Raw genomic sequence first — 55,314 nt, 5'->3', positions numbered from 1 at the left:
GCGTTCCTGGGCACGGTGATCGTGCTGGCGGAACTGACGACCGCCGCCGAGGTGTTCGACGTGGTGGCGGCGTGGGTGGCACGGGCCGGGCGGGGTAGCTATGCCCGATTGTTCGTGTTGTGCGTGGTTTTCGCCTCGGTCACGACGGTGACGCTGAACCTGGACACGACCGCCGTGCTACTGACGCCGGTGATGCTGGCCCTGGCGGTGCGGGTGGGGATCGCCGCGGTGCCGCTGGCGATGACGACGGTGTGGCTGGCGAACACGGCGAGCCTGCTGCTGCCGGTGTCCAACCTGACGAACCTGCTGGCCGCCGACCGTGTGGCGCTCTCCCCCACGGGCCTGGCGGCACGGATGTGGGCGCCCCAGCTGGCCTCGGTGCTGGTGACGATGGGTTGCCTGTGGCTGTTCTACTGGCGGCGCGACCGGCGCGGCGCCGACGCCTACGTACCGCCCGCGGTGCACCGGCCGCGGGATCCGGTGCTGTTCAGGGTGTGCGCCCTGGCGTGCGCGGGGTTCCTGCTGGCGATCCTCCTCGACGCGGTCGCCTTGTGGGTGGCCTCGGCGGCCGCCACCGCGCTGGCCGTGGTGGCGTTCGCGGTGCGGCGGCGCTCGGTGCTGCGGCTGTCGCTGGTGCCCTGGCGGTTGCTGGTACTGGTACCGGGGCTGTTCCTGGTGGTGGAGACGGTCAACGTGCACGGGCTGCACGAGCTGCTGGCGCGCGCGGTGGGGCCGGACGGCGGGACGGCGGGGATGTTCCGGGCCGCGGCGGTCGGGGGCGGGCTGTCCAACGTACTGAACAACCTGCCGGTGTACCTGGCCGGTGAGGCGGCGGTTCCGCTGGGCAACCACCAGCAGCTGCTGGCGCTGCTGATCGGCACGAACGTGGGCCCGCTGATCACGCCGTGGGCGTCGCTGGCGACCCTGCTGTGGTTCGAGCGCTGTCACGCGCAGGGCGTGCGCGTGTCCTTGGGAAGGTTCGTGGCGACGGGCACGGTGCTGGCCGTGGGGGCGCTGGCGGCGTCCGTGGCGGCGCTCGTCGCGACCGGCGCCGCGTAGGGGCGCTGCTCACGTCACGAGTCGGCGCCCGCCGACCCGACGGGCCGCCACCATCTCCAGCAGGTAGGGGATGTCCTCGGGGCGGCCGGCGACGAAGCTGCGGTCGGTGTCGGGGCCGTTCATCCCGCCGCGGAACGCGCCTCCGTCCAGGGACCGGATGACCAGCCCGGCCTCGGTGGCCAGCAGCGCGCCCGCCGGCAGGTCGATCGCCTCGGCGCGGTAGCCGACGAAGCCGTCGATGTCCCCGCGGGCCAGCATGGCCCAGGCCAGCAGGGGCGCCCACAGCTGCAGGACGCGCCGGCAGCGCACCTCCAGCGTCTCCTTGAGCGCCCCGGCCACCGGGTCGCAGCGGCCCACGGCGTGCCCCTGGGTCCAGGCGAGCAGCGGCCCGACGGGCGACAGCGGCCGGCGGGGGCCGGTGAGCCGGCCCTGCGGGCCGAAGGCGCCGCCGCCGGCCGAGGCCGTCCACGTCCGGTCGGTCACCGGGTCGTGCACCACGCCGACGACCGGGGAGCCGCCGACGCACAGGGCGATGCCGACGGCGTAGGCGGGCAGGCCGATGACGACGTTGTTGCTGCCGTCCAGCGGGTCCACCAGCCAGGTGCGCGCGCCGCCGGCCGGTGCCGCGGCGCCCTGGGCTGGGACGGCGCCGGCCTCCTCCGCCAGGATCCGGTCCGCGGGGAAGCGCTCCTTGATGCGGCGCACGACCAGGCGCTCCGCGAGCAGGTCGAGGTCGGTGACCACGTCGCCGTCCGCGCCCTTGGCCCGGACGCCGTAGTGGCTGTGGAAGCGCGAGCGCAGCAGCGCCCCGGCCTCGTGGGCCGCGGCGACGGCGACGTCGTGCTCGGCCGCGAACCGCCCGCCGGCTCCGGGCGGTGTCGGGTCATCCGCCGTGGTGTCCATGGATCCTCCTCAGGACGGTGCGGGCCGTCCGGGCGGTCGTGGCGGCGTCGCATGTCTGTCGTACCACCCGGTGGGCCGCGCCATGCACCGGACCGACGGTCAGGTCGGCTCCCCCCGGGCGGGTGCGACCCAGCAGGAGGGTGGCCGCGCGGGTGCCGGCGGGCACCGCCGTCGCATGGAACTGGCCCGCCGCCAGCCGGTAGACCTCGCCGGCGGTGCTGGTCTCCTGCGGGCCGCTCGTGCAGCGCACCAGGCGCGCGGTCGGCCGGATCTCGTCCACGGCCGGGGTGTCGTTCCACGCCGGTGCCCCGACGGCGGCGGGGGCGGTGCTGCGCACCTCGTACAGGCGGTGGGTGGCATCGTGGGCGACCTCGCGCACCAGGGCCCGTACGTTGCCCACCTCGCCGTAGAGCACGCAGCTGGCCAGGTCCCAGCTGTGTGCGTGGACGGGCGAGGTCGTCAGGGCCGGGGCCGTGCGGCGGGCGTCGTCGTCGAAGACGTGCACGCACACGCCGCGGTCGCCCTCCCGCTGGACGGGCAGGCACAGGAAGCCGAGCGGGTGCCGCACGGCGCGCAGGGTGCGCCGCCCGGCGGCTATCTCGGTCAGGGCGAGGGCCGCGGCCTCGTACAGCTCGCCGGCGGCGGCCGGGCCGGCGGCCATGGCGTGGGCGATCCGCCGGTAGTCCACGGGGCTGCGCACGGGGGAGCTCACCTCCGGTAGGGATTCTCCGCGTGCAGTGCTTTGTCGATGATGTCGCCGACGTCGCGGTCGGTGAAGGCGGACGGGAGCGGCAGGCCCAGTTGCTCGAAGAGCCGCACGGCCTCGTCGACCGTCGGCTCGTCGCTCAGCGGCAGCGTGCGGTTGAGCTGGAGCATGTGGGCCTGTTCGCGGCTCTGGTGGAGCTCGGTGACGTAGTAGTCGTACAGCGGCCGGTCGCGCTCGACGAGCAGGTTGACGCGCTGGGGGTCGTCCTGGGTGATGATCAGGCAGGTGGAGGACAGGTCGAAGCGCAGGGTGGGCACGGTGGAGGAGAGGTAGACCTCGATCTCCAGGGTGTCCAGGCGCTGGCGGTGCCAGCAGGCGGCCAGCACGGTGGCGTAGGACTCCTTGCGGGTGCGCTCGGTGGTCCAGGTGCCGCCGGGCACGGTGTGCAGGCGGTGGGAGAAGGTCTGCCGGAAGCGGGCGTAGGCCGCGCACGCCTGCTCGTCGGCGGGGTTGACGATGTCGATCTTCACGGTGAAGGAACGCCGCTGCGGGCGGGCGATCTCCACGCACTCCGGCAGCGTCACGGCCCGCAGGTAGGTGCCGGTGCCGCCCTTGAAGACCCAGCGGTCGGTGCTGCGGCGCGCCCGGTCCAGGGCCGATTCCAGCTCGGCGCCGGAGAGCGAGCGCACCATGGTGAGATCCTCGAGCGCGTGCCGCGTGCCGTCCATGGCGGAGCGGATGTCGGCGACCCGGCGGCGCCGCTCGGTCAGCGTGCCGAGCACGAGTGCCGCCAGCACCAGCAAGGTGGCGCCCGAGGTGACGTTGTCGTCGAAGTTGTTGCCGAAGATGTCGAGCGTGCCGATGGTCACCGCCGCGGCCAGGGCCACGACGCCGTCGAGATTCCTGATGGTCCAGGCGACGGCATGCTCGATGCCGCGCCCCAGGTTTGCGCCTCCGCGCGCCATGTGCCCCAGCCTCTCCCCCGGTTACGTCAATCGTAGGAGCGACAAGCGGCGGGCGGCCAGCACGAACGTGCGGCAAAGTACGTTCCGCGCCAGCTGCGCGCGGGGGTGACGGCTCCTCAGCGCGGCGGCGCCCAGGAGGGTCCACGGCCCGTCAGCGCGAGGAGCCGGTCCAGCGGCGGGGCGTCGGCGGGCACCTCGACGGGCGGTGCGAACAGGCCCGGTGCGGGGCGGGAGGCGACCGCCAGGGCGAATTGCGTGCAGGCCTCGATCTCCCAGGGCTCGCACGCGTACGGCGCCCCGATGCTGCGGGCGACGTCCCAGCCGTGGACGACCAGTTCGTCCAGCGCCACCCGGGCGGCCAGCGGGGCGGGCAGGTCGACGCCGCCGGCGCGCGTGGTGCCCTGCCAGGCGGCAGGTGCGCGCCAGGCCTGCGCGAGGTCCGCCAGCCGGGCGGGGATCCGGACGCGCCAGTCCTCGCCGAGGCGGGAGGCGTCCCCGGCGGGGGGCGGGGAGGCGTCCTGCCGGAGCGCCTCCTTGGTGGCGGCGGCGGTGAAGCCGGCGGCGAGGCCGCCGATGTGCTCGACGAGGTCCCCGAGCCGGTAGCCGGCGCAGGGGGTGGCCGCCGTCAGCAGGTCGTCGGTGACGGCCGTGAGCAGGCCGGCCGTCCGGCGGGCCGCGGGCCCGAGGTCGAACTCCACGCCGGCCGTCACGGACGCACCACCTGCAGGGTGCCCGGCCAGCCGTCGCGGTCGAGGATGCGGTAGAGCTCCTTGATGTCGGCCGGGCTCAGTTTCACGCAGCCGTGGGAGGTGTAGTCGGCGGGCCCGTCCCAGCGCTGGTTCTCGGCGCGGCCCCGGCCGCCGGTGCGGGTCATCTCGCTGTGGACGAACAGCTGGCTGCGCACGGTGCCGTCGTGACAGCGCTTGCTGCCGAGCTCGATGGCGTAGCCCTTGACGAGGCTGCCGTCGTAGGCGGTGTGGTGCGCGCCCAGGACGTACGTGCCGTCCGGCAGCCACCCCTGGCCGCGGGCGCAGTCGTCCGGGACGACGCCGGAGCCGGCGCGGAAGACGGCGACCTCCCGCCCGTGGCGGACGACGGCGAGGCGCGAGTCGTCCGGGGTGTCCTTGGTGAACCGCAGGAAGCCGGCGCCGGCCGGGGCGGGCTCCGCCCGCCCGGCGGGCCCGAGGGCGAGCAGGGCGAGGGCGGCGCAGGCGACGGCGGCGCGGCGGCCGGGGCTGGGTGCGACACGGAGCATGGCGATGCGGCCGACGCTAGCAACGCCGTCGCCGCCCGGCCGCGACGCCCCGGCCCGGGTCACCCGATCGTGGGCCCCGTCCCTGGGGCGAAGATCACAGGCCCGGGGCGTTTTGCGGGCCGCGCCGCTGAGTACGGTGAGCCCGTGCCCAAGCAGACCCTTGCCACCTCCCTGGCCGCCTGGCGGCGCCGGGCCGCCTCCGCGGCCGTCCACCGCGCCGCGCGGTGGATCCGCGAGGCCGGGGCGGTGAGTGCCGCGCACCCCGGCCCGTACCGCTTCCGCCGGCTGGGGGCCGGCACGCGGCTGGCGTTCCCGCAGGGCACCGTCTTCGGCGAGGGCTGGATCGAGGTGGGCGAGCACTGCATCATCGCCCAGGACGTGACCTTGACCGCCGGCATGATGCCCGGCCTGGACCTCGGCCCGGACACCCTGGTGCGGCTGGGCAACGGGGTCGTCCTGGGGCGCGGCAGCCATGTGATCGCCGATGCGCCGCTGACGATCGGCGACGACTGCTTCTTCGGCCCGGGCGTGTACGTCACCACCACCAACCACAGTTACGACGATCCCGAGGTGCCGGTGGGCAAGCAGTGGCCCCGCCGGGAGGCGGTGGAGATAGGCCCCGGCAGCTGGATCGGCACGGGAGCGGTGATCCTGCCCGGCGCCCGGCTCGGCCGCAACGTCGTGGTCGCCGCGGGTTCGGTCGTCCGGGGCACCGTGCCCGACCACGCGGTGGTGGCCGGGGCTCCGGCGCGCGTGGTGCGCACCTGGGACGCCCGGGACGGCTGGCAGCCGCCGCTGCGCACTCCCCCGCCGGTGCCGGTGCCGGAGGGCGTCACGGCCGAGCAGCTGATGGCGCTGGCCCGGCTGGAGGAGGGCGAGGAGCCGGCCTGACGCCTCACCAGGCGACGGGCAGTTCCTCGGGGCCGCGGTTGATGGAGCCCTGCCGCCAGCGCATGTCCTTCTCCTCCACGGCCAGCCGCAGCCGGGGGAAGCGGGCGAGCAGGGTGGAGAGCATCACCTCCGCCTCCATCCGGGTCAGCAGCGCGCCGACGCAGTAGTGCGCGCCGTGGCCGAAGGAGAGGTTGGGGGCCTCGTCGCGGCCGAGGTCGAGCCGGTCGGGCTCGGTGAAGACCGAGGCGTCGCGGTTGGCCGCCAGGTAGGAGACGTAGACGACCTCGCCGCCGCGGATGGTGGTGCCGGCGACCTGGAGGTCCTCGGTGGCGATGCGCGGCAGCCCGACGCCGTTGCGGTGGGGGATGTAGCGCAGCAGCTCCTCGACGGCCTGCGGGAGCAGGTCGGGCTCGGCGCGCAGCCGGGCCAGCTGCTCGGGGTGGGTGAGCAGGGCGTAGACCATGTTGGAGACCTGGTTGCGCACGGCGTCCATGCCGTTGAGGACGAGCATGACGGCCAGGGAGATCAGCTCGGGCTGGCTGAGCTCGCCCTGCTCGTGGGCCGCGACCAGCGCGCTGAACAGGTCGTCGCCGCCGTGCTCGGCCCGGTGCCGGGCGAGGTCGCGGAAGTAGCCGGCGATCTCGCGCTTGACCGCGTCGCTCTGCTCCTGCGAGTGGTTGCTGGAGAGGATGACCGAGCGCCAGCCCTGGAGCCGGTCGATGTCGCGGGTGGGCACGCCGAGCAGGTCGCCGATCAGCTGGGCGGGCAGCGGCCCGGTGAGGCACTCGGTGAGGTCGGCCGGGGGGCCGTGCTGCTCCATGCGGTCGATCATCCGGTCGGCGAGCTCCTGGGCCCGCGGCCGCAGGCCCGCGACGCGTTTGCGGCCGAAGGTCTGGGCCACCAGCCGGCGCAGGCGGGTGTGGTCGGGCGGGTCGGTGCGCCCGATGCCGCCGGCGGGCGCCACGACGTGCGGGGTCATGCTGGTGACGGGGCGGTCGACCGTCAGGGCCCGGCTGAGCGAGGGCGCGGAGGCGACGGTCTTGACGTCCTCGTAGCGGGTGACCAGCCAGGCGTCCCCCTCCCCGAAGCGCATCCGCACCCGCGCGATGGGCTCCTCGCGCAGCAGGCGGTGCAGGAAGGGGTCGAACTGCAGTCCGGGCAGGGGGTCCACGGCCCAGTCGTGGACGACGGCGCCGGGCTGCCGGGCGGGGCGGGCGCCCCCGGTGGAGGACGGATCGGGAAGAGAAGTGGTCATGCCGTCGCTCCCTCGTCTGGCGCGCCCGCGCGCCCGGCCGGCCGGGGCAGCACGGGTGGGATCCCCTGCAAGGGTGCTGTTCCCGCTCATTGCGGGAGCATTCACCGCAATCGCGAATACCCCCGGATTGCACCCGCAGGTGTGAGCCCCCGTGCCGCCCGGCCGTGTGCGGGGCCGGACCGGCCGCTTCGGGTCAGACCTGCTTCTTGAGCACCTCCATCAGGCTGGAGAAGCTGTTGTCGGCGAAGCCCGCGCCCATGCCGCGGCGGAAGACCTCCTGCAGACCCTTGAGCAGGGTGACGTCGACGCCGGCGTCCTCGGCGGTGTGCAGGACGTGGTCGACGCTGGCGGCCCCCATGGCCAGCCGGTCGACGTCTCCGGGGTAGTCGGCCGCGTCCGCGTGCATGGCGTACAGCTCGAAGAAGTGCGGCATCATCGCCGTCATGCCGGACAGGTGCGGCAGCAGTTCGGCGGCCTTGACGCCGTTGGCGGAGCCGACGGCGAGCGCCTGGTAGAAGCTCAGCATCGTGGTCCAGAACACGGTCATCTGGGCCTGGTAGTACAGGGCGGCCAGGCCCGGGTCCTCGCCGTGGTAGTCGGCGGCGGTGAGCACTTCGAGGGTCGCGCGGTGCGCCTCGAACGCCTCGCGCGGGCCGCTGTAGTGGGTGACCGCACCCTCCTTGCCGATCATGGGCGGCGGCACCTGCACGCCGCCGGTGAGGTGGACGGCGCCCTGGGAGGCGGCCCACTTCGCCGCGGCGCGGGCCCGCTCGGGGGTGTCGGAGCTGAGGTTGGCCAGGACCCGCCCGGCGAGTGCGCCGGGCGCCTGCGCGAGGACGGCGTCCACCGCGTCGTAGTCGGTCAGGCTCAGGATCACCAGCTCGTTGGCGGCGAGGGCCGCCTCCACCGTGGCGGCCTCCTCGGCGCCCTTGGCCACCAGGTCGCCGGCCTTGCCGGGCGTGCGGTTCCACACGGTCACACGGTGGCCGGCGTCCAGGAAGGCACCCACCATCGCCCGGCCCATCGGTCCCAGTCCGACGACGGTCACAGCCTGCTTGCTCAACGTCTCTCCTCGGGCAACAGGAACGGCCGCGCGGGCCGCCCTAGAACGAACGCTCTACTTAGTGATCAACGTAGCACAGAAACTGGAACGAACGCTCTATCCGATAGAGTTCGGCCATGCACACCACCAAGGCGGCACAGCAGACGACGGACACGGCGGACGCCGCCGTCGGCACGCGCGAGCGCATCGTGAGGGCGGCGGCCCGGCTGCTGCAGCGTCAGGGCTACGAGGGCACCGGCATCAAGCAGATCGCCGGCGAGGCCGGGGCGACCCTCGGCTCCGTCTACCACTTCTTCCCCGGGGGCAAGCAGGAACTGGCGGTCGCCGCCATCCGGCACGGCGAGGGCGAGTTCGCCGACATGCTCACCACCGCGCTCTCCGGCACCGAGGACCCCGCCGCCGCAATCGAGGACTGCACCCGGCTGCTGGCCACCGCCCTGCGCGCGTCCGACTGGACCGAGGGCTGCCCCGTCGCCGCCACCGCCCTGGAAACCGTCGGGCGCGCCCCGGCCATCCAGCGCGCCTGCGCCGAGGCCATCGGGCACTGGACGGACCTGGTCGCGGCCAAACTGCGCGACGGCGGGCTGGAGGGCGACCCCGCGCACGAGCTGGCGGGCGCTGTCATCAGCACGCTCGAAGGCGCGGAGCTGACGGCGCAGGTGCTCAGGAGCGAGGAGCCGCTGCTGTCGGCGGGGCGTCACCTCGCCCGGCTGGTGCGCACGTACCTCTAGGGTCTGTCTGGCGGATCTTCGTCGCGGGGTACCCCGCGTGCCCCGTCAGGCAGGGTGCCGTGCTTCGCCCGGGCCTCGGGGTAGCGCGTTCGACTGCGGGGCATCGGTGGCCGATCGCGCAGTTCCCCGCGCCCCTGACGGGGCACCCCGTAGGGGCGCGGGGCGTTGTCGATCTGCGGCTGCCGCCGCGTGGGCGCGACACGGCACCCCGTCTGCGGGTGCGTCGTGGCTTGTCGCGCAGTTCCCCGCGCCCCTAGGGGGCACTGCACCAGCCCACGGCGCCCCGTAGGGGCGCGGGGCAGTACCGATATGCGGCTGCCGCCGCGTGGGCGCGATCGGCCACCGACGGACCGCAGTCGACGCGCCAGCCCGAGGCCCGGGCGAAGCACGGCACCCTGTCTGCGGGCGCGCGGCGGCACCCGCAAGATCGGCACAGCCCCCGCCCCTGACGGGCGCCGTGCGCTGGACCTTGCGCACGGGTCCGGCCAGACTCGGCCCATGTTCTGGAGCGACATCGAGAAGATCGCGGCCGGACTGGCCGAGAAGCACCCCGAGGCGAGGCCGTTGGCCGTCGGTCTCGCCGACATCCGCGAGCGGACCGCCGGGCTGGACGGCTTCGCCGACGACCCCACGCGCTGCAACGCGCGGATCCTGGAGTCGATCCAGCTCGCCTGGGACGACAGAACCACCTGAAGGCACGCCGCCCCGACGCCCCGTCAGCCGGCGGCGAGAAGGTGGCGGGCGGCCCGGAGCCCGGAGAGCAGGGCCCCGTGGACGGTGCTGCTGTGCTCGGCGCTGGTCGCCTCCCCGGCGAAGTGCAGCCGGTCGCCGACCGGCGCCGCCAGCGCCTCGTGGTCCCCGGGCCGGAACCCGGCGGCCGGGAAGGAGTACGCGCCCCGGGCGTACGGGTCGGCGGCCCAGCGGGTGACGCGGTGCGCGACCGGCTCGGGCACGGCCGCGCCGTACAGGCCGCGCAGGGCCGCGAGCGCCTCGCGCACCACCGCCGCGTCGCCCTGCGCCTCCAGCCGGCGCGCCACGGGTCCGCCGGCCAGTGCCACCAGGACCGGGGCGCCCAGCACGCGGTGGAGGTTGAACCAGTTGGCGAACGCCCCCTGCGCATCGCCGCCCTGGCGCCGGATGAGGTCCGCGTCGTCCCAGAAGACGTGCGGGAAGCGGAGGTAGACCTTGTCGTAGGTGCCCATGCCCAGGCGCCGCACGGCCTGCTGCTTGGCCTCGGGCAGGGCGGGCGCGAAGGTGACGTCGCCCGCCTTCAGTACGCCGAGCGGCAGGGTGAGCAGCACCCGGCGGGCGCGGAAGGTGCCGTGGTCGCGGGTGCGGACGACGACGCCGTCCGCAGCGCCGTGGTCGACGTGGGTGACGACGTGGCCGAGGCGGACGTCCAGGCCCTCGGCCAGGTGGTCCGTCAGCTGCCCGTAGCCCTGGGGGAAGACCACTTCGGCGCCCTCGTGGTCCTCGCCGAGGGCGAGGGCGGCGAGGGCCAGTTCGCCGGCGCCCGCGCCCCAGTCGTCCTCGGCCATGCGGCCGAGGGCCTCGCGCACCGCCGCCGCGCGCGGACCGGTGAGGCCGAGGGCGGGCAGGACCTCCTCCAGCCCGTCGGCCAGCGACCGGTCGGCGGGCGCCTTGCCGGCGAGGGCGGCGAGGGCCCGGCCGGCCCGGCGCACGTCGTCCCGCAGCTGCCGGGCTTCGGCACCGGTGGCGCGGCGGCCGGCGGCCGTGTAGACGACGGTGCCCTCGCCGGTGGCGTAGTCCAGGGTGCCGACGTCGTAGACGACCGTCGCGGCACCGGCCTCGGCGGCCAGGGCCGTGACCGGATTGCCGGTCACGCCGTGGATCCAGGAGGCGCCCAGGTCGATGCGCAGGCCCTGCCACTCCTGCGTCCACAGCCGCCCGCCGGTGCGCGTGCGCGCTTCGAGGACGGTCACCGCCCGCCCCGCGCGCCGCAGTTCCCGGGCCGCGGACAGCCCGGCCGCTCCCGCTCCGATGACGAGCGTGTCGGTGGTCTCGGCAGGGCGGGGGCCGCTGCGGGGCATCGGGGCACTCCTCGGGTCACGGGTCCTGGTCGTACGACGGCCGTACGACCGTACGACGACCGCCGTGTCAGCAGGTGCCCGGCCCCACGGCCTGCGCCTGGCGGCGCAGCCGGCCGGGGGTGGTGTCCAGGCGTTCGCGCAGCAGGGTGGTGAGGGTGGTGGCGTTCTCGTAGCCCACCCGGCGGGCGACCTCCTCCACGGGCAGGCGGGTGGTGCGCAGCAGGTGGGCGGCCTCGTCCAGGCGGATGCGCTGGGTCAGGCGCAGGGGGGCGACGCCCAGGGTGCGGTCGACGGCGCGCTGCAGGGAGCGTTCGCTGGTGCCGAGCGCCCGGGCGGCGTCGGCGATGCGCACGGGCTCCTGGAGGTGTTCGCGCACCCAGCGGGCGAAGGCGGCCACCGTGGGGTCGCTGCGGGCGAGGTGGCCGGGCAGGGCGTAGCCGGCCTGGGTGGAGCGGTGGTCGGCGAGGAGGTAGCGGGCCGTCAGGGCGGCGAGGGCGGGGCAGACCTGGCGTACGAGGGCCAGGGCGAGGTCGAGGTGGGCGGTGCCGGCGCCGGCGGTGGTGACGCCGGGGGCGTGGACGAGCAGGCGGTCGTCGTCCAGGGCCACGAGCGGGTAGCGGCGGCGGAACCAGGGGGCGAGCCACCAGCTGGTGGTGGCGGGCAGGCCGGTGAGCACGCCGCTCTCGGCGGCCAGGAAGGTGCCGGTGCAGGCCGCGGCCAGGGGGACGCCGCGGGCGTGCGCGTCGCGCAGGAGGGCGCAGGCGGGTTCGCGCTCGGGCGATTGGAGCCACTGGAGCAGGGGATCGGCCCGGCGGTGGCCGATGCCGGGCACGACGACGACGCCGGGGGGATCGGCGTCGCCGGGGGCGACGGTCTCGACGAGGTGGCCCGCGGCGGTGCGGGCCGGGCCGCCGGGCCCGACGCGGGTCACCCGCCACGGGGGCGGGGGCTGCGGCAGCTCGTGCCGCAGGTCGTTCGCGGTGTGCAGGACGTCGAGGACCGAGGCGAGCCCGGTGTCGAACGTGCCGTCAGCGACCAGCACCCAGGTCTCCATGAGCGCACACGGTAGGCGACCTTCCGCCCGGGCCACGGTAACGCTCCGACAAGTGGCCCATCGGTTGATCGCATCGGCGGCCGAACAGACGAATCCGCTCACGCGGGGAGCGCAGTGCTCCGGGGTCGCTGCACTCCCCCGCACAATTTTGACGCGCCCCTGTCAATATCTTCCCTTCCGTGGCACCCTTCCTGACGCACCGTCGAATCCGCACCACTCGTCTGCCCGGACCCCCTTGCCGGCGGTCCGGCCCCCCACGGCCGCGCCGCGCGGCGTGCGCGGCCCCTCGGCAGAAGGAGTACGCGTGAGACGTCCCTACGCCACCTGCGCCGGCACCCTGCTGGCCGCGGGCGTCCTGCTCACCGCCGGCGTCCAGGCCACCCCGGCCGGCGCCGCCGCCGGCAGCGCGCCGGCCACCGTGCACCCCGCGGCGGCCTCGACGGCCGCCCAGCAGCGCGCCGCCGACTTCTGGACCGCCGACCGGATGCGCTCGGCCACCCCCCTCGACGTGCCGGGCACCGCACGCACCGCCCTGACGGCGCCTGCCTCCACGCGCCCCGTGACGAGCGTCCCGCCCACCGCACCGGCCGTGCGCACGGTCGCGCAGATGCGGACCACCCCCCAGGCCGGCGGTCCGTGGACCGGCGGCGGCGCCGTGACGAAGACCTCGGGCCGGGTGTTCTTCACCTTCCAGAACCGCACCGCCTCCTGCTCCGGCGACGCCGTCACCAGCCGGAACGGCAGCACGGTGATCACCGCCGGGCACTGCGTGAAGTACCAGGGCGCCTGGCACACCGACTGGGTCTTCGTCCCCGGCTACCACGACGGGCAGGCGCCCTACGGCAAGTGGGCGGCCACCAAGACGGCCTCCACCCCGCAGTGGGTGGCGAGCGAGGAGATGAACTACGACGTCGGCACGGCCGTCGTCGCACCGCTCGACGGCAAGCGGCTCACCGACGTCGTCGGCGCCCAGGGCGTGCAGTTCAACGGCGCCTACAACACCACCATGTACGCCTTCGGGTTCCCGGCGGCGTCCCCGTACGACGGCACGAAGCTCATCTACTGCAGCGGGACGTCCTCGAAGGACTTCCTGCTCACCAAGGACCACGGCCTGGGCTGCAACATGACCGGCGGCTCCAGCGGCGGCCCGTGGTTCGCGTCGTTCGACGAGTCCACCGGCACCGGCCTGCAGGCGTCGGTCAACAGCTTCGGCTACACCTTCTGGCCCAACCGGATGTTCGGCCCGTACTTCGGCGACGAGATCAAGAACCTGTACGACCAGGTGCAGAGCAGCTGAGCAAGGCGGTGTGCCGGCCCCGGGCCGTGCCCGGGGCCGGCACCCGCGCGCGGCGGGTCAGCCCTTGACGGCCCGCAGGACGACGAACTTCGGGTTGCTCGCGACGACCTCGCAGTTGCCGAAGAGCCGGCGCAGCCGCACGTGGTAGCCCAGGTGCCGGTTGCCGACGACCCACAGCTCGCCGCCCGGGCGCAGCGCGCTGCGGGCGCCGGCGAACATGCGCCGTGCGGTGGTGTCGGTGGTGGCCTGATGGGAGTGGAAGGGCGGGTTGTTCAGCACGAGGTCCACCGAGCCGGCCGGCACGTCCGCCATGCCGTCGGCGACGTGGAACTCGGCGGTGGCCGACGCGGGGGCGTTGGCGTGGAAGGTGTCCTCGGCGGAGGCCACCGCCTGGTGCGACTCGTCGAGGAAGACGACGTGGGAGGCGGGGTTGGCCAGGGCCGCGGCGGTGCCGACCACGCCGTTGCCGCAGCCGAGGTCGACCACGCGCTCGGCCCCGGTGCGCCGCGGCAGGTGCTCCAGCAGGAAGCGGGTGCCGATGTCCAGGCGCTCGGCGCAGAAGACGCCCGCATGGTTGGTGACCGCCATGCCGGAGGCCGCGCCGAGGCCGCCGGGCAGGGTGTAGCGGTGCGGCCAGGCACTGGCCGGGCGCACCAGGTCCGGGTCGGGGGTGGCGAAGATCAGCCGGGACTTCTTGACGGCCAGCGAGGTGCGGGTCGGGCCGACGAGCCGTTCGAACAGCTGCAGCGTCGAGGTGTGGATCTCGGTGACCCGGCCGGTGCCGACGACGACGCTGCCGGCGTGCAGGGCGGGGGCGAGGCGGTGCAGCTGGTCCTCCAGGAGGGCCAGGCTCTTGGGCACCCGGACGAGCAGCACGTCGATCCGGTCGGGCGGGACGTCCCGGGTGGACAGCAGGCGCACCGCGCCGGCGTCGACGCCGTTGCGGGCGAGGTTGCGGCGGGTGGCCTGTTGCCCGAGGTGGGAGTCGCTGATCTGGACGGGCCGGTGGGCGGCCAGCGCGGTGGTCAGGGCGCCCCAGCGGTCGCCCAGCACCACGACGGTGCCCGACAGGTCCACCGGCTCGCCGTCGCCGGCTCCCTGGAGGTGCTGCAGCAGGTACTCGTCGGCCGCGTCCCAGGCGCGCAGGGTGTCGCGGGGGTCCTCGGGGAAGCGGGCGAGCTCGTAGTGGCCCTGTGACGTGGTCAAACGGTTCATCGTGCCCTCAGGCTAGCCGAGGCGGCGCCCGGCGCGGGCCGTCGCCCGCGCTCAGCAGGTGGGCACGGCCGGCAGCGGGCCGCCGCCCGCGTGGAGGGCCTCGGCCGCGAGGTAGCCGCCGTAGGCCGGCAGGTAGGCCCACCAGATGGCCGTTGCCGCGCCCGGCGGCCGTTCGCGCCGCTGGCAGCCGACCAGGACCTCGGCTCCCGCGGGCAGGGCGGCAAGGACGGCGGAGCGGGCGGTCGGGCCGGTGCGCACGGGCGCGCGCGGGCCACGGGTGCCCAGCCAGGTGCCGGCGAGGCGGGTGGCGCCGGGCAGGTGCAGGCCGCGGGTGATGCGGCCGAGGGCGGTGCAGGCGGCGCCGTAGGGCGTGCCGGGCGGGTGGAGGGTGAGCACGGCGGCGACGGCGCGGTCGCCGGGGCCGACGGTGCCGGTGGTGTGCAGGGCGGGGCGGTGCAGGTCGAGGCCGGCGGTCGGGCCGGTGGGCGGGCGGCGGGGCCGCGGGGGTGCGGGGAAGCCGGACCAGCCCTGTTTGACGGCCCAGGGGCGGTCGAAGACGGCGGCCAGGCCGAAGTTCTGGTCGTAGCCGTCGGTGCCGCAGCGCGTGGCCCGGTGCAGGGCGCCCATGACCAGGGCGCGGACCGGGGCGGGTGCCTCGTCGAGCAGATACCGGTAGATGCGGACGGTGTCCTGCGCGGACAGGGCGGTGTAGCCCCAGAAGCCGGGGTGGCTGCCGGGCGGGGGCACGGTGTCGGCGAGGCCGAGCCGCTCGGCCATGCGCCGCACGATGCGGCCCTGGCCGCACAGGTCCCAGAAGTGGCCGGCGGCGCCGTCGTCGCTGCTGCGCAGCATGACCTCCAGGCGGGCGCGGTCCTCCTCGTCCACGGTGTACGCGGGCCCGCGCTCCCACAGCAGGTCCAGGGCGATGAGGAGCTTGACCACGGAGGCGGAGCGGAACGGCGTGCGGGCGTGGAGGAGTTCGGTGAACGTCCCGGTGCGCCGGTCGAAGACGGCGACGGCCGCGGTGGTCCCGGCCGGTACCCCGGGCGCCACCGGGCGCTCGGATGGGAAGCGGTTGCGCACTGCGCTCTCCTTGCGACGTCGGGTGCGGCGAAGGCGCCGGCCGGGATGGTGCTCGGACGGTGTTCGGATCGTGCGGGGTGCGGGGGCCGGCGGTCACCGGTGTTCGTCCGTCGTCGAAACCGGACGGGGCGCCGCCGTACGGGACGCGTGGCACCATGGGGCCCGACGGCGGTACACGGGAGGGGAGTTGTGGTGAGCGGTCTGAGCAAGGGCATCGCGCGCGTGGAGGTGGCGCTGCGGTGGGACCCGAGCCCGCTGGGTACGGCGGCGCACGACCTGGACCTGATCGCGGGGACGTTCACCGCGGACGATCCGTACGGCGATCCGGCCTATCTGGTGCACTTCGACAGCCGTTCGCCCGACGGCACCATCGCGCTCGACCGGGACAGCACGGACGGCCGGGGCCTGGGCGACGACGAGGTGATGACGCTGGAGCTGGACCGGCTCGCGCCGCGGTACGTGCGCGTGGTGGTGGGCGTGATGATCCAGCAGAGCGCCGGGCGGCTGACGTTCGGGGAGGTGGCGGGCACCGGGGTGCGGGTGCGCGAGGGGTATGCGCAGCTCGCGTCGGACGACTTGTCCGCGGTGGCCGGTGCGACGGCGGCGGTCGTCGCGGAGTTCGCCCGGGACGCGGCGGGGAACTGGGTGTTCCGGCCGGGGGTGCGGGGCTTCGACGCCGACCCGGCCACGTTCGCCAGGGTTCTGGGCGCGCGCCCGGGGCAGTAGGCCCGCGGGGCCGTCCGGCGGCTCCGCCGTGCCGCCGGACCGTGGTGGGGGGACACTGGGGGCGGGAGGTGGCCATGGCGCGACGCGGCGATGCACAGGACGGGGAGGCGTACGACGCCTCGCCGTTCGTCCCCGAGGGTGCCGACCTGGGCGCCCTGCGCGAGGCGGCCGGCGGCTGCCACGGCTGTCCGCTGTACCGGGACGCGACGGGCACGGTCTTCGGCGAGGGCGAGCCCTCGGCCCGGCTGGTCCTGGTCGGTGAGCAGCCCGGGGACCAGGAGGACCGGCAGGGCAGGCCCTTCGTGGGGCCGGCCGGCGGGGTGCTGGGGCGGGCGGTGCAGGAGGCGGGGATCGACCCGGCGGAGGCGTATGTCACCAACGCCGTCAAGCACTTCAAGTTCCAGCAGGCGGAGCGGGGCAAGCGACGCATCCACAAGACGCCCGGCCTGCGCGAGATCAGTGCGTGCCGGCCCTGGCTCAGGGCGGAGTTGCAGCTGATCGACCCGGAGGTGGTGGTGGCGCTGGGGGCGACGGCCGGCAAGTCGCTGTTCGGCCCGTCGTTCCGGGTGACGGAGCAGCGCGGCATCGTGCTGCCGATGCCGGCGCTCGACGGCGAGGAGGGCGGGGAGGGGGCGGGCGTGCTGGTGGCGACGATCCACCCCTCGGCGGTGCTGCGTGCCGACGCCGAGGCGCGGGCCGCGGCGTACGCGGGGCTGGTGGCGGACCTGCGGGTCGCGGCGGGCGTGCTGAACGCTTGAAGCGTGCATCACTCCTGACAACCCGTCGGGTGCAGTGGCAGGCTCGGCGGTGCCGCGTCCACCGCCGCCGGTCCGGCGTCGCCGAAGGGGGAGCTTCCCATGACCTCGTTCCGTTCATTCCGTCCGTCCCGCCCGCGCCCGAGACGCCACCGTGTCCGTGCGGCCGCGTTAGCGGGTGCCGCGGTCGCGCTCGTGGCGAGCGCCCTGGGCACGCCCGCCGAGGCCCGGCCCGCGGCGGGCGCCGCCCGTACGGCCGCCACGGGCTGCGGCACCGGCGTGGGCCGGGTGCCGCTGGAGACCACGCAGAACGCCACCACCGGCCGCTGGCAGCTCGACGACCCGGTGCGCGGCCACCACCGTACGTACGACCTGCGCGGCGCGACCACCGGGCGGGGCGAGCTGGTCACGGACGACGACAACAGCTGGTGCGACGGGGCCGCGCAGGCCGACGCCGTGGCCGCGCACTACATCAACTCCGTGGTGTGGGACTACTTCCTGACCGCCCACGGCCGCCGCGGCGTGCGCGGCGACGGCTCCGGCGGGTGCAGCCAGGTCCACTACGGCACCGCTTACGCCACCGCATTCTGGGCGGACGACAGGGGCTGCATGGTCTGGGGCTCGGGTGCGAGCCGGCCGAACGACCTCTTCCGCATCGAGGTGGGCGCGCACGAGATGGCCCACGGCGTCACGGCAGCGACCGCGAACCTGGCCTACAGCGGCGAGAGCGGTGCGCTCAACGAGGCGACGAGCGACATCTTCGCCGCGGCCGTGGAGTTCGCGGCGAACAACCCGGCGGATCCGGGCGACTACCTCTTCGGTGAACGCACCGATGTCACCGGCGACCACGTCGACCGCCGCATGGACCGGCCGTCCTGGGACGGGCGGTCCAAGGACTACTGGTACCCCGGCATCGAGCGGCTCGACGTGCACAGCGCGAGCGGGCCCGCCAATCACTTCTTCTACCTGCTGGCCGAGGGCAGCGGCCGCAAGGTGATCAACGGCGTCGTCTACGACAGCCCCACGTACGACGGCAGGCCCGTCGCCGGCATCGGGCGGGAGGCGGCGGCGCGGATCTGGTACCGCGCGCTGACCACCTCCATGCGCGCCGACACCACTTATCACGGCGCGCGCGACCTGACGCTGAAGGCGGCCGCGGACCTCTACGGAACGGGCAGTGCGCAGCACACGGCGGTCGGGGCCGCCTGGGCCGCGGTCAACGTCGGGTGATTGATCGACAGGCCGGCCCGTCCATATAATTGCCCCAGGAAACTATATGGAGCGCGCCGCGCATCACGACCGAAGGAAAGAGCACACCGCATGACCGCCACCGAAGAGGCCTTCCGCAGCTATGTGGAGGAGAACCTCGATGCTCTGAACGACCGTCCCGAGCGCAACGTTTTACTGCATGAGAACCGGTGGACGACCGCCGGGGAGCTGCGCGACCTGGTGTACCGCACCGCCCGCGCCCTGCGCCGCAGGGGCATCGGCCGCGGCCACACCGTCACGCTGCTCGGCGGCAACCTCCCGGAGATCGTCGCCGCCCGCTACGCCGCGAACCTGCTGGGCAGCCGGGTCAACCACCTCTACAACCGGCTGTCGGCGGAGGCCCAGGCCCTCATCGTGCAGGATGTGGAGACCCACGCCTTCATAGCCGACCCCCGCTGGGCCGAGCGCACCGCCGAGGTGACCGCACTGGCTCCGGTGGAGCACGTGCTCACCCTCGGCCCCGCGGCCACGGGCGAGGACCTGCTGGCGCTGGCCGCCGGGGAGTCCGCCGAGCCGCTGCCCGGTGCGGCGCGGCCCGAGGACATCTGCAGCATCCGGCACACCGGTGGCACCACCGGCCACCCGAAGGGCATCTGCACCACCTTCGGCCAGGTGGCCGGCTACCGGCCGGAGCGCGAACCGTACGAGCGCCGGCAGCTGGTGTGCACCACGCTCGCCCACATCGGCGGCCTGTTCACGGACATCACGCTCCGCCACGGCGGCTTCGTCGTGCTGCACGAGGACTTCGACCCGGCCGCGGTGCTGGCGGCGATCGAACGGGAGCGCATCACCGACCTGTTCCTGCTGCCGCCGCTGCTCTACCGCCTCCTGGACCACCCGGACGCCGACCGCACCGACACCTCCAGCCTGCGGTCCCTGACCTACGGCGGCTGCCAGGCGTCCCCTGCCCGCATCGCGGACGCCGTCCGGCGCCTGGGCCCGGTGCTCATGCAGTTCTACGGGCAGAGCGAGGTGGGCGGCATCAGCATGCTGATGCCCGATCAGCACGACCCGGACCGCCCCGAGGTGCTGCGCTCGGCCGGCAAGATCCTGCCCGACGTGGAGGTCGCCATCCGCGACGAAGCGGGCAACGACCTGCCCACCGGGCGGCACGGCGAGATATGCGTCCGCTCGCCGCACGTCATGCAGGGCTACTGGAAGCAGCCCGAACTGACCGCCGAGGTCCTGCGCGACGGCTGGCTGCACACCGGTGACGTGGGCTTCGTCGACGAGGAGGGCTACCTCACGGTCGTCGACCGGCTCAAGGACATGATCATCGTGGTGGGCGGGCACGTGTACACCTCGGAGCTCGAGGACCTGCTCAACCGCCATCCCGACGTCCTGCACAGCGCCGTCTTCGGCGTCCGCGACGCGGACCGCATGGAGCAGGTGCACGCCGTGATCGTGCCCCGGCCCGGCGCAGAGCCGGACGAGAAGGAGCTGCGGGCCTACGTGCGCGAGCAGCGCGGTGCCATGTACGAACCGGCGCGCATCGCCTTCGCCGAGGCACTGCCGCTGACCGAGGCCGGCAAGCCGGACAAGAACACGCTGCGGGCCCGGGCCGAGCAGCTCCCCGTGGGCTGACCGCACGTCAACCCCTTCGACGCGCCCGGCACTCCGCTCGCCCCCGTGGCGGAGTGCCGGGCGTTCGCCTCAGCGCTGCCCCGGCACCGGCACCGGCACGGACGCATGCACCTGGTGCAGGTGCACGACGACGTCGTAGGCGCTGCCCAGGGCCAGCGAGGACACCGGGTTGTACGGATGGCGTCCGGGGATGACGTACGTCGGCCGGGCGGTGCCCAGCCAGGCGGCGACGGCCGGATCGCGGCGCGCGGCGCGCAGGTCGAGGACGAAGTCGCGGTGGCGCACCGCGTCGAGGGTCTCCTCGTTGCTGCCCGGCGCGGCCGGGGGCACGCGGAACGTCCCCGCCTCCCCCGATGCCGTCCGTGCCCGGTACTCGCCGCTGTGGACGGTGGTGCCGACGGCCAGGTACCCGCTGCCGATCAGCTCCCGCAGGTCCGCGCCCATCGTCACGGGGTAGACGGCCGGGAAGGCGGAGTCGTGGGCGACGTGCCCGTCGTGCGCGGAGAGCACCAGGCGGTCGCCCATCGTGCGCTGCCACCACACGGCGGTCTCCGCCATGATCCGGTCCCGCTGCCGGTTGGCGGCCGTGACCTGGGCGGGATCGTCGAAGTCGACGTCGAAGGACTCGGCCATCTGCGCAAGGACCCGCGCCTCCTGAAGGACCCACGGATCCCGCTCGGCCGCCCCCTCCAGGAGCCGGTACGCGGCCCGGGCGTCGCCGGCCATCGCCGTGCGCCGGGCCGGCGGCAGGGCACTGTACGCCGCCAGCCGTGCACCGACCCCGCCGGGCAGGGCCCGCAGGGCGGCGTAGCGCCGCTCCAGCTCCGGCACGAGGGCGGGCGTGTGCTTCCCGGCCCAGGCGAGGATGCGCTCGTACTGCTCGGGGTCGGCGTCGGAGAAGTCCAGGCCCACGATCCGGACCGGACGGGCGGCGGTGCGGTTGTGCTCGCGCACCCCGGCGAACAGCTGCCGCAGCTCCTCGGTGTTGAGCAGGCCGTAGCCGTCCTGGAACTCCTCGCGCATGATCCGGCGCAGGTCGCCCTCGCCGGTGCGCACGTACGCATCCAGCCGGACGCCCGCGGACCAGCTGATCTCCATGGCGAAGGCGGAGAAGCCCTCGTGCGTCACCAGGCGCCGCAGCAGCCGGTCCTTGACGGTGAAGACCTCCTTCGAGCCGTGCGACACCTCGCCCAGCCCGACGATCCGCGCCCCCTGGGTCGCCGCGCCGAACGCGGCCAGGTCCGCGTCGAACCCGCCCGGCGCGGTGCTGCGCAGCGGGTGCGCGGCCCGCTCCAGCCCGGCCACGACGCCCCGGTCGGGACCCTGCGCGGCGGCGGCCGGCGCCGCCGGGCCCACGGCGGTGGCGGTGGAGGCGGCCGGCCCGAGGAGGGAGGCGAGGGCGACGGTGAGGACGGCGGTACGGCGTAAGGTCATGTGTGTCATGCACGTGTTATACGTGAGGCAGTTGAGGCGCCTGTGACGGGGATGGGGCTGCTTGTCCGGCCTACTCGTTGTGCAGCACCCCGGCGATCGTCAGCCGCGCCGCCGAACGGGCCGGGACCAGCGCGCCGAGGACCGCGATCGCGACCCCCGCCAGGGCCAGGACGACCAACTGCGGCGCGTGCCAGACGTCCTTCATGGACTCCGGGAACACGGCCACCCCCACGTGGTCCACCAGCAGCCGGTGCACGGCCATTCCCAGGGGTATCCCCAGCAGCCCGCCGACCGCGCCCAGGCCCGCCACGGACGTCACGGTCATCACCGTGACCTGGCGCGGCGTCATGCCGATCGACTTGAGCATGCCCAGGTCGCGGCGGCGTTCCCGGGTGTTCAGCAGAACCGTGTTGAAGACGCCCAGGGCGGCGACGGCGGTCAGCAGCACGGTGAACACCGCCGAGAAGCCCACGACCGTCGTGGTGGTGGTGTTCGCCGAGGCGCCGGGCAGCAGGTACAGGCCCGGGTCGGACGCCTTGACGGCCTTGGCGTACGTCTCGGGGTCGGCGCCGTCGGCAAGCCTGACCGTGTACTCGACGGCCTGCAGATCCGCATCGAGCTCGGCCAGGGTCTGCCAGCTGGATTCGATGGCACGGGGATTGCCCTCGATGAGTTCACCGACGAGGGTGACGCGTGCCTGCCTGCCGTTCAGGTACAGGGTGATCTCGTCGCCGACCGTGAGCCCGTGCTGGTTCAGGAACGCCGGCGCCGCCGCGGCCTCGCCCGGTCCGTGCGGCCAGTGGCCCTTGACGACCTCGGAGTCGTACATCCGGGTGTCCCCGCGGTAGAAGTCCGCGAAGGCGGTCTGGGTGTACCCGGCCAGGCGCACGGTGGTCAGGGCGCGGGCGGTCACCAGCTCCGCCCCGGGAAGGGCCCGCAGCCGGGCCTCGACCTGGCGGTCGCTCAGCTGCGGAGCCCTCTGGCCGAGCCCGGGCCTGCCCGCCTCCACGTTCACCCAGGCGGCGCCGTTGTTCTGGCCGTGTTTGCCGAAGGCGACCATGGTGCTGGTCAGACCGGTCGTCAGCGTCACGGTCGTGACGCCGAGGACGATGGCCGCCGTCGTCATGAGGGCGCGGCCCGGGCGGGCGAAGGGCTGGCCCAGGCCCAGGCTCACGGCGCGCGGCAGCCGGGTGCCGCCGAGCACCCGCTGGATGCGCAGCCCGCGCCCGGTGCGCGGGGCGTTGCCCGCGCTGATCGCCCGGGCCGCGGAGAGCCGGTGCGCGCGCAGCGCGGGGACCAGCGCGGCGAGGACGACAAGGGCGGGCATGCCCAGCAGGCAGACGGCGTACGCCCAGGGGCCGATGCCGATGGCGGCACTGCCGGTCTCGATTCCGCTGAAGGCGTCCCGCAGGAGGGGCTGCGCCAGCGCGTCGCCGATCAGGGTGCCGGCGACACAGCCGACCACCGCGGGCACGCAGACCGTCGTGAGGTAGACGGCGACCACCTGGTTCGGTGTGAAGCCCAGTGCCTTGAGCACCCCGATGTGCCGGTTGCCGGAGACGACCACGCCGCTGACCACGTTGCCGACGATCAGGGCGGAGACCAGCAGGCCCAGGACGCCGAAGACCGTCATGAACGGAAGGTAGGAATCGACCACCGCGGAGAAGGCCCGCTTGAGCGTGAGGGAGGACTGCGTGGTGGTCAGCGAGCCCGCAGGCAGCCCTGCGGTGGCCTGCGCCAGGCCGTCGCGGATCTGCCGGTCGGTGGAGGCGTTCGTGAAGCGGTAGAGCATCTGGACGGAGGCCGGGTGCAGCGCGGCCATCTGTTCGGGGACGACCCAGGCGCCGGCGGACTTGCTCATGCTGGTGGCGAAGCCGACGACGGTGAGCGCCGGGGCACCGCGCACCGTGAGCTTCGTCCCCAGCTGCTGCGGGCCGGGGGTGCCTCGGCCGGGCCAGTTGACGACGATCTCGCCGGGCCGGGCGGCCCAGCGCCCCTCCAGGAGGCCGATGCGGTCCACGGTGCCCCCGGGATCGGAGCGGCCCACGACCGTCAAGGGGCCCGAGGGGACCCACAGCCACTGTGCGGGTATGTCGACGGCGGCCTGGGGATACGGCCCCGCGGCGGCCTGGACGCCCGGCCGCCCGGCGGTACGCGCCAGCTGGGTGTCCGAGACCTTGCTCCGGTCGAAGGCCGCCACCGCATGGGCGCCGCACTGCTGGCCGAAGGCCCGCTCGAAGGGTGCCGAGGCGGCGCTCAGCAGGGTCAGCGCGAGCAGGACGGTCGTGGTGGAGCACAGCACGACGAGTCCGATGACGGCCGTTTGGACCTTGCGACGCTTCATCACTGCGCGCGCGGCCGACCAGACGGCGCTCATGCGGTCGGCTCCAGCGCGCTCTCGCGGGCCACCCGGCCGTCGGCCACCTCGATCAGACGGCTGGCGCAGCGGGTGGCCAGATGCGGGTCGTGGGTGACGATCAAAAGGGTCTGGCCGATCTGGTTGAGGTCGATCAGCAGGTCCATCACCTGCTCGCCCGAGCGGCTGTCCAGGGCGCCGGTCGGCTCGTCGGCCAGCAGCAGGGCCGGACGGTTCATCAGTGCCCTGGCCACGGCGACCCGCTGGCGCTCCCCGCCGCTCAGCGCGGCCGGGTAGGTGTCCTTGCGGTGGGCGATGCCGAGTTCGTCGAGGAGTTCCAGCGCGCGACGGCGTGCCTGCCGGGCGGAGGTCCCGGTCAGCTGGGCGGCCAGCGCCACGTTGTCCAGCGCCGGGAGGTCGTCGACGAGGTTGAAGAACTGGAAGATCATGCCGATGTGCCGCCGCCGGAACAGGGCCAGCCCGGTCTCGTTCAGCGTGCCGAGGTCCCGGCCGTGGACCTCGACGGTGCCGGATGTCGGCCGGTCCAGGCCCGCGACCATGTTGAGCAGGGTGGACTTGCCGCAGCCGGAGGGCCCCATCACGGCGACCGCGTCCCCCGCGCGGATCTCCAGGGACATCCCGTCCAGGGCCTTGGCGTCGCCGTACTGCTTGTGCACGTCGTCCAGCCGCACGACGACCTGCTGCGAACTGAGTGGATCATGAGTCATGGCACGAACCTAGGATCGGGGGGACGGGGCGGCGTCCCTCCCCGGATGCAACCGTACGGACCCGTCATCCCGGGGATGTACGCAGGTGGGCCCTGGGAATGATGCGGAGCGGGGGGCGGGGCTGCGAGGCTGACGGAGTGTGGAGTTCAGGGGTGGGGTGGCCGGTCGTCGCGCTGGCGGCGGCATGTGCTGCCGCCGGCTGGCTGGGGGCGGCCCTCGTCCGGGTGCGACGGCGCCACCGGTCGGCCATCGAGGAGCGAGGCCGGCTGCTGGAGCGGGAGCGGGAGAGCGCGGCACGGACCGCGGTCGACGCCGAGCGGGCCCGGATCGCGGCGGACCTCCACGACATCGTCAGCCACAACGTGAGCCTCATGGTGGTCCAGGCCGGTGCGGCCCGCGAGGTGCTGGCCACCATGCCGGACGAGGCCGCGGCCGCGATGGCCGCGGTCGAGAGCGCCGGACGCAACGCGATGACGGAACTGCGGCACCTGCTCGGCCTGCTCGCCCCCGCGCAGAACGGCGACGACGAGCCCTACGGTACGGATCTCTCGCCCCAGCCGAGCCTGAGCAGGCTCAGTTCGCTGATCGACCGGTTCGCCTTCGCCGGCCTGCCCGTGGACGTACGCATCTGCGGGGAACCGCGCCCGCTGCCGGGCGGAATCGATGTCACCGCCTACCGGATCGTCCAGGAGGCCCTGACCAATGCCCTCAAGCACGGAAACGCGGTGAAGGCCGAGGTGACGGTGCGCTACGCCGATCACTTCCTGCGGGTCGAGGTCCTCAACAGCGGGCCGAGCGTCCTGACGGCCGGCGGCCTCGCCTCCCCCGGCGGCCCGGCCGCCGAGCGGGCGGACGGAACCGGACGCGGCCTGCTCGGGCTGCGCGAACGGGTCGCCGTCTACGGCGGCGACCTGGACGCCCGCCGCCGCCTCGGCGGCGGCTACCGTGTCCGCGCCCGGATCCCCCTGGACCGGCCATGACACCCGCCGAATCCGCCCCCCGCGTCGTCGTCGCCGACGACCAGGAACTCGTCCGCACCGGCTTCCGGCTGATCCTGACGGCCCGCGGAATCGACGTGGTGGGCGAGGCCGCCGACGGGGCGGAGGCGGTGGCAGCCGTGCGCGGACTGCGGCCCGACGTCGTGCTGATGGACATCCGGATGCCCACCATGGACGGCCTGGAGGCCGCCCGCCGCGTCCTCGCGCAGGCCCCGGACTGCCGGGTGATCATGCTGACCACCTTCGACCTCGACCGCTACGTCTACGCTGCCCTCGCCGCCGGCGCCAGCGGCTTCCTCCTCAAGGACGTCACCCCCGAACACCTCGCCTCCGCCGTGCGCCTGGTCAGGACCGGCGACGCACTGCTCGCCCCCTCGATCACCCGCCGCCTGGTGGAGCGTTTCGCCGGAGGCACCAGCGCCCCCGGGCACGGGACCCCGGCCGTCCACCGCGACCTGGCCGCCCTGACGCAACGGGAGCGCGAGGTGCTGACGCTCATGGGCCGGGGGCTGTCCAACAGCGAACTGGCGCGGACGCTGACACTCAGTGAGGCGACGGTGAAGACCCACGTGGCCCGGATCTTCGCCAAACTCGCCCTGCGCGACCGGGCCCAGGCCGTCGTCCTCGCCTACGAGACAGGACTTGTCTCTCCGGGTGACCCCGCCGAAGCCGCTCGGCAGAGACGCTGAGGCGTGTCCGGCGGATCGGCGCCCCGCAAGGGGCGCGGGCACGGCCGCGCGACCGGCTCTCGGGGCGGACCCGGCCCATGGAGTCGAACTCACCCCGTGGGCACGGCCCGCTCCCTCACTCCTTGGCGTCCGCGTAGCACTCCACCACCGCGGTGGTGAAGGGGAAGCGCACCGGTGTCGCGCCGAAGGCGAGGCGGCCGGCGTGGTCGCCGGCCGAGCGGATGGCCTCCGCCACGGCGGGGGCCTCCTCGCGGGGGCAGTGCACGATCAGCTCGTCGTGCTGGAAGAAGACCAGCTCCGCCTTGAGCCCGGCTGTCGCCTGCCGTACCAGGGCGAGCACGATCAGCGCCCACTCGGCGGCGCTGCCCTGGACGACGAAGTTGCGGGTGAACCTGCCGCGTCGGCGGGCGCCCGCCGTGCCGCCGGGGGCGGCCGGCTCCTCGTCCTGGGGCAGGCCCGCCTCCTCGGCGAGCGCGGTGGAGGACGGCGGGCACGTGCGGCCCAGCCACGTGCGGACCAGGCGGCCCTCCTCCCCCGCCCGCGCGGCGTCGTCCACGTACGCCACGGCCCGCGGGAAGCGGCGGCGCAGCTCGGCCAGGTGCCGCAGGCCGTCGCCGGACGTCTGCCCGTAGATCGCCCCGAGGACGGCCAGCTTGGCGCGGTCCCGGTCGCCGGCGAACAACCGCTGCGACAGGCCCGCGTACAGGTCGTGCCCGGTGCCCGCGACCTCCATCAACCCCGGATCGCGGGAGATCGCGGCCAGGACGCGGGGCTCGATCTGGTCGGCGTCCGCGACGACCAGGCACCAGCCCGGGTCGGCGACCACCGCGCGCCGCACCACCCGGGGGATCTGCAGCGCCCCGCCGCCGCGCGTCGTCCAGCGGCCGGTGACGGTGCCGCCCGGCAGATACTCGGGGCGGAAGCGGCCCTCGTGCACCCACGCCTGCAGCCAGGCCCAGCCGTGGGCCGTGTGCAGGCGGTAGAGCTTCTTGTACTCCAGCAGGGCCGGCACGGCCGGGTGGTCGATGTCCTGCAGCTCCCAGGCGCGCGTCGAGGACAGGGCGATGCCCTCCCGGGCGAAGGCCCGCACGATGTCGGCGGGCCGGTCGGGGCGCACCCGCGCCCCCGGGCCGAACGCCCGGGAGACCTCCTCGGCCAGCTCCGCCAGGCGCCGGGTCTCCTGGCCGCCGGGGTAGCGCTCGCCCAGCAGCGACGTCAGCAGTGCGTGGTGGACGTCGGCCCGCCACGGCACCCCGGCCCGCCCCATCTCGGCCGCCACCAGCGTGCCGGCCGACTCGGCGGCCGCCAGCAGGCGCATGCGCTCGGGGTGCACCGTACGGGCGGTACGGGCCAGCTGGTCGGCGTACACCTCGCGCAGCGCGGTCAGCTCGTCCGTCCCCGCGGGCAACGGCACCGGGCCCGGCTCGAACAGCGACGGCTGCCCGCCGGCCGTCGCCGTCCGCACGGGCGCGTCCTGCGGGACGGGCAGGCGGTGCAGCCGCGCCCAGGCCGCCGCCAGCGACCGCGGCTGCCCGGACTGCCCCTCCTCGTGGCCGATCAGCAGCGCCTCGGCGGCCTCCACGTCGTAGCACCGCTCGACGTGCAGGCCGGCGGCGAGGAGAGTGCCGTAGGACTCGGCCGTGGACCGCCAGATCCACCGGTCCACGGCGGGCCGGGACCCGACGGCCTGCACGAGGGAGGGCTCGCGGAGGGTGGGGCCGGCGGGGTGCCCTGCGTCGTCGACGGGGCACAGGTGCACGCCCCCGTCGCGCGCGTCGGCCACCACCCATCTCATGGGGTGAGTTTCGCACCGGGGTCTGACATCGCCCTCAGGTCCGCGCCTGCGGCGGGGCCCGGGGGCAGCCTCTACGGGGTGCCGTGGCTCAGCGCCGGGTGCCCACCGGCTCGTCGTGCCGTGCCGGGCGCGACGACGCCACCGTGCGCGAGGGGCCGCCCGAGGGCCCACGGCGTAGCGCCGCCAGGCCGACGCCGGCGAGGACGATCAGGCCGCCCAGCCCCGCCATCGGGCTCGGTACCGAGCCGAGGAGCAGGGCGTCCAGTGCGAGGGCCGCCACCGGCACCGCGTACAGGACCAGGGAGCTGACGGAGGCCGTCGCGGCCTGCAGGACGCGCGACCAGGTGCAGAACGCCAGGACCGTGCAGCCCAGACCGAGCCACAGGACCGCCGCGTGCTGCTGCCATCCGGCGGCCGCGGCCTGCGTGACGGCGCCGGGGGCGAAGAAGAGCAGGGGCAGCAGTCCGAAGAGGCTGCCGTAGAAGATGCAGTCCATTCCGGAGTACCGCTGCAGCAGCGGCTTCTGCAGGACGAAGGAGGTCGCCTGGGCGGCCGCCGCGAGCACGATCATGGCCATGCCGGAGCGGGTGCCGCCGCTGCCGCCGGCGAGGGCGACGACGAGGGCGCCACTGAGGGCGACGAGGAGGCCGGCGATGCCCCAGGGGCCGGGCCGTTCGCGCAGGACGAGCATGCCCAGTGCGGTGGCGAAGACCGGCGAGGTGGCCACGAGCATGGCGGCGGTGCCGCCTTCGACGTGGCGTTCACCTGCGTAGAGCAGGAGCTGATAGGCGGTCATGCCCGTCAGGCCGAAGCCGGCCATGCGCAGGGCGTCGCCGCGGCGCAGCCGGCCGATGCGGCCGGTCAGCAGGCACGGCAGCAGCAGGGCGACGGCGGTGACCAGGCGCAGGACGGCGATGGACTCCGGGGCGTAGCCCTCCAGGGCCATGCGGATGGCAGGGAAGGCCGAGCCCCACAGGACCGCGGTCGCGGCCATGAACTTCCACGGGGTCAACGGAAAACACCGCCTATCGGCTCGGTATGCGTCGAACGTTTCGACGATGTTGCCGAAGCTACCGAGAATCGACTCATAAGTCGAATAACAGATTCCTCTTATATCCCCAAGGGATTCTTTGAGATTGCACGGACGGCCTCTCCGCCGCGCCGCGCGGCCCGCGCTCCCGTACCCTCGGACGGGGGACCCGCGCGCAGTGGCGCACGCCGACGGCGAAGGAGCAGTGGGTGATGAGCGGCCTGGAGACTGCGGACCATGTCAGCGTGCATCTGAGCGGATGCGGCACGGCCGACGCGGGCGTCGTCTTCGGCGCCCTGGAGGCGGCCTTCCCCGGCGGCACGGAGCCCGACGCGAGCCGGAGCGCCGCCGGCCAGCGGACCGGTGAGGGCGCTGCCACCATGTGGTGCACGGTGGTCGACGCCCGCACGCGTACGCCCCGCGGGGCGCCCTCGGCGGCGCCGCTGACCGGCGGCGTGGTGGCCGACCTGTTCGGCGCGGCCGATCCGGTGCGCCAGGTCGAGGAGGAGCTGGCGGCCGTCTTCGACGTCGAGCACCAGGGCACGGTCCCGGGCGAGCACGAGCTGGAGGTCAGGCTGCGCCTGGCGCCGCGCCCGGACGCCTGACGGCCGGCCGCGGCCGGCGGCCGCACGGCGCCGCGTCCCGCCCTGAGGCGAGGAGGCACAGGCCATGACGCACGCGCACCATGCGGGACGGCACGACGCGCCCTATCTGCCCATCGAGGACCACGGGATCATCGGGGACCTGCACACCGTGGCCCTGGTCGGGGCGGAGGGCACGATCGACTGGTGCTGCCTGCCCCGTTTCGACGCGCCCTCGGTCTTCGCCTCGCTGCTGGACGCGGAGCGCGGCGGGTTCTTCTCGGTGCGGGTGCCGGAGGTCGAGCGCACCAAGCAGATGTACCTGCCGGATTCCAACGTTCTGCTCACGCGCTTCCTCGCCGAGGACGCGGTGGCGGAGCTGTACGACTTCATGGTCCCCGACCACCCCGCCTGCACCGCGGGCGGCACCCGGCAGATCGTGCGCCAGCTGCGGGTGGTGCGCGGCAGCGCCAGGGTGGACGTCGAGTGCCGCCCGGCGTTCGACTACGCCCGCGCCCCGCACGAAGTGGCGCTGGTCGAGGGGGTCGGCGCGGTGTTCACGAGCCCGGCCGGCCACCTGGTGCTGCGCTCCTCCGTGCCGCTGCGCGCCGACGGGGACGCGGCGCTGGCCACGGTGGAGCTGTCCGCCGGGCAGGCGCTCTCCCTCGCCGCCCAGTGGGAAGGCCGGGCGCGGCCGGTGGACGGCACGGAGGTCGACCGCCTCCTGGACGACACCCTGCGCTACTGGGACGGCTGGCTGCGCCAGTCCCGCTACCAGGGCCGCTACCGCGAGACGGTGGAACGCTCGGCCCTGGCCCTGAAGCTGCTGGTGCACCAGCCGACCGGCGCCCTGATCGCCGCTCCCACCACGTCGCTGCCGGAGTCGCCGGGCGGCTCCCGCAACTGGGACTACCGCTACACCTGGGTGCGCGACGCCGCGTTCACGCTGTACGCACTGATGCGGCTGGGCTTCACCGAGGAGGCGGCCGGGTTCGTCGACTGGCTGCACGACCGGTGCGTGGAGGCGCCGCCGGACACCGGGCTGCAGGTGCTCTACGGCATCGACGGCCGCGCCGGGCTGCCGGAGACCGAGCTGACCCACCTGGCCGGCTACCGCGGGGCCCGTCCGGTGCGGATCGGCAACGCCGCGTCCTTGCAACTGCAGCTGGACATCCACGGCGAGCTGATGGACTCCGTCTACCTGTACAACAAGTACGGCGAGCCGATCTCCTACGAGTTGTGGGAGGCGCTGAGCCGGCAGCTGGAGTGGCTGGAGAAGCACTGGGAGGAGCCGGACGACGGCATCTGGGAGACCCGCGGGGGCCGGCGCCGCTTCACGTACTCGGCGCTGATGACGTGGGTGGCCTTCGAGCGGGCCATGCGCATCGCCCGCCACCGCGGCATGCCCGCCCCGGTCGAACGCTGGCGCGACGCGGCCGCCGCGGCGTACCGGTACGTGCAGAACAGCTGCTACTCCCACGAGCTGGGGGCGTACGTGCAGTACGCGGACAGCGACGTGCTGGACGCCTCGCTGCTGGTGATGCCGCTGGTGAAGTTCGTGGGCCCGGCCGACCCGCGCTTCCTGTCGACCGTGCGGCGGCTGGAGGAGCAACTCGTCAGCGACAGCCTCGTGCACCGCTACCAGGCCGACGGCGCCGACGGGTTCACCGACCGGGAGGGCACCTTCAACCTGTGTTCCTTCTGGTACGTCGAGGCCCTGGCGCGCGCCGGCCGGGTCGGCGAGGCGCGGTACATCTTCGAGAAGATGACCACCCACGCCAACCACCTGGGCCTGTACGCCGAGGAGATCGGCCCGGCGGGCGAGGCCCTGGGAAACTTCCCGCAGGCCTTCACCCACCTGGCACTGATCAGCGCGGCCACCAATCTCGACCGCGCGCTGGCCACGCAGCGCGGCGCGGTGACGCGGCACTGCCGCCGCTGAGGGCCGTTGAGGGGCGCTGAGGGCCGCTGAAGGCCGCTGAAGGTCGCGGCGGGCGTCACCCGGTGGCCGTCACCCGGCAGCGGTGACCCGGCCGCCCAGCTCCACCACCCCGTCGCCGAGGAAGCGCGTGAGGATCTGCGAGCCCGCGCCCTGCCGCACGGTCAGGGAGCGGCCCAGCTCGACGGTCAGCACCAGGGCGGCCCCGCCGGTGGCCTCGTCCTCGGCCACTCCGTCGCCGCGTCGCGGGAAGCCCCGCGCCCTGACGCGTCCGGCGACCTCGTCCTCCCAGGCCCAGGCGTACAGCCAGCCCTCCCCCGGCGGCGGGGCGGGCAGCTCGTCGACCTCGGCGACGGTGGCGAAGCGCTGCGTCCGCCGGCCGGGGACCCAGGCGGCCCGTCCCCGGATCCAGGTGAGTCCGTCCTCCTGCCAGGTGGGCACCTCGCCCGCCGGTGGGCGCAGGACGTCCACCGGCTCGCCGCGGCTGCGCAACCAGGACGCCACACCGACGAGCGGGTGTCCGGCGAAGGGCAGCCGCGTGCTGGGGGTGTGGATGTCGACGCGCCCGGTCCGGGCGTCGTCGACGAAGACGGTCTCGCTGTAGCCGAGTTCGGCGGCGAGGTGCCGGCGTTCGCGTGCGCCGGGGACGGCCGCTGCGTCCATGACGACTCCGAGGGGATTGCCGCCCGTTCCGTCCGGGCCGGTGAACACCCTTACCGCGACATGATCAACCATGAGCTGATTCAATCAGCTTCGCTCGGCTTCAATCGGCGTGAGGAGCGGTGGTGGGCGAGAACAAACGGCGCATGCGGGCGGGCGAGTGGTATGTCCCCGACGATCCGGAGCTGGCCGCGGACACCCGGCGGCGGGCGGAGCTGTGCGCGGCGTTCAACGCGGCGTCCACGGCCACGGCGCCGGAGCGCCGCGCGCTGCTGGAGCGGCTGCTCGGCTCGGTGGGCGAGAGGGTGAACGTCCGGCCGCCCTTCCACTGCGACTTCGGCTACCACATCAGCCTCGGCCCGGGGACGTTCGTCAACTTCGGGGCGGTCTTCCTCGACGCGGCGCCGATCACCGTCGGCGCGGACGTGCAGATCGGGCCGTACGTACAGCTGCTGACGCCGCTGCACGAGATGGCCGCCGAGCGGCGGCGGGCCGGCTGGGAGCGGGCGCTGCCGATCTCCGTCGGCGACAACGTCTGGCTGGGCGGCGGAGTGATCGTCTGCCCCGGGGTGGACATCGGCGCGAACACGGTCGTCGGAGCCGGCTCCGTGGTCACCCGGGACCTGCCGGCAGGCGTGCTGGCCGTGGGCAATCCGGCACGGGTGGTGCGCGAACTGCCGGAGTGAGGAGCCCGGGGCCACCGGCTGCGCCATACGGGTGAGGCGGAAGTGTCATGTGATGCTTCTGGGCGGGAAGAGGCACAAAGTGCCTGAACTCATCGACCCCCTGACGACCCTGGTACGGCGCCACCGCGAACCCGCCGTCGTGCAGGCGGTCCGCTCGACGCTGGCCGCGGTGATCTCCTATGTGGTCGCCCTGCAGCTGAGCAACGAGCCCCTGCCGCTGACGGCACCGCTGACCGCGCTGCTCGTCGTCCAGGTCACGCTGTACTCGACGCTGACGACCGGCATCCGCCGGGTCAACTCCGTGGTGGCCGGCGTCCTGATCGCCATCGGCTTCAGCGTCCTGGTGGGCCTGACCTGGTGGAGCCTCGGCCTGATCATCCTCGCCTCGCTGATCATCGGGCGGTTCGTCCGCGCGGGTGAATTCGTGCCGGAGGTGGCGATCAGCGCCATGCTGGTGCTCGGGGTGACCAGAGTGGCCGCCACCGCCTGGGACCGGGTGCTGGAGACCCTGATCGGCGCCGTGGTGGGCCTGCTCTTCGACGTCCTGTTCGTCCCCCCGGTATGGGTGCAGCCCGCGAGCGAGGCCATCGAACAGCTCTCGCGCCGCATGGGGCAGTTGCTGCGGCACGTCGGCGAGGAGGTCACCGGGCACACCCCGGTCGCCGAGGCGGCGGCCCGGCTGCACGAGGCCCGCCGGCTGGACCACGACATCGTCCAGGTGGACGCCTCCCTGCGGCAGGCCGAGGACAGCCTGCGGCTCAACCCCCGCGTCCGCGAGGGGCTGCTGTTCCGCGTGGTGCTGCGCACCGGCCTGGACGCCCTGGAGATCGCCGCGGTGGTGCTGCGGGTGCTGTGCCGCACGCTGACCGACCTGGCCAAGGAACGGACGGGCGAGCCGATGTTCACCCCCGAGGTGGCCGAGGCCCTGCGGGAGGTCTGCCACCACCTCGCCCGGGCGGTGGAGAGCTTCGCGGTGCTCATCACCACCCAGGTCAGCCGCAACGCCGAGAAGGCCGAGGACCGGCTGATGGAGGAACTCGCCGCCGGCCGGGCCGGCCGCGACCGCGCCGCGCACCTGCTCCTGGAGGGCGTGCAGCGCCACCCGCGCCAGTGGCAGCTGCACGGCGCACTGCTGGCCGAGATCGACCGCATCCTCGACGAGCTGGACGTGGAGAAGCGCACCGAGCGCCTGACCGAGGAGCTCGACCGCGCCACCCGCGAACAGCGCGAGCGCTACCCGCTGCTGCACCGCGTCCAGCGCCGCCTGCGTAGCAGCGGCTACGGCTGGCGCCGCGGCTGGTTCGCCAACCGCGACTGAGGCCGCTCGTCAGCCTCGTGCAGCGACGCGCCAGGCCGTCAGGAGTGAAAACCAGAAACCGGACATCCGTGGCTGCATGGCGACTCGGTTTCCCGCCCGGCGGACAAGCTCACCGACCACGGCTTGGGCAGGTGGTGCACGGAGCCGGCTGACCCGGCCTGACTAAGGGGTTGGCAGCTCGGCCGCCAGATCCCATACCCGTACGCTGCCGTCCCCGCTGCCGGTGAGAGCGAAAACACCTTCGTCGAGCCGCGTACACACCACCGACGTCACGGACCTGCGGTGCGCTTGCAGTACGGCAAGCTGCCGACGACCGGTGAGGTCCCAGACCCGCACACTGCCGTTCCCGCTCCCTGCAACCGCGACGGGTCGCCCCTCCAGCTCCACGCATGCCACTGCCGATACCCCTGCATCCTGCCTCAAAGCAAACAGCTCCTGACATGTGGCAAGGTCCCACGCCCGCAAACTGCCGTCGACGCTCCCGGTGAGGGCCACACAGCGCTCGTCGAGGCGTGCGCACGTCACCGCGGCCACCGCGTTGATGTGGCCCTCCAGGACGGCCACCTGAGTACGGCTGGCCAGATCCCACAAACGGACACTGCAGTCCTCGCCCCCGGAGACGGCCATGGCGCGGCCGTCGAGGTGGACACATGACACCGACGGGACTCCAGCAGTATGGCCTCGCAGCACGCCGATCTCGTTCCGATCGATGAGGTCCCACAGGCGCACCGTGCAGTCGGAACTTCCGGTGACGACAGCAGTCCGCCCGTCCAAGGAGGTACCGGCCACGGACTGCACGGTTCCCTCATGGCCTTCGAGGGTCGTCATCTGCCGTTGAGCCCTCAGGTCCCATACCCTGACGGCGCAGTCCCCACCACCGGTGACCGCGATGGGGCGGCCCTCAAGGTCCAGGCACGCTACCGCCCATGCCGAGGCCGCGCCTTTGTGGCCTTCCAAGGCCACCATGTTCGATGCCGCCACATCCCACACGTGTACTGCGCCACCACCGTTTCCAGTAACGGCAAGCAGTCGGCCGTCAAGGTCCGCGCACGCCATTCCGAGGATCTGCGCGGTGGGGTGGACGAGGGACTTGCGTGAGACGGGTCTCGCCCCAGGGGCGGACCGGTCCGGGGGAGGCGGCGCCGACGGAGTGCGGCCAACCTTGGCAGCGATCCAGAGCCGGTGAAAGTGGTCAGGGTCTCCGCCCAAAGCCTGGACTACCAGAGCGGTACGCGGCCACCGGGGCAGGCGTGCTCCGGACAGGATGCGATGCACGGCGTCGTGGCTCACGTACTCGGCGGCAGGAAGTGCGCGGATCCTGCGTGATATCTCCCGCAGACTCGGCTCCCCTGCCTGGAGGTGCAGCAATCGGAGAGCAGTGCGGAACTCCTCGTCGGAACCTGCCGACCTGCCGCTCGCCACAAGCATCCCCCCAGCCGGTTGCCGTAAGACACCGTCCAATTTTGTCAGGAAAGGTCAGAGGCCGTCAGGCCGTCCACAGTCCAGCCGGCACCGTCCCACCGGTCGGCGGCCTGCGCCGTAGCGATGTGTCGCAATGCATCTGACCTGCACTTTCCCAACCACCACCCAGGGAAGAGTCAAGGCGCAGGCCCTTCGCCCACGGAGGTTGCGCTCCTTGCACCGCGCTGCCCACGGCCAGCCTCCGCCCGGCGACCTCGTTCCCATGGACGGTTGGAGGATTCGATGGCGCTTCCCGACAGGTCCCCTTCAGGGACCGACAAGAAATCGATTGCCCCTGCCCGTAGCCGAGCCGAACTGGTGATGTTCGTCGTCATACTCATCACCGTTCTGACGCTCGCTGCGCTCGGCCGGATGGAGCCGGGCACGCTGGCCGACGCTGTCACCCTGGCAACGCTGTGCACCAGCCGGCGCCGCGGCTGGTTCGCCAACCGCGACTGAGGTCCTGCCCCCTCACACCTCCCCGTGTCCGAGGGCACGGCCGCGGCGGGCCGGGGCGCGGCCGGCCGGTTGGTCGGGGGCGGGGCCGGTGGGGATGGGCGGGATGGGGCGGGACTCGGGGGCGTCGGTCAGCAGGGTGAGGCGTTCGCCGCAGTGCAGGATGTCCTGGCTCTCCCCGTCCAGCAGGGTGTACGTCGCCTGGGTGCGGGCGATCTCCACCCGCAGCCGGTGGCCGCGGAACTGGACGGTGAAGGCCAGACGGCCGAGCTGTTCGGGCAGGCGGGGGCTGAAGGCGACCAGTCCGTCGACCTCGCGCATGCCGCCGAAGCCGATGACCAGGGCGAACCAGGTGCCGGCGAGGGAGGCGATGTGCAGGCCGTCGCGGGTGTTGCCCTCCAGGTCGGACAGGTCCATCATCGCCGCCTCGCCCAGGTAGTCGTAGGCGAGCCGCATGTGGCCGACCTCGGCCGCCATGACGGCCTGTCCGCAGGCGGACAGGGAGGAGTCGCGGACCGTCAGCTGCTCGTAGTAGGCGAAGTTGCGGGCCTTCTCCTCGGGGGTGAACGCCTCGCCGCGCAGGCACATCGCGAGGACGAGGTCGGCCTGCTTGACGACCTGCTTGCGGTAGAGGTCGAAGTAGGGGAAGTGCAGCATCAAGGGGTACTGGTTCTCGCCGGTGCGGGCGAAGTCCCACACCTGGTGCCGGGTGAAGCCCTGGGACTGCTCGTGGACGCCCAGGTCCTCGTTGAAGGGCAGCGTCATGCGGCTGGCGGCGTCGCGCCAGGCGGCGGTCTCCTCGTCGTCGACGCCCAGCGAGGCGGCGACGTCGGGGTGGCGCTCGGCGGCCACGGCCGCGGCGCGCAGATTGTGCTGGGCCATCAGGTTCGTGTAGACGTTGTCGTCCGAGATGGCGCTGTACTCGTCGGGGCCGGTCACCCCGTCGATGTGGAAGGCGCCGTGGTGGTCGTGGTGGCCCAGGGAGCGCCACAGCCGGGCCGTTTCGACGAGCAGCGGCAGCCCGACCTCCTTCTCGAAGGTCTCGTCGCAGGTGGCGCGGATGTAGCGGACGACGGCGTCGGCGATGTCGGCGTTGATGTGGAAGGCGGCCGTCCCGGCCGGCCAGTAGCCCGAGCACTCGCTGCCGTTGATGGTCCGCCAGGGGAAGGCCGCGCCCTGGAAGCCCAGCTGGCGGGCGCGCTCCTGCGCCTGCGGCAGGGTGGCGTGCCGCCAGCGCAGGGCCTGCTCGACGGCCTGGGGTGCGGTGTAGGTCAGCACGGGCATGACGAAGGTCTCGGTGTCCCAGAAGCAGTGCCCGTCGTAGCCGGGCCCGGTCAGGCCCTTGGCGGGCAGGGCCCGGGCCTCGCCGCGGGCGCCGGCCTGCAGGACGTGGAAGAGGGCGAAGCGCACCGCCTGCTGGATCTCGGCGTCGCCGTCGACCTCGACGTCGGCGCGGGACCAGAAGTCGTCGAGGTAGCCGCGCTGGTCGGCGACCAGGCCCTCCCATCCGGCGCTGGTGGCGGCGGCGAGGGCGGCGTCGACCTGGTCATGCACGGCGGGTGCGGAGCGCACCGCGGACCAGCCGTGGGCGACGATCTTCTCCATGCGCAGCCGCTGACCGGGGCGCAGCACGGAGGTCACGGTCAGGCGGGCGAGATCCTCGCTGCTCTCGGAGGTCGTCTCGGTCTTCAGGCCGCCCCTGACGACGTGGTGGGCGGCGGCGCCCACGCGCAGGCCGCTGCGCGCGGTGCGGTGCAGCAGCCGGATGCTGGAGCCGTTGGCGGCGTGCTGCTCGGGCACGAGCGGGGTTTCGAGGACGGCGGCGGCCCGCGGGTCGCCGTTGGCGCGGGGCAGTTGCTCGTTGGCGACGAGTTCGGACTGGATGACGATGCGCATCTCGTCGTCCAGCGGTTCGACCTCGTAGGCGACGGCGGCGATGGCACGCTGGGTGAAGGAGACCAGCCGGGCGGAGCGCACGCGGATGCTGCGGCCGCTGGGCGAGGTCCACTCGGCGATGCGGTGCAGCAGTCCGGTGCGCAGGTCGAGGAAGCGCTGGTGCTTGTGGAGTTTGCCGTAGCGCAGGTCGAAGGGTTCGTCGTCGACCAGGAGCCGGATGACCTTGCCGTTGGTGACGTTGATGACGGTCTGCCCGGACTCGGGGTAGCCGTAGCCGGCCTCGGCGTAGGGCAGCGGCCGGTACTCGTAGACGCCGTTGAGGTAGGTGCCGGGCATGCCGTGCGGTTCGCCCTCGTCGAGGTTGCCGCGCCAGCCGACGTGCCCGTTGGAGAGGGCGAAGACCGATTCGCTCTGGGAGAGCACGTCGAGGTTGAGCTCGGTCTCGCGCAGGCACCAGGGTTCGACCATGTATGCCGGATGGATGATCACGCGGCACCTCCGTCGGTGGTGTCGGGCACGGTGGTGCCGGGCACGGTGTCGTCGAGCAGGTCGGCGAGGTCGCTGACGACGACGTCGGCGCCGTGCCGGCGCAGGGCCTCGGCCTGGCCGGCCCGGTCGACTCCGACGACGTAGCCGAAGCCGCCGGCGCGGCCGGCCTCCATGCCGGCCAGTGCGTCCTCGTAGACGACGGCCTGCTCCGGGCCGGCTCCCAGGGCCCGGGCGGCGGCGAGGAAGGTGTCGGGGTGGGGTTTGCCGGGCAGTTGCCGCTCGGCGGCGACGATGCCGTCGATGCGCACGTCGAACAGGCCGTCGATGCCGGCGGCGACGAGCACGTCGTGGCAGTTGGCGCTGGAGGAGACGACGGCGGTGCGCAGCCCGGCGGCGCGGACGGCCTCGACGTAGCGGACGGATCCGGGGTACGCCTCGACGCCCATCTCCTTGATCTTCTGCAGGACGAGGGCGTTCTTGCGGTTGCCCAGGCCCTGGACGGTGTCCTTCTCGGGTGGGTCGCCGGGCTCGCCCTCGGGCAGGGTGATGCCGCGCGAGGCGAGGAAGGAGCGTACGCCGTCGGCGCGGGGCATGCCGTCGACGTACTCGTCGTAGTCGGCCACGGCGTCGAAGGGGCGGAAGGCGGGGCCCTCGCGGCGGCGCAGGAAGGCGTCGAAGGTCTCCTTCCAGGCCGCGGCGTGCACGGTCGCCGTCCTGGTCAGGACGCCGTCCATGTCGAACAGGCAGGCCTCGATGGTGCCGGGGAGTCCGAGTGTCGTCGTCATGGTGATCCGCTACCCCGTTCGTCCGGCAGGAACCAGTGGTGGGGGGCGAGGAGTTCTTCGGCCGCGGCCGGGCCCCAGGAGCCGGGGGCGTACGGTTCGACGGGGCGCGGGGCGCGCAGCAGGGGTGCCGCCACCTCCCACAGGCGTTCGATGCCGTCGGAGCGGGTGAAGAGGGACTGGTCGCCCAGCATGGCGTCGTGGACGAGGCGTTCGTAGCCCTCCAGGCCGTAGCGGCGCTGGACGGAGTCGGCGTACCGGAAGCTCATGCGGGCGTCGGTCAGGCGCATGGCGGGGCCGGGTTCCTTGACCAGGAAGCCGGCGGCGATCCAGCCGGGGTCGTCGAAGTCGACGACGAGGGTGTTGGCGCGGCGCCCGCCCCGCGCGGCGTGTCCGCGGCCGGGGGCCAGGGGGAACATGCGCAGGGGCGGCTCGGTGAAGTGGAGGGTGACGACCTGGCGGCGCTCGGCCAGGCGCTTGCCGGAGCGCAGGTAGAAGGGGACGCCGGTCCAGCGCCAGTTGTCGATCTCGGCGCGCAGGGCGACGAAGGTCTCGGTGTCGGAGTGGGGGTCGACGCCGGGTTCGGCACGGTAGCCCTCGTACTGACCGCGGACGACGAGGTCGGGGTCCACGGGCCGCAGGGCCTGGAAGACCTTGGCCTTCTCGTCGCGCAGCGACTTCGCGTCGAGGGCGGCGGGCGGTTCCATGGCCACGAGGCCCAGCACCTGGAAGAGGTGGGTGACGATCATGTCCCGGAAGGTGCCGGTCTCCTCGAAGAAGGCGGCCCGTCCCTCGATGCCGAGGGTCTCGGGTACGTCGATCTCGACGTGGCTGATGTGGTCGCGGTTCCAGATGGGTTCGAACAGGCCGTTGGCGAAGCGCAGGGCGAGGATGTTGTCGACGGACTCCTTGCCGAGGAAGTGGTCGATGCGAAAGACCCGGTCCTCGTCGAAGACGGCGTGGACGGTGGCGTCCAGGGCCTTGGCGGAGTCGAGGTCGGTGCCGAAGGGCTTCTCGACGACGACCCGGGCGCCCTGGGCCAGGCCGGTGCTGCCGAGCATCTCGACGACGGAGGCGAACGCCTGCGGGGGTACGGCCAGGTGGCACAGCCGGCGGGGGCTGCCGCCGATGGCCCGCTCGGCGTCCCGCACGGCGCCGACCAGCGGCTCGGGGTCGGCGGGGTCGGCGGCGCCGAAGGTCAGGGTGCTCTCGAACGCCTCCCAGTGCTCGCCGCTGGGCGGCTCGGATCCGAAGGTGGCGACGGCCTCCTTCGCGCGGGCCCGGAACTCCTCGTCCGTCAGGGCGTCGGCGGCGGGGGCGGAGCCGACGATGCGGTAGGAGCGCGGCATCAGTCCCGCCCGGGCGAGCCGGTACAGGCCGGGCAGCAGCTTGCGCCGGGCGAGGTCGCCGGTGGCACCGAAGAGCACGACGATGTGGTCGTCGGGCACGAGGTGGCCGTCCGGGGCGCCGGGGGGCGGGTGCGTGGCGTTCACATCCTCCACCTTCCGGCAGCCGCTGCCCGGGCGCGATTCACCTCACCCGTTCGGAGGGGCGGGTGGGGCGCTGCGCACGGGCAGCCTGCGCGGTCCGCGGACCAGCAGCCCGGGCCGGTAGGGCAGGGTGGCGGGGTCGGCGGCAAGGCGCAGGTGCGGCAGGGCGGCGAAGAGGCGGGGCAGGGCGATCGCCGCCTCCAGGCGGCCCAGGCGGGCCCCCGGGCAGAAGTGCGGTCCGTGGCCGAAGGCCAGGTGCGGGGCGGGGCGCCGGCCGCCGGGTCCGGGCAGGTGGCGGGTGGGGCGGAAGGCGTCGGGCGCCGGGAAGTGCCCCGGGTCGCGGTTGGCGGCGGCGAGGACGACCAGGACCGACTCGCCGGCGGGTATCTCCGTCCGGCTGTCGGCGTCCTGCAGGACGACGGTCTCGGTGGTGCGCCGCCATGTGGTGCCCTCCAGGGGGCTGGCGTGCCGCAGGGTCTCCTCGGTCACGGCCGCCCAGTGGGCCTCGCCGCCGGCGCGGGCGGCGGCGAGCTCGGCGGGGTGGGTGAGCAGCAGCAGCGCGGCGGAGGCGAGGAGGTTCATGGTGGTCTCGTAGCCGGCGAAGAGCAGCAGGAAGGCCATGGCCAGCAGCTCCTCGTCGCTCAGCCCGCCCTCCCCCGCGTCGTGGACGAGCGCGCTGAACAGGTCCGCGCCGGGTGTGCGGCGCTTGTGCGCGATGAGCGAGGAGAAGTAGGCGTGCAGGGCCGCCCATGCCTCGTCGGTGGCGCCGGGGGCCAGGGCATCGGCGGGCGAGCCGACGCGGTAGGTCCACTCGCGCAGGTCCGCCCGGTCGGCCTCGGGCACGCCGAGCACCTCGCCGATCACCAGGACGGGCAGCGGGAAGGCGAAGGCGTCCACCAGGTCGGCGCCGCCCTCGCGGGCCAGGGTGTCCGCGAGGCCGGCCAGGAGCCCGTCGGTGAGGTGCTCGATGCGCGGACGCAGCGCATCGATCCTGCGCGGGGTGAACGCGGCCGTGGTCAGCCGGCGCAACCGCACATGGTCGGGGGCGTCGGAGTTGAGCATGTGCCGGGCCAGGCACGCCTGGGCGCGCCGGGCCGGCGAGTCGGGGCGCGGGCGGCCGGCGGCTTGCGGGGGCACGTTGGAAAAACGCGTGTCGGCCAGCACCGCGCGGGCCCGGTCGTAGCCGGTGACGAGCCAGGCATGGGTGCCGTTGGCGAGCGCCACCCGGGCCGCGGGTCCGCGCGAGCGCAGGTCCGCGTAGTACGGATGGGGGTCGCGGGCGAAGCCGGGGTCGGCGGGGTCCAGGGTTTCGGGCACCCGCACATCCTTGCCGACGGCGGCGGTGCGGCGGACCGGGGGCCGGTGTCAGCTCCGGCGGCGGGCGGCTGTGCGGTTCCTACAATGCGCCGCACGGTTGCGCGGGTGCCGGTCAGCGGCCGAGCGCCTTCTTCAGCTCGTCCTTGGTCATGTCGGAGCGGCCCTGGATGTTGCGCTTCTTCGCCTCGTTGTACAGCTGCTCCTTCGTCGGGCCCTGGGCACCGGAGTGGGAGCGCTGGCCGCCGCGCTGGGAGGAGGACTTGTCGCGCAGCGAGGAGCGGCTGGCCGTCTTCGACTCCCCCGCCCGGGCCCGCTCCTTGTTGACGGTGCGGCCGGCGATCTCCTTGGCGCGCTTCTCGCTCTCGCCGCGGCTGCGCGCGCTGTCCTTGATGTGCTCGTACTGCCGTTCGCGCTTCGGGCTGGATCCCCTGGGCATCCGACGCTCCTTCATGGGCTGGTGCGTCCCGCGACCGGGCCGCTCAGCGCCACCCTGGCACGGGCCCCTGCGCCGCGCAGGGCGAGGGCCGCCGATCGGGGCGGCTCAGCCGCGCGGCTCCGGGGTGCGGGTGACCGTGCGGCCCAGGCGGGCCGCGGCGCGGGCGAAGGCGGCCGCGTCGTGCACGGCGGCGCCTCCTGGGTCGTTGTTGAAATAGACGTATACCTCGCCGCGGTCGGGCCATGCCTCGGCGATGCGGCCGGCCCAGGAGACCAGGGCCTGGCGCCCGTAGCGGGGCCAGGGCGCGGCGGCTCCGCTGTGGAAGCGCACGTACCCCCAGTCCGCGGTGCGCCACAGCGGCGTGACGGGGCGGGATCCGTGGTCGGCCCAGCACAGGGCCGCGCCGTGCCGCTCCAGGACGGTGCGCACCTCGTCCGTCCACCAGGTCTCGTGGCGGGGTTCGACGGCCACGCGCACGGTGTCCGGGAAGCAGGCCAGGGCGGCCTCCAGGACGGCGGGGTCGGCCTTGAGGGTGGGCGGGAGCTGGAGCAGGACGGGACCCAGGCGCGGGCCGAGGCCGGCGGCGTGCCGCAGGAGGCGCTCCACGGGCTCCTGCGGGTCGCGCAGCCGCTTGATGTGGGTCAGGAAGCGGCTGGCCTTGACGGCCATGACGAAGTCGTCGGGGGTGCGCCCGCGCCAGTCGGCGAAGGTCTCGGGGGCGGGCAGGCGGTAGAAGGCGTTGTTGTTCTCCACGGTGGTGAAGTGCCGGGCGTACTCCTCCAGCCACAGCCGCTGCGGCACCTCCGGCGGGTAGAACGGGCCGCGCCAGTCCTTGTACTGCCATCCGGAGGTGCCGACGAGCAGGGGCATGTGCCCAGGGTCGCACCGGGGCGGTGGCGGTGCTGCTTGACTGGTGTCGTGGAGTGCGTCTTCTGTGCGATCGCGGCGGGTGAGGCGGACGGTCACCGGGTGTTCGAGGACGAGGCGGTGGTGGCCTTCCTGGACGCCCGGCCGCTGTTCCCGGGCCATGTGCTGGTCGTGCCGCGGCGGCACGCCGAGACGCTCACGGACCTGCCGCAGGAGCAGGTCGGGCCGTTCTTCCTGCGGGTGCAGCGGATCGCCGGGGCCGTGGAGCGGGGCATGGGGGCCGCCGGGTCGTTCGTCGCCGCGAACAACCGGGTGAGCCAGTCGGTGCCGCACTTCCACGTGCACGTGGTGCCGCGCACCCGGGGGGACGGGCTGCGGGGCTTCTTCTGGCCGCGCGGCCGGTACGCGTCCGAGGAGGAGGCGGCCGCGGTCGCGGCACGGGTACGGGGGGCGCTGGAGGGCCCCTGAGGGGCGCCGGGGCCCGGCTCGCGTGGACTGCGGGCCCCGATCCGGTCATATTGGAATTACGGCTCCTCTTGCCGTCGACAGCCGACCGAAAGTCCCCTTTTCCGGAGCCTTCCGGAGCCCGGGCCCCGGGGCCGGAGGTGGAGGATGCGGTTCACCGACCGAGTGGACGCCGGCCGGCGCCTGGCCGGCCGGCTGGAGCACCTGCGTGCCGAGGACCCGGTGGTCCTCGGCCTGCCGCGCGGCGGCGTGCCCGTGGCCTACGAGGTGGCCCGGGCGCTCGGCGCCCCGCTGGACGTGATCCTCGTGCGCAAGCTGGGCGTGCCGTACCACCGCGAGCTGGGCTTCGGCGCCATAGGCGAGGGCGGGGTGCGGGTGGTCAGCGAGGACATCATGCGGCTGAGCCGCGTCGACGAGGACGACCTGGCCGAGGTGGAGCGCAGCGAGCAGGCCGAGATGTCCCGGCAGGCCGAGCGCTTCCGCGGCGGCCGCCCCCGCGTGCCGCTGGAGGGGCGCACCGCGGTGCTCGTCGACGACGGCATCGCCACCGGCGCCTCGGCGTCGGCGGCGTGCCGCGTGGCGCGCGCCCACGGCGCCGCCCGCGTCGTCCTGGCCGTGCCGGTCGCCCCGCCCGACGCGGCGGCGGCGCTGCGCCGCGAGTGCGACGAATTCGTCTGCCTGAGCACGCCGGCGGCGTTCTCGGCGGTCGGCGAGTGGTACCACGACTTCTCCCAGACCGCGGACGAGGAGGTCGTCGAGCTGCTGCGGCGCAATGCCGGGGAGGCCGGGGGCGGCGGCACCGGCGGGGGCTGCGGCTGCCCGGCCCGCTCGGGGCCGGTGAAGCTGCCGGTGGACGACGGGCGCCTGACCCTCGACGGTGATCTGGACGTGCCCGCCGGGGCCCCGGGCCTGGTGGTCTTCGCGCACGGCAGCGGCAGCAGCCGGCTCAGCCCGCGCAACCGCGCGGTGGCGACGGCGCTGAACGCGGCCGGCCTGGGCACCTTGCTGTTCGACCTGCTGACCCCGGCCGAGGAGGGCGACCGGGCCAACGTCTTCGCCGTCGAGCCGCTCGCGCGCCGGCTCGGCGAGGTGGCGGGCTGGCTGCACCGTCACACCGGATTGCCCGTCTGCTACTTCGGCGCGAGCACCGGCGCGGCGGCCGCCCTGTGGGCCGCGGCCGACGCCGCCCGCGCCGGCGGCGAGGGCATCGCCGCCGTGGTCTCCCGCGGCGGCCGGCCCGACCTCGCGGGCCCCCGGCTGGCCGAGGTCACCGCGCCGACCCTGCTGATCGTCGGCGGCCGGGACGAGACGGTACTGGACCTGAACCGGCGCGCCGCGGAGCAGCTGACCTGCGAGAACCGGCTCGCCGTCGTCCCGGGCGCCACTCACCTCTTCGAGGAGCCGGGGACGCTGGAGGCCGTGGCGGACCTCGCGTGCGCGTGGTTCACCGGACACCTGAGGCCCGACACCGCAACTGAACACCGCGCCTGACAGCGCACCTGAACACCGCACCTGACAGCGCATCCGACAGCGAGCAGTGACAGCCAGTAGCGGGTGATCGTCATGGAGAAGATCGTCGACTGCAACATCGAGATGGAGTTCCGCGAGATCGACGCGACCACGCAGGCCGACGTGCGGCTGCGCATGCACGACGGCCAGCGCTTCAGCTCGCAGGGCGTCGCCAACCGCAACCCCGAGGACCGCGTGCAGCAGCGCGTCGGCGAGGAGGTCGCGGCCGCCCGCGCACTGACCGGCCTGGCCGAGCAACTGCTGGGCAAGGCGGAGGAGGACATCAAGGAGGTCATGCACGAGGACGCCCACCTCACGCACTGAAAGCCCCACGGCCCGCACGGCAAGGAGGCGAGCGATGTCGCACGATGCACAGTGGAAGGTCCGCGTCGAGCTCCACGAGGAGGACGGCCGCACCACGGCCCGTGCCGACCTGGAGACCGGCGGCGCCCCGATCACCGGCCGCGGAACGGCCCGGTGCGCTCCGGGCGATGCGGACGTCCCGGCGATAGGCGACGAGTTCGCCGCCGGGCGCGCCCTGCGCGACCTGGGCAATCGTCTTCTGGAGGCGGCCGAGAAGGACGTGGAGGCGCACGGCGCGGCCCCGGAGCCGCGCACGTCGACGCCGTACGCCTGGCCGGTGTGAGGGGCCGGCGAGGGGGCCTGCATACTTGCGCCCGGCATTTCGTCCCGCGTAAGGAAACACCCCCGTGCTGCACGTCCGTCCCCGCCGCGCCGCCCTCGCGGCCCTGGCCGCCTCCTCGCTCCTGCTGCTGTCCGCCTGCGACGGGGACACCGCCCCGGCCGGCTCCGGGACGAAGACCCGCGCCACCCCCTCCGCTCCCCCGGAAGCCATCACCGCCGACCAGGCCCGGCAGGCGCTCGTCGCGGTCGGGGACCTGCCGGCGGGGTGGCAGCTGCAGCCGGACACCGGCCTGGACAAGCCCCAGGCGGGGGACCAGGAGGAGATCCTCTCCGGGGTGAAGCCCGTGTGCGCGCCGATCACCGCGGTCCTCAACACCGGCCGGCTGGAGGAGGACCGCAAGGCCAACGCCCAGGAGGTGTTCACCAAGCAGGGCGACACGACGAACCTGGCGCAGGACGTCAGCGGGTACTCCCGGGCCCAGGCGGAGAAGGCCGTGGCGGCACTGCGCACCGCCGTGGAACAGTGCGGCACCTTCACCGGCACCATGGGCGGCAAGAAGGCCGTGCTGACGGTGAAGAAGGCCGCCGGACTGCCGGCGTACGGCGACGAGTCCCTCGGCTACACCGTCCGCATCGTCCAGGGCGGCACCTCGCAGATGGACTTCGACCTGGGCACCATTCGCAGCCACGGCGCCGTGACGACGGTGCGCAACAACTACTCCGACACCGGCGACCGCGGCACGACGGCCTTCCGCAAGGCCCTGGCCGGGGCCGGGGCGAAGCTGGTCACCGCGGCCGCCGGGACGCCCTGACCCCGGCCTCCGGGACGCTCCTTCGGAACCCTCAGGGTTTCAGGACGGCTCCCACGTCCACTGCTCCACTTCCGGCATGTCGGTGCCGTGGGCCCGTACCCAGGCGTGGTGGCGGGTGCGGGCGTCGGCCATGGCCTGGCGGAGGCGGGCGGCGGGGACGGCGAGGTGGGGGACGCGGTCGACGACGTCCATGACGAGTCGGTAGCGGTCGAGGTCGTTGCGCACGACCATGTCGAAGGGCGTGGTCGTGGTGCCGGATTCCTTGTAGCCGCGTACGTGCAGGTTGCGGTGGCCGGTGCGGCGGTAGGCCAGGCGGTGGATGAGCCAGGGGTAGCCGTGGTAGGCGAAGATGACCGGCTTGTCGGGGGTGAACAACGCGTCGTACTCGTGGTCGGGCATGCCGTGCGGGTGTTCCTCCTGGGGCATCAGGCGGGCGATGTCGACGACGTTGACGACGCGGACGGCCAGGTGCGGCAGGTGACGGCGCAGCAGGCCGGCCGCGGCGAGGACCTCCTGGGTGGGGATGTCGCCGGCGGCGGCCAGGACGACGTCGGGGCCGGCGCCGTTCTCGGTGCCGGCCCACTCCCAGATGCCGGCGCCGCGGGCGCAGTGGGCGCGGGCGTCGTCGAGGCCGAGCCAGTCGAAGCAGGGCTGTTTGCCGGCGACGACGACGTTGACGTAGTCGCGGCTGCGCAGGACGTGGTCGGCGACGGCCAGGAGGGTGTTGGCGTCCGGCGGCAGGTAGACGCGGACGGCTTCGGGGCTCTTGTTCAGGACGTGGTCGACGAAGCCGGGGTCCTGGTGGGAGAAGCCGTTGTGGTCCTGGCGCCAGACATGGGAGGTCAGCAGGTAGTTCAGGGAGGCGATGGGGCGCCGCCAGGGCAGGGCCCGGGAGGTGCGCAGCCATTTGATGTGCTGGTTGACCATCGAGTCCACGATGTGCACGAACGCCTCGTAGGAGGAGAACAGCCCGTGGCGCCCGGTGAGGAGGTAGCCCTCCAGCCAGCCCTGGCACAGGTGCTCGGAGAGGACCTCCATCACCCGGCCGTGCCGGTCGAGGTGCTCGTCGGTGGCCAGGACGTCCTCCTCCCACGCCTTGCCGGTGCTCTCCAGGACGGCGTCCAGGCGGTTGGAGGCGGTCTCGTCGGGGCCGACGAGGCGGAAGTCGCGCCGGTCCGCGGTGTCGGCCATGACGTCGCGCAGGAGTCCGCCGAGGACGCGGGTGGGCTCGTGGCGGGTGCTGCCGGGCGCCTTGACGGGGACGGCGTACTCCTCCAGGGGCCGCAGGGGCAGCTCGCGCAGCAGCAGCCCCCCGTTGGCGTGGGGGTTGGCGCCGAGCCGGCGGGGGCCTGCAGGCACGCAGGCGAGGACTTCGGGGCGGGGCCGGCCGTGGTCGTCGAAGAGTTCGGCGGGGCGGTAGGAGCGCAGCCATTCCTCCAGCTGCCGCAGGTGTTCGGGGCTGTCGCGCACTGCGGAGAGGGGGACCTGGTGGGCGCGCCAGGTGCCTTCGACGGGCACGCCGTCGACGTCCTTGGGCCCGGTCCAGCCCTTGGGGGTGCGCAGGACGATCACGGGCCAGCGCGGGCGTTCGGTGACGCCCTCGCGGCGGGCGGCGTGCTGCAGCAGGGCGATGCGCTCCAGGGCGGTGTCCATCGCCACGGCCATGTCGTGGTGGACCTGCAGGGGGTCGTCGCCGCCGACATGGATGGGCAGATGGCCGTAGCCGCGCAGGAGCTCGTCGAGCTCGGGCTCGGGCAGGCGGGCGAGGACGGTGGGGTTGGCGATCTTGTAGCCGTTCAGGTGCAGGATCGGCAGCACGGCCCCGTCGTGGACGGGGTCGAGGAACTTGTTGGAGTGCCAGGACGCCGCCAACGGCCCGGTCTCCGCCTCGCCGTCGCCGATCACACAGGCCACCACCAGGCCGGGGTTGTCGAACGCGGCCCCGTAGGCGTGGGCGAGGCTGTAGCCGAGCTCGCCGCCCTCGTGGATCGACCCGGGGGTCTCGGGCGCCACGTGGCTGGGGACCCCGCCGGGGAAGGAGAACTGGCGAAACAGCCTGGCCATGCCGGCCGCGTCCCGGCCGACGTCCGGGTACACCTCGCCGTAGCTGCCGTCCAGCCAGGAGTTGGCGAGGACGGCGGGCCCGCCGTGCCCCGGCCCCCATACGCACACCACGTCCAGGTCCCGTGCCCGCACGACCCGGTTGAGATGGGTATGCACCAGGTTGAGCCCGGGTGAGGTGCCCCAGTGCCCCAGCAGCCGCGGCTTGATGTGCTCCGGGCGCAGCGGCTCGGTCAGCAGCGGGTTGTCCAGGAGGTAAATCTGGCCGGCGGAGAGGTAGTTGGCGGCGCGCCAGTGGGCGTCGAGCGCGGCCAGCTCGTCCGCGCCGGGGCCGTCGGGGTGGTCGGGATGGTCGGGCATGGTCGCTCCTCGGATCCGTGTCGGCACGGGCCACGTCGGCGGCGTGCTCCGGAGCGACTGCCCTGCCGTCGGTCGTTCATTTCCCCGCGCCGGCCGGTCCCGAGGTGCACAGGCCCCAGATGACGAACGCGCACAGCGCCATCACCACGAGCGACCACAGCGGGTGGTACGGCAGCGAGAGGAAGTTGGCGATCAGCAGCAGTCCGGCCCACACCACGGCGAGCGCGTGCGCCCAGGGAGAGGCCATGAACAGGCCCACGGCCACCGCAACCGCGACGATACCGAGGATCAGGTGGATCCAGCCCCAGCTGGTGAGGTCGAACTTGAAGACGTAGTTGGGGGTCGAGACGAAGACGTCGTCGTGGTCGACGGCCATGACGCCCCGGAAGAAGTCCAGGAGCCCGGCGATCAGCAGGATGACGGCGGCGAAGTAGGTCAGGCCGCCGGCGACCGCCCGGGAGGTGGTGTGGTGACGTGTGCTGGTGGGAGACATGACCGGCCTCGATTCGCTGGAGGGAAGCATTCCGGCATTCGGCTCACACGTGTCCCTCCATGGTGATCAGGCTCCGTCGAGCTGTCCAATGGAGGCGCGACCAGCTGTGACGGCCCGCGACGGACGGTGATGAGGGGGTGGTCTCCCCGCGCGTTCGGGGGCATGCGTTCACTCCTGCACGTACGGATCCCAACACGCTGGCCGCCCTCGGGATCACCTGCCGGGCCCCTCCCTAGCATCAGCCCTTAGTACTGACTGATCATCACTTCCGGGAGGCCCCACGGCATGCCGCAGCAGCCACCCCCGCAGCAGCAGTCGTCGCAGCAGCAGTCGTCCCCCGCGGCCTCCGGCCCGTTCAGACGGCGGTTCCTGACCCTGACCGCCGGTGCCGCCGTCCTCGCCCTCGCCCCCCGCCTCCCCCGGGCGTACGCGGCGCCCTCCCCCTCCCTCGACCTGCGCGACGACCCCTTCGCCCTGGGGGTCGCCTCGGGCGACGCGCTGCCGGACTCCGTGGTGCTGTGGACCCGGCTCGCCCCGCGCCCGTACGAGCCCTCGGCCGGTCTGCCGGAGGAGGGCGAGGTGAGCGTGCAGTGGGAGATCTCGCGCGACGAGCGCTTTCGCACCGTCGAGCAGCGCGGCAGCACCCTCGCCGAGGCCGAGGACGGCTACAGCGTCCACATCGACGTCCGCGGGCTGGAGCCCGACCGCGTCTACTGGTACCGCTTTCGCACCGGCTCCTGGATCAGCCCGGCCGGCCGCACCCGCACCACGCCCGAGCAGGGCGACCCGGTGCGCGAGATGCGGCTGGGCCTGGCCTCCTGCCAGCAGTACGACGAGGGCTACTACACCGCGCTGCGGCACCTGGCGGACGAGGACCTCGACGCCGTGTTCTTCGTCGGCGACTACATCTACGAGAACGCCATCAACGCCAAGGCCGGCGCCCGGCGCTATCCGCGCGGCCGGGAGCTGCCGGCCTCCTGCAACCACACGCTCCGCACGCTCACCGACTACCGCATGCGCTACGCCGTCGGCAAGGCCGACCCCGACCTGCAGGCCGCGCACGCCGCCCACCCGTGGTACGTCACCTGGGACGACCACGAGGTGGAGAACAACTACGCCGCCGAGGTCTCCCAGCACCACGACCCCGTGGCCGCCTTCCTGCGGCGCCGCGCCGCCGCCTACCGCGCGTACTGGGAGAACATGCCGCTGCGCAGCCGGCAACGGCCCAGCGGACCGGACATGCGGCTGTACCGCCGCTTCTCGTACGGGCGCCTGGCGCAGTTCGACATCCTCGACACCCGGCAGTACCGCGACGACCAGGCGTACGGCGACGGCTGGCAGTACCCGGGGCCGCAGTCCGAGGACCCGGCCCGCAGCATCACCGGGGACGCCCAGGAGCAGTGGCTGATCGACGGCTTCCGCCGCTCCTCGGTGGTGTGGAACGTCGTGCCGCAACAGGTGATCTTCTCGCGGCGCCGCACCACCGCCGGGCGCTCGCGGTTGTCCATGGACGCCTGGGACGGCTATCCGGCCTCCCGCCGCCGCCTGCTGCAGGGCGCCCGGAACGCGGGCGTGGAGAACCTGATGGTGCTCTCGGGAGATGCGCATGTGCACTACGCCATGGACATCAAGGAGGACTTCGACGATCCCCGGTCGCCCACGGCCGGCGTGGAGATCGCGAGCACGTCGCTCTCCAGCGGCTTCGACGGCGTGGAGCGGCCCGCCAACCGGGACGCCGTCCTGGCGGCCAACCCGCACATGAAGTACTTCGCCGACCGCCGCGGCTACGTCGTCGTCACACTGGAGGAGGAGCAGGCCCGCGCCGACTACCGCACCCTGCCCTACGTCACCCGGCCCGGTGCCCCCATCGGCACCGCGGCGAGCTTCGTCACCGAGGCGGGCCGGCCCGGCTTCGAGCGGGACTGAGGCCCGCGGCCGGCCTCAGCCGGGCAGCCGCTGCAGGATCAGCTCCACGATCCGCTCCGGCGACCGCTCGACGGACACGACGATGCCGGGCTCGTCCGGCTCCAGGGGTTCGAGGTCGGCGAGCTGGGAGCCCAGCATGCACGCCGGCATGAAGTGCCCCGTGCGGTGGGCCAGTCGCCCGTGGATCAGCTCCCGCGACCCGTCGAGGTGGACGAAGAAGGCGTCCGGCGCATCGCGCAGCAACCGTTCGCGGTAGCGGCGTTTGAGGGCCGAACAGCTCACCACCCCACCGGTGTCCGCGTGCTCGGCCAGCCAGGCGCCGATGGCCGCGAGCCACGGGGCGCGGGCCGCGTCGTCCAGCGGGATCCCCTTGGACATGCGCTCCTTGTTCGCCACCGGGTGGAAGGCGTCGGCGTCGGCGTACGGCGGGCCGAGCCGCGCGGCGAGCAGCCGGCCCACGGTGGTCTTGCCGGCCCCGGAGACCCCCATGACCACGAGCAGACGCGTGCCGTTGCCGCCGGTGCCGTTGTGTGTCCGTGTCATGCAAACGACGCTAGGGCGCCGGATGCGTTCCGCTTCGTGAAGGTGCGCAATCGATCGGTTGCGACCGACTCCGTGTGCTCCCGTTGGTCCCTGCACCGACCGCAACCGCCGTACCGCGCCCGGCGTCCGGCCCGACATGACCTCCTCTCACGAGCCTCCGTCGTGGCCGCACTGCGGTCTCGGCGCCGGACCGCGCGACCCGGTCGGCTGCCGCGGCTGCGCCGTGCCCGGCACCGCCGGCGGACGGTGCCTGGCCCACCTGGACGAGGCCGCCCTCGCCGCCCACCTGGCCGGGCTCGCTCCCGGGGCCGCGGTGGACCACCAGGCCACCCGGTTCACCGGAGACCTGCTGCAGCGGCTCCTCGCCCGCCTGACCGATCCGCGCACCGGACATGCACGCCTGGGGAACGCGGACTTCCAGGAGTGCTGCTTCACCGCCGACGCGCGCTTCGCGCACGCGGTGTTCCGCGGCGGCGCCCGCTTCACCGGGGCGACGTTCATGGGGCTGGCCGACTTCACCCACGCCACGTTCCGGGGCAGCTGCTCGTTCCACAGAGCGGTCTTCCTCGCCGACGCCTCGTTCCCCGACGCGGTCTTCGCCGACGGGGCCGTCTTCGGTTCCGCGCAGTTCGCCAAGGACGCCGGTTTCAGCCGTACGGGCTTCCACGGGAGCGCCGGGTTCACGGAGGCGGCGTTCGCGGCGAGCGCCCACTTCGGCGCCGCCCGGTTCCGCGACGAGGCGTGCTTCCGCGACGCCGCCTTCCGGGGCGACACCCTCTTCGGCGCGGCGGTCTTCGGCGGACCGGCCGTCTTCGCCGGCGCGGTCTTCCACGCGGCGCCCGCGCTCGGCCCCCTGGTCGGCGCCGGGAGCATGGACCTCACCGCAGCCCGCTTCCTCGCCCCCGTCGCCCTGGAGATCGCCGCGCGCGAGCTCGTGCTGGCGAAGACGTACTGGGCCTCCGCCGCCACGCTGCGGCTGCGGTACGCCACCGTGGACCTCTCCGACATCGTCGCCGAGCGCCCGCTGAGCGTCGGTGCGCACCCGGTGCCGCTGCTGCCCCCGGACGAAGAGCGCCGCAAGGAGGACGACCAGCGCCACGACGAGTCCGTCCTGGGCGAGGCGGATCCGGGCGTGCGCATCCGCTCGCTGCGCGGCGCCGACGCCGCCCACCTCGCCCTGACCGGGACGGACCTGTCGGGCTGCCTGTTCACCGGTGCCCTGCACCTGGACCGGCTCGGCCTGGAGGGCCGGCCCTCCTTCGCCCGCGCGCGCGGGCGCCGCTGCGGGCGCCGGGTGCTGGCCGAGGAGCAGCACTGGCGCGCGCAGCAGGGCGAGCGGGGCTGGAGTCCGGCACCGGCCGGGGTGGCCGTGCAGAGCCCCGCCGTCATCTCCCCGCTCTACCTGGCCCTGCGCAAGTCGCTGGAGGACGGCAGGAACCATCCCGACGCGGCCGACTTCCGCTACGGCGAGATGGAGATGCGGCGCCGCGATGCGACCCGGCCCTTGAAGGATCGGGCCCTGCTGATGGTGTACTGGGCCGTCAGCGGGTACGCGCTGCGTCTGCGGCGGACCCTGCTGTGGCTGGTCCTGGCCATGACCGCGACCGTCCTGACGACGGCCCTGTGGGGGCTTCCCGGCACGGCGCCCACCGCCGTGGCCCGGGGCGGCGGGGTGCCGGGCAACTTCACCCTGACCTCCGCTCCCCCGGCCGACCCCACGGGCACCCTGCGCGACCGGCTGACGGCCCGCCGGCTGGCGCGGTCGGTGCCCGTCGCCCTGAACGCGGCGGTCTTCCGCGCGCCCGGCCAGGACCTCACCGTCACCGGCACCTACATCGACATCGCCTCCCGCATGTTCGAGCCCGTCCTTCTCTGGCTGGCGGTGCTGTCCGTCCGGGGCAGGATCAAACGCTGAGGGACGGACCGCAGATGGGCGCGACGCCCCCGGAGGCGACGAAGACGGCGTAGCCGTCGCAGCCGCCCGGGTGCCCGGAGAAGTGGTACTGCAGCCGCCACGGCGGCGTGCCCAGCGGCTTGACCAGGGACACGTAGCGATAGGCGGTCCCGTGGCCCGCGGCCGCGAGCCGCTCGTAGGCCGCGGCCGGGGTCATGGTCAGGGGCTCGTCGATGGCGAGCACGCCGACCCAGCGGGAGTCGTGCCGCAGCACCGGGCCCAGCGTGCCGTCGAGGTTGCCGCTGATCTCGGCGGAGGAGTTGTCGCGGTTGTTGAGGACGAACCTCCAGTGGGAGACCTTCGCCATGTCCCGGGTGGGTCCCTCGGGCGCGTCCCCCTCGGCCACCATCAGCACCGCTTGCGGGTACATGGAGCGGACCTTGGCCGTGGCCCGCTCGATGAGCTGGGGCAGGGACAACTGCCGGTGGGCCGCCGGGCCGTGGCCGGCCGCGCCGGCCGGGGCGGCGGCCACCGGGGAGAGGGCCAGGGCGGCGGCGAGCGGCACAGCCGTCAGGGCACGCAGGAGTACGGATCGCGCGGTCATGCAACCTCCGTAGGACGCCGGACACGACGGCCCTCACGTTGCCCCACACCGGCCGCTGCTGTCCGCACCGAATCACGCCGTTCGGCCGTCGCCCGGCGCGCTGCGCCCGTGGTGATCCGCGCCGTCCTGGCCGATTCCGATTCCCCGCATCGCGGTCGATCCGGACATCCAGGCACCGTGTTCCAGCCGTAGACCGTTCAACAGTTGCTGGGTACAGCAATCCCGTTGGATCGTTGCTGTCGAAAGTGAGCTCCCGATTCGACACCGAATAAAGGAGAACTCGTGCTCCCGAAGACGAAGAAAATCGTGCGCTCCGCGGCAGTGGCATTGGCCACGGCTGCTGCGTTCACCGTGACCATGCCGACCGGCAACGCCTACGCCATCGACCACGTCGAATGCCGGGGCGGGGAGAACTTCCTGAAGATCTGGTCGCACAACGGCGGACGTCAGAGCGTGGACTGCTACGCCAACCGCGGGCGGACCGACTTCGGCGGGTGGTGGGTCGACCGGATCTCCACGGGGAACAACGACCTCATTTACTACGACGCCAACGGCGATTCCGTGAAAATCGAGCGGTGGCACGACATCACCTTCCCGAACCGCCCGCCGAAGGTGAAGTCCATCGAAATTCTCTAACCTTTCGGCACCGCGGCCGCATTCCGGGGTTCCGTACGCAGGAAGGCGAGCAGGCTCGCACAGCTGTCGTCGCCGTGACCGGCGGCGACGGCGTTG

At 73.8% G+C, this 55,314-nt stretch carries 53 protein-coding genes (2 of these 53 cut by a window edge); 24 read left to right on the top strand and 29 right to left on the bottom strand.

What is annotated here, in order from left to right:
* On the top strand, positions 1-1,059 hold the 3' portion of the coding sequence (locus AC27L3_RS12190; RefSeq protein ID WP_487234193.1) for an ArsB/NhaD family transporter. The gene continues 168 nt to the left of window position 1, outside the view; the window shows 1,059 of its 1,227 coding nt (coding positions 169-1,227); its start codon lies off the left edge, out of view; the stop codon is at positions 1,057-1,059.
* A gap of 9 nt (positions 1,060-1,068) precedes the next feature.
* Here AC27L3_RS12190 and AC27L3_RS12185 read toward each other — a convergent pair whose 3' ends face one another.
* The 5 genes from AC27L3_RS12185 to AC27L3_RS12165 form a co-directional block, all read right to left on the bottom strand.
* A complete protein-coding gene (locus AC27L3_RS12185) occupies positions 1,069-1,962 on the bottom strand; it encodes an inositol monophosphatase family protein (protein WP_487234030.1) in 894 nt (297 codons plus the stop codon).
* Complete coding sequence (locus AC27L3_RS12180) at positions 1,943-2,662, bottom strand: hypothetical protein (RefSeq protein ID WP_487234029.1); 720 nt, start codon at positions 2,660-2,662, stop codon at positions 1,943-1,945. The genes AC27L3_RS12185 and AC27L3_RS12180 overlap by 20 nt, the downstream gene beginning before the upstream one ends.
* An 8-nt stretch (positions 2,663-2,670) precedes the next feature.
* Positions 2,671-3,633 carry a hypothetical protein gene (locus AC27L3_RS12175; RefSeq protein ID WP_487234028.1) on the bottom strand — a complete coding sequence of 321 codons (963 nt, stop codon included), beginning with the start codon at positions 3,631-3,633 and terminating at the stop codon, positions 2,671-2,673.
* 116 nt (positions 3,634-3,749) lie between these two features.
* Positions 3,750-4,343: a TIGR03086 family metal-binding protein gene (locus tag AC27L3_RS12170; protein WP_487234027.1), complete on the bottom strand. Its 594-nt coding sequence runs from the start codon at positions 4,341-4,343 to the stop codon at positions 3,750-3,752.
* Positions 4,340-4,888 carry a L,D-transpeptidase gene (locus AC27L3_RS12165; protein WP_487234026.1) on the bottom strand — a complete coding sequence of 183 codons (549 nt, stop codon included), beginning with the start codon at positions 4,886-4,888 and terminating at the stop codon, positions 4,340-4,342. Before AC27L3_RS12165 ends, AC27L3_RS12170 begins: the two co-directional genes overlap by 4 nt.
* 144 nt (positions 4,889-5,032) lie before the next feature.
* Here AC27L3_RS12165 and AC27L3_RS12160 point away from each other — a divergent pair, with 144 nt between their 5' ends.
* A complete protein-coding gene (locus AC27L3_RS12160; RefSeq protein WP_487234025.1) occupies positions 5,033-5,779 on the top strand; it encodes an acyltransferase in 747 nt (248 codons plus the stop codon).
* Between the two features lie 4 nt (positions 5,780-5,783).
* On the opposite strand, the gene AC27L3_RS12155 is transcribed toward AC27L3_RS12160, so the two are convergent.
* Together AC27L3_RS12155 and AC27L3_RS12150 are read right to left on the bottom strand one after the other, a co-directional pair.
* Positions 5,784-7,034: a cytochrome P450 gene (locus AC27L3_RS12155; RefSeq protein ID WP_487234024.1), complete on the bottom strand. Its 1,251-nt coding sequence runs from the start codon at positions 7,032-7,034 to the stop codon at positions 5,784-5,786.
* 193 nt (positions 7,035-7,227) lie between these two features.
* The gene (locus tag AC27L3_RS12150) at positions 7,228-8,097 is read right to left on the bottom strand and encodes an NAD(P)-dependent oxidoreductase (RefSeq protein WP_487234023.1); all 870 of its coding nucleotides are present in this window, start codon (positions 8,095-8,097) and stop codon (positions 7,228-7,230) included.
* 116 nt (positions 8,098-8,213) lie between these two features.
* Between AC27L3_RS12150 and AC27L3_RS12145 the strand changes: the two genes are divergently transcribed.
* The gene (locus tag AC27L3_RS12145) at positions 8,214-8,828 is read left to right on the top strand and encodes a TetR/AcrR family transcriptional regulator (protein ID WP_487234022.1); all 615 of its coding nucleotides are present in this window, start codon (positions 8,214-8,216) and stop codon (positions 8,826-8,828) included.
* Between the two features lie 498 nt (positions 8,829-9,326).
* Positions 9,327-9,521, top strand: coding sequence for a Fe-S cluster assembly protein IscX (gene iscX / locus AC27L3_RS12140; RefSeq protein WP_487234021.1), 195 nt, complete (start codon positions 9,327-9,329; stop codon positions 9,519-9,521).
* A gap of 23 nt (positions 9,522-9,544) precedes the next feature.
* Here iscX and AC27L3_RS12135 read toward each other — a convergent pair whose 3' ends face one another.
* Both AC27L3_RS12135 and AC27L3_RS12130 read right to left on the bottom strand, forming a co-directional pair.
* A complete protein-coding gene (locus AC27L3_RS12135; protein WP_487234020.1) occupies positions 9,545-10,879 on the bottom strand; it encodes a flavin monoamine oxidase family protein in 1,335 nt (444 codons plus the stop codon).
* A gap of 67 nt (positions 10,880-10,946) precedes the next feature.
* Positions 10,947-11,933 carry a GlxA family transcriptional regulator gene (locus AC27L3_RS12130; RefSeq protein ID WP_487234019.1) on the bottom strand — a complete coding sequence of 329 codons (987 nt, stop codon included), beginning with the start codon at positions 11,931-11,933 and terminating at the stop codon, positions 10,947-10,949.
* A gap of 304 nt (positions 11,934-12,237) precedes the next feature.
* Between AC27L3_RS12130 and AC27L3_RS12125 the strand changes: the two genes are divergently transcribed.
* Positions 12,238-13,230, top strand: coding sequence for a trypsin-like serine peptidase (locus AC27L3_RS12125; RefSeq protein WP_487234018.1), 993 nt, complete (start codon positions 12,238-12,240; stop codon positions 13,228-13,230).
* A 57-nt stretch (positions 13,231-13,287) separates the two neighbouring features.
* Here AC27L3_RS12125 and AC27L3_RS12120 read toward each other — a convergent pair whose 3' ends face one another.
* Positions 13,288-14,445: a methyltransferase gene (locus tag AC27L3_RS12120; RefSeq protein WP_487234017.1), complete on the bottom strand. Its 1,158-nt coding sequence runs from the start codon at positions 14,443-14,445 to the stop codon at positions 13,288-13,290.
* A 51-nt stretch (positions 14,446-14,496) separates the two neighbouring features.
* A complete protein-coding gene (locus AC27L3_RS12115) occupies positions 14,497-15,528 on the bottom strand; it encodes a hypothetical protein (protein ID WP_487234016.1) in 1,032 nt (343 codons plus the stop codon).
* A 192-nt stretch (positions 15,529-15,720) separates the two neighbouring features.
* On the opposite strand from AC27L3_RS12115, the gene AC27L3_RS12110 reads away from it, so the two are divergent.
* The 4 genes from AC27L3_RS12110 to AC27L3_RS12095 all read left to right on the top strand — a co-directional run bounded on the left by AC27L3_RS12110 (position 15,721) and on the right by AC27L3_RS12095 (position 19,862).
* Positions 15,721-16,254 (top strand): TerD family protein, encoded by a 534-nt coding sequence (locus tag AC27L3_RS12110; protein ID WP_487234015.1) that lies wholly within the window; start codon positions 15,721-15,723, stop codon positions 16,252-16,254.
* A gap of 74 nt (positions 16,255-16,328) precedes the next feature.
* On the top strand, positions 16,329-17,012 hold the full coding sequence (locus AC27L3_RS12105; protein WP_487234014.1) for a UdgX family uracil-DNA binding protein: 684 nt from the start codon (positions 16,329-16,331) through the stop codon (positions 17,010-17,012).
* A gap of 192 nt (positions 17,013-17,204) precedes the next feature.
* A complete protein-coding gene (locus AC27L3_RS12100) occupies positions 17,205-18,239 on the top strand; it encodes a M4 family metallopeptidase (RefSeq protein ID WP_487234013.1) in 1,035 nt (344 codons plus the stop codon).
* Positions 18,240-18,329: 90 nt separating this feature from the next.
* Entirely contained in the window at positions 18,330-19,862 is a 1,533-nt protein-coding gene (locus AC27L3_RS12095; RefSeq protein WP_487234012.1) for an AMP-binding protein, read from the top strand.
* A 69-nt stretch (positions 19,863-19,931) separates the two neighbouring features.
* Here AC27L3_RS12095 and AC27L3_RS12090 read toward each other — a convergent pair whose 3' ends face one another.
* The 3 genes from AC27L3_RS12090 to AC27L3_RS12080 form a co-directional block, all read right to left on the bottom strand.
* A complete protein-coding gene (locus AC27L3_RS12090) occupies positions 19,932-21,305 on the bottom strand; it encodes an erythromycin esterase family protein (RefSeq protein WP_487234011.1) in 1,374 nt (457 codons plus the stop codon).
* Positions 21,306-21,366: 61 nt separating this feature from the next.
* On the bottom strand, positions 21,367-23,673 hold the full coding sequence (locus AC27L3_RS12085) for an ABC transporter permease (RefSeq protein ID WP_487234010.1): 2,307 nt from the start codon (positions 23,671-23,673) through the stop codon (positions 21,367-21,369).
* A complete protein-coding gene (locus AC27L3_RS12080; protein WP_487234009.1) occupies positions 23,670-24,380 on the bottom strand; it encodes an ABC transporter ATP-binding protein in 711 nt (236 codons plus the stop codon). The genes AC27L3_RS12085 and AC27L3_RS12080 overlap by 4 nt, the downstream gene beginning before the upstream one ends.
* 152 nt (positions 24,381-24,532) lie before the next feature.
* On the opposite strand from AC27L3_RS12080, the gene AC27L3_RS12075 reads away from it, so the two are divergent.
* A complete protein-coding gene (locus AC27L3_RS12075) occupies positions 24,533-25,360 on the top strand; it encodes a sensor histidine kinase (RefSeq protein WP_487234008.1) in 828 nt (275 codons plus the stop codon).
* A complete protein-coding gene (locus tag AC27L3_RS12070; RefSeq protein WP_487234007.1) occupies positions 25,357-26,067 on the top strand; it encodes a response regulator in 711 nt (236 codons plus the stop codon). Before AC27L3_RS12075 ends, AC27L3_RS12070 begins: the two co-directional genes overlap by 4 nt.
* A gap of 115 nt (positions 26,068-26,182) precedes the next feature.
* Here AC27L3_RS12070 and AC27L3_RS12065 read toward each other — a convergent pair whose 3' ends face one another.
* Both AC27L3_RS12065 and AC27L3_RS12060 read right to left on the bottom strand, forming a co-directional pair.
* Complete coding sequence (locus AC27L3_RS12065) at positions 26,183-27,862, bottom strand: bifunctional 3'-5' exonuclease/DNA polymerase (RefSeq protein WP_487234006.1); 1,680 nt, start codon at positions 27,860-27,862, stop codon at positions 26,183-26,185.
* Between the two features lie 88 nt (positions 27,863-27,950).
* Positions 27,951-28,856 (bottom strand): DMT family transporter, encoded by a 906-nt coding sequence (locus tag AC27L3_RS12060; RefSeq protein WP_487234005.1) that lies wholly within the window; start codon positions 28,854-28,856, stop codon positions 27,951-27,953.
* A gap of 248 nt (positions 28,857-29,104) precedes the next feature.
* Between AC27L3_RS12060 and AC27L3_RS12055 the strand changes: the two genes are divergently transcribed.
* The gene (locus AC27L3_RS12055) at positions 29,105-29,497 is read left to right on the top strand and encodes a hypothetical protein (protein ID WP_487234004.1); all 393 of its coding nucleotides are present in this window, start codon (positions 29,105-29,107) and stop codon (positions 29,495-29,497) included.
* A gap of 64 nt (positions 29,498-29,561) precedes the next feature.
* Complete coding sequence (locus AC27L3_RS12050) at positions 29,562-31,415, top strand: glycoside hydrolase family 15 protein (protein ID WP_487234003.1); 1,854 nt, start codon at positions 29,562-29,564, stop codon at positions 31,413-31,415.
* 69 nt (positions 31,416-31,484) lie between these two features.
* Here the strand turns inward: AC27L3_RS12050 and AC27L3_RS12045 are convergent, their stop codons facing one another.
* The gene (locus AC27L3_RS12045; RefSeq protein WP_487234002.1) at positions 31,485-32,147 is read right to left on the bottom strand and encodes a PhzF family phenazine biosynthesis protein; all 663 of its coding nucleotides are present in this window, start codon (positions 32,145-32,147) and stop codon (positions 31,485-31,487) included.
* Between the two features lie 50 nt (positions 32,148-32,197).
* Here AC27L3_RS12045 and AC27L3_RS12040 point away from each other — a divergent pair, with 50 nt between their 5' ends.
* The gene (locus AC27L3_RS12040; RefSeq protein WP_487234001.1) at positions 32,198-32,758 is read left to right on the top strand and encodes a sugar O-acetyltransferase; all 561 of its coding nucleotides are present in this window, start codon (positions 32,198-32,200) and stop codon (positions 32,756-32,758) included.
* A 79-nt stretch (positions 32,759-32,837) separates the two neighbouring features.
* Positions 32,838-34,076, top strand: coding sequence for an FUSC family protein (locus AC27L3_RS12035; RefSeq protein ID WP_487234000.1), 1,239 nt, complete (start codon positions 32,838-32,840; stop codon positions 34,074-34,076).
* A gap of 162 nt (positions 34,077-34,238) precedes the next feature.
* On the opposite strand, the gene AC27L3_RS12030 is transcribed toward AC27L3_RS12035, so the two are convergent.
* A complete protein-coding gene (locus AC27L3_RS12030; RefSeq protein WP_487233999.1) occupies positions 34,239-34,904 on the bottom strand; it encodes a WD40 repeat domain-containing protein in 666 nt (221 codons plus the stop codon).
* 876 nt (positions 34,905-35,780) lie between these two features.
* Here AC27L3_RS12030 and AC27L3_RS12025 point away from each other — a divergent pair.
* Entirely contained in the window at positions 35,781-35,996 is a 216-nt protein-coding gene (locus tag AC27L3_RS12025; RefSeq protein WP_487233998.1) for a hypothetical protein, read from the top strand.
* Positions 35,997-36,008: 12 nt separating this feature from the next.
* Here AC27L3_RS12025 and AC27L3_RS12020 read toward each other — a convergent pair whose 3' ends face one another.
* From AC27L3_RS12020 to AC27L3_RS11995, 6 genes are all read right to left on the bottom strand, one after another.
* Positions 36,009-38,378, bottom strand: a complete 2,370-nt coding sequence (locus tag AC27L3_RS12020) for a glycoside hydrolase family 65 protein (protein ID WP_487233997.1) — start codon at positions 38,376-38,378, stop codon at positions 36,009-36,011.
* On the bottom strand, positions 38,375-39,163 hold the full coding sequence (locus AC27L3_RS12015) for an HAD family hydrolase (RefSeq protein ID WP_487233996.1): 789 nt from the start codon (positions 39,161-39,163) through the stop codon (positions 38,375-38,377). The genes AC27L3_RS12020 and AC27L3_RS12015 overlap by 4 nt, the downstream gene beginning before the upstream one ends.
* Entirely contained in the window at positions 39,160-40,653 is a 1,494-nt protein-coding gene (gene zwf, locus AC27L3_RS12010) for a glucose-6-phosphate dehydrogenase (protein ID WP_487233995.1), read from the bottom strand. The genes AC27L3_RS12015 and zwf overlap by 4 nt, the downstream gene beginning before the upstream one ends.
* A gap of 42 nt (positions 40,654-40,695) precedes the next feature.
* Positions 40,696-41,967, bottom strand: a complete 1,272-nt coding sequence (locus AC27L3_RS12005) for a cytochrome P450 family protein (RefSeq protein ID WP_487233994.1) — start codon at positions 41,965-41,967, stop codon at positions 40,696-40,698.
* A gap of 112 nt (positions 41,968-42,079) precedes the next feature.
* Positions 42,080-42,403 carry a plasmid stabilization protein gene (locus tag AC27L3_RS12000; protein ID WP_487233993.1) on the bottom strand — a complete coding sequence of 108 codons (324 nt, stop codon included), beginning with the start codon at positions 42,401-42,403 and terminating at the stop codon, positions 42,080-42,082.
* 105 nt (positions 42,404-42,508) lie between these two features.
* Positions 42,509-43,273: a DUF72 domain-containing protein gene (locus AC27L3_RS11995; protein WP_487233992.1), complete on the bottom strand. Its 765-nt coding sequence runs from the start codon at positions 43,271-43,273 to the stop codon at positions 42,509-42,511.
* Positions 43,274-43,321: 48 nt separating this feature from the next.
* Between AC27L3_RS11995 and AC27L3_RS11990 the strand changes: the two genes are divergently transcribed.
* The 5 genes from AC27L3_RS11990 (at position 43,322) to AC27L3_RS11970 (ending at position 46,701) form a co-directional block, all read left to right on the top strand.
* Positions 43,322-43,738, top strand: a complete 417-nt coding sequence (locus AC27L3_RS11990) for an HIT family protein (protein ID WP_487234192.1) — start codon at positions 43,322-43,324, stop codon at positions 43,736-43,738.
* A 144-nt stretch (positions 43,739-43,882) separates the two neighbouring features.
* Positions 43,883-45,226, top strand: a complete 1,344-nt coding sequence (locus AC27L3_RS11985) for a phosphoribosyltransferase family protein (RefSeq protein WP_487233991.1) — start codon at positions 43,883-43,885, stop codon at positions 45,224-45,226.
* Positions 45,227-45,298: 72 nt separating this feature from the next.
* The gene (locus tag AC27L3_RS11980; protein ID WP_487233990.1) at positions 45,299-45,568 is read left to right on the top strand and encodes a dsRBD fold-containing protein; all 270 of its coding nucleotides are present in this window, start codon (positions 45,299-45,301) and stop codon (positions 45,566-45,568) included.
* Between the two features lie 34 nt (positions 45,569-45,602).
* Positions 45,603-45,890 carry a DUF1876 domain-containing protein gene (locus AC27L3_RS11975; RefSeq protein WP_487233989.1) on the top strand — a complete coding sequence of 96 codons (288 nt, stop codon included), beginning with the start codon at positions 45,603-45,605 and terminating at the stop codon, positions 45,888-45,890.
* A 64-nt stretch (positions 45,891-45,954) separates the two neighbouring features.
* Complete coding sequence (locus tag AC27L3_RS11970) at positions 45,955-46,701, top strand: hypothetical protein (RefSeq protein WP_487233988.1); 747 nt, start codon at positions 45,955-45,957, stop codon at positions 46,699-46,701.
* 39 nt (positions 46,702-46,740) lie between these two features.
* On the opposite strand, the gene AC27L3_RS11965 is transcribed toward AC27L3_RS11970, so the two are convergent.
* Together AC27L3_RS11965 and AC27L3_RS11960 are read right to left on the bottom strand one after the other, a co-directional pair.
* Positions 46,741-49,122, bottom strand: a complete 2,382-nt coding sequence (locus tag AC27L3_RS11965) for a phosphoketolase family protein (RefSeq protein ID WP_487233987.1) — start codon at positions 49,120-49,122, stop codon at positions 46,741-46,743.
* 76 nt (positions 49,123-49,198) lie between these two features.
* A complete protein-coding gene (locus tag AC27L3_RS11960) occupies positions 49,199-49,615 on the bottom strand; it encodes a DUF7144 family membrane protein (protein ID WP_487233986.1) in 417 nt (138 codons plus the stop codon).
* A gap of 285 nt (positions 49,616-49,900) precedes the next feature.
* On the opposite strand from AC27L3_RS11960, the gene AC27L3_RS11955 reads away from it, so the two are divergent.
* The gene (locus tag AC27L3_RS11955) at positions 49,901-51,541 is read left to right on the top strand and encodes an alkaline phosphatase D family protein (protein ID WP_487233985.1); all 1,641 of its coding nucleotides are present in this window, start codon (positions 49,901-49,903) and stop codon (positions 51,539-51,541) included.
* 15 nt (positions 51,542-51,556) lie between these two features.
* Here AC27L3_RS11955 and AC27L3_RS11950 read toward each other — a convergent pair whose 3' ends face one another.
* The gene (locus tag AC27L3_RS11950; RefSeq protein WP_487233984.1) at positions 51,557-52,084 is read right to left on the bottom strand and encodes a gluconokinase; all 528 of its coding nucleotides are present in this window, start codon (positions 52,082-52,084) and stop codon (positions 51,557-51,559) included.
* A gap of 136 nt (positions 52,085-52,220) precedes the next feature.
* Between AC27L3_RS11950 and AC27L3_RS11945 the strand changes: the two genes are divergently transcribed.
* On the top strand, positions 52,221-53,999 hold the full coding sequence (locus AC27L3_RS11945) for a pentapeptide repeat-containing protein (protein ID WP_487233983.1): 1,779 nt from the start codon (positions 52,221-52,223) through the stop codon (positions 53,997-53,999).
* Here the strand turns inward: AC27L3_RS11945 and AC27L3_RS11940 are convergent.
* On the bottom strand, positions 53,989-54,582 hold the full coding sequence (locus AC27L3_RS11940) for a hypothetical protein (RefSeq protein WP_487233982.1): 594 nt from the start codon (positions 54,580-54,582) through the stop codon (positions 53,989-53,991). The two genes, AC27L3_RS11945 and AC27L3_RS11940, sit on opposite strands and share 11 nt — an antisense overlap.
* 357 nt (positions 54,583-54,939) lie before the next feature.
* Here AC27L3_RS11940 and AC27L3_RS11935 point away from each other — a divergent pair, with 357 nt between their 5' ends.
* Positions 54,940-55,218, top strand: a complete 279-nt coding sequence (locus AC27L3_RS11935; RefSeq protein WP_487234191.1) for a beta/gamma crystallin domain-containing protein — start codon at positions 54,940-54,942, stop codon at positions 55,216-55,218.
* On the opposite strand, the gene AC27L3_RS11930 is transcribed toward AC27L3_RS11935, so the two are convergent.
* Positions 55,215-55,314, bottom strand: the 3' end of a protein-coding gene (locus tag AC27L3_RS11930) for an NAD(P)-dependent oxidoreductase (protein WP_487233981.1). Its footprint extends 800 nt past the window's final position; the window shows 100 of its 900 coding nt (coding positions 801-900); the start codon falls outside the window, past its right edge; the stop codon is at positions 55,215-55,217. The two genes, AC27L3_RS11935 and AC27L3_RS11930, sit on opposite strands and share 4 nt — an antisense overlap.

Source organism: Streptomyces sp. PKA51 (assembly GCF_057552455.1).
Note: the sequence above shows the minus strand (reverse complement) of the source record. Positions and strands in the feature narration are given on the sequence as shown.

Coding starts and splice junctions, on each gene's coding strand:
- AC27L3_RS12070 (WP_487234007.1), top strand. CDS start 25,357: ATGACACCCGCCGAATCCGCCCCCCGCGTCGTCGTCGCCGACGACCAG.
- AC27L3_RS11940 (WP_487233982.1), bottom strand. CDS start 54,582: ATGACCGCGCGATCCGTACTCCTGCGTGCCCTGACGGCTGTGCCGCTC.
- AC27L3_RS11965 (WP_487233987.1), bottom strand. CDS start 49,122: ATGCCCGACCATCCCGACCACCCCGACGGCCCCGGCGCGGACGAGCTG.
- iscX (WP_487234021.1), top strand. CDS start 9,327: ATGTTCTGGAGCGACATCGAGAAGATCGCGGCCGGACTGGCCGAGAAG.
- AC27L3_RS12060 (WP_487234005.1), bottom strand. CDS start 28,856: ATGGCCGCGACCGCGGTCCTGTGGGGCTCGGCCTTCCCTGCCATCCGC.
- AC27L3_RS11985 (WP_487233991.1), top strand. CDS start 43,883: ATGCGGTTCACCGACCGAGTGGACGCCGGCCGGCGCCTGGCCGGCCGG.
- AC27L3_RS11945 (WP_487233983.1), top strand. CDS start 52,221: ATGACCTCCTCTCACGAGCCTCCGTCGTGGCCGCACTGCGGTCTCGGC.
- AC27L3_RS12085 (WP_487234010.1), bottom strand. CDS start 23,673: ATGAGCGCCGTCTGGTCGGCCGCGCGCGCAGTGATGAAGCGTCGCAAG.
- AC27L3_RS11955 (WP_487233985.1), top strand. CDS start 49,901: ATGCCGCAGCAGCCACCCCCGCAGCAGCAGTCGTCGCAGCAGCAGTCG.
- AC27L3_RS12090 (WP_487234011.1), bottom strand. CDS start 21,305: ATGACACACATGACCTTACGCCGTACCGCCGTCCTCACCGTCGCCCTC.
- AC27L3_RS12055 (WP_487234004.1), top strand. CDS start 29,105: ATGAGCGGCCTGGAGACTGCGGACCATGTCAGCGTGCATCTGAGCGGA.
- AC27L3_RS12000 (WP_487233993.1), bottom strand. CDS start 42,403: ATGCCCAGGGGATCCAGCCCGAAGCGCGAACGGCAGTACGAGCACATC.
- AC27L3_RS12120 (WP_487234017.1), bottom strand. CDS start 14,445: ATGAACCGTTTGACCACGTCACAGGGCCACTACGAGCTCGCCCGCTTC.
- AC27L3_RS12045 (WP_487234002.1), bottom strand. CDS start 32,147: ATGGTTGATCATGTCGCGGTAAGGGTGTTCACCGGCCCGGACGGAACG.
- AC27L3_RS12095 (WP_487234012.1), top strand. CDS start 18,330: ATGACCGCCACCGAAGAGGCCTTCCGCAGCTATGTGGAGGAGAACCTC.
- AC27L3_RS12185 (WP_487234030.1), bottom strand. CDS start 1,962: ATGGACACCACGGCGGATGACCCGACACCGCCCGGAGCCGGCGGGCGG.
- AC27L3_RS12015 (WP_487233996.1), bottom strand. CDS start 39,163: ATGACGACGACACTCGGACTCCCCGGCACCATCGAGGCCTGCCTGTTC.
- AC27L3_RS11975 (WP_487233989.1), top strand. CDS start 45,603: ATGTCGCACGATGCACAGTGGAAGGTCCGCGTCGAGCTCCACGAGGAG.
- AC27L3_RS12130 (WP_487234019.1), bottom strand. CDS start 11,933: ATGGAGACCTGGGTGCTGGTCGCTGACGGCACGTTCGACACCGGGCTC.
- AC27L3_RS11980 (WP_487233990.1), top strand. CDS start 45,299: ATGGAGAAGATCGTCGACTGCAACATCGAGATGGAGTTCCGCGAGATC.
- AC27L3_RS12145 (WP_487234022.1), top strand. CDS start 8,214: ATGCACACCACCAAGGCGGCACAGCAGACGACGGACACGGCGGACGCC.
- AC27L3_RS12080 (WP_487234009.1), bottom strand. CDS start 24,380: ATGACTCATGATCCACTCAGTTCGCAGCAGGTCGTCGTGCGGCTGGAC.
- AC27L3_RS12155 (WP_487234024.1), bottom strand. CDS start 7,034: ATGACCACTTCTCTTCCCGATCCGTCCTCCACCGGGGGCGCCCGCCCC.
- AC27L3_RS12135 (WP_487234020.1), bottom strand. CDS start 10,879: ATGCCCCGCAGCGGCCCCCGCCCTGCCGAGACCACCGACACGCTCGTC.
- AC27L3_RS12050 (WP_487234003.1), top strand. CDS start 29,562: ATGACGCACGCGCACCATGCGGGACGGCACGACGCGCCCTATCTGCCC.
- AC27L3_RS11995 (WP_487233992.1), bottom strand. CDS start 43,273: ATGCCCCTGCTCGTCGGCACCTCCGGATGGCAGTACAAGGACTGGCGC.
- AC27L3_RS11950 (WP_487233984.1), bottom strand. CDS start 52,084: ATGACACGGACACACAACGGCACCGGCGGCAACGGCACGCGTCTGCTC.
- AC27L3_RS11960 (WP_487233986.1), bottom strand. CDS start 49,615: ATGTCTCCCACCAGCACACGTCACCACACCACCTCCCGGGCGGTCGCC.
- AC27L3_RS12165 (WP_487234026.1), bottom strand. CDS start 4,888: ATGCTCCGTGTCGCACCCAGCCCCGGCCGCCGCGCCGCCGTCGCCTGC.
- AC27L3_RS12105 (WP_487234014.1), top strand. CDS start 16,329: ATGGCGCGACGCGGCGATGCACAGGACGGGGAGGCGTACGACGCCTCG.
- AC27L3_RS12030 (WP_487233999.1), bottom strand. CDS start 34,904: ATGACGACCCTCGAAGGCCATGAGGGAACCGTGCAGTCCGTGGCCGGT.
- AC27L3_RS12025 (WP_487233998.1), top strand. CDS start 35,781: ATGGCGCTTCCCGACAGGTCCCCTTCAGGGACCGACAAGAAATCGATT.
- AC27L3_RS12175 (WP_487234028.1), bottom strand. CDS start 3,633: ATGGCGCGCGGAGGCGCAAACCTGGGGCGCGGCATCGAGCATGCCGTC.
- AC27L3_RS11935 (WP_487234191.1), top strand. CDS start 54,940: ATGCCGACCGGCAACGCCTACGCCATCGACCACGTCGAATGCCGGGGC.
- AC27L3_RS12065 (WP_487234006.1), bottom strand. CDS start 27,862: ATGAGATGGGTGGTGGCCGACGCGCGCGACGGGGGCGTGCACCTGTGC.